This is a genomic window from Pseudomonas sp. KCJK9016 (assembly GCF_046231795.1).
Classification (GTDB): domain Bacteria; phylum Pseudomonadota; class Gammaproteobacteria; order Pseudomonadales; family Pseudomonadaceae; genus Aquipseudomonas; species Aquipseudomonas bananamidigenes.
The window spans coordinates 55,193-111,942 of sequence record NZ_JBJJMM010000017.1; the positions used below are offsets into that span (position 1 = coordinate 55,193).

Consider the following 56,750-nt stretch of genomic DNA (forward strand, 5'->3'; position numbering starts at 1 on the left):
CACTTGGACAGGCAGTTGCGGCAGAACCCGGCGAGGTTCATCAGGTCGATGTTCTGCACGTCCTTGCGGCTGTCCAGGTGGGCGACCAGACGGCGGAAGGCGGCGGCTTCGAGTTCGAGGCGTTGTTGTTCGGTCATGGAAGTCTCTGCGAGACAGCTGTGAGCGGCAAGCTTTGAGCTGCAAGATGGATGGCGACGGGCAAAGTTTACAGCTTGCCACGTGAAGCTTGAAGCTTAGCGGCTTGCCGCGAGCGTGATCGACACCGATTCGGCAAAGCGCAGCGCGTGAGGTTTGTCGACCTCGACTTCGGCGTACAGCACCGATTCATTGACCATTACCAGATCCAGCAGCTCCTGGGTCAGGCGTTCGAGCAGCGCGAACCGGTTGCCCTCCACATGGGCGATGATCGCCTTGGTGATGGTGCGGTAGTTCAGCGCGTGGTCGATATCGTTGTCACGCACCGCTTCCTGCGCGGCATACAGGATGGTCAGGTTGATCAGTACATCCTGCTTGTTGAGGATTTCGTCCTCGTTGATCCCGATAAAGGTGCGCAGACGCAGATCCTTGACCCGGATTCGCGCCGTTCCCGGTTGAAGTTGTGGCATTTACTTGCTCCGTCCAATCAATTGCAGGAACTCCTGGCGGGTGTTGCTCGACTCGCGGAAGGCGCCGAGCATGACCGAGGTGTTCATGGTCGAATTCTGTTTTTCGACACCGCGCATCATCATGCACATGTGCTGGGCTTCGATGACCACCGCGACACCGGCGGCATCGGTGACCTGCTGGACCGCCTCGGCGATCTGCCGGGTCAGGTTTTCCTGGATCTGCAGGCGCCTGGCGAACATGTCTACCAAGCGCGCGATCTTCGACAGGCCCAGTACCTTGCCCGTCGGAATATAAGCCACATGGGCCTTGCCGATGAAGGGCAGCAGGTGATGTTCGCACAACGAGTAGAGCTCGATGTCGGCGACGATGATCATCTCGTCGCTGTCGGAAGCGAACAGTGCACCATTGACGATCTCGTCGACGCTCTGTTCATAGCCGTGACACAGGTACTGCATGGCCTTGGCCGCGCGCACGGGTGTGTCGAGCAAGCCTTCGCGGTCGGGATCCTCGCCGAGGCCGATCAGGATCTCGCGGTAGTTTTCGGACAGGGAGCGGCTCATGGAGAATCCTCGCGGGGCAATTTACTTGATGTGCCGCCCGCCGTTGACGGTCAGGGTGGTGCCGGTGACATAGGGGTTATCGAGCAGGTAGCGCAGGCTCTGATAGATCACTTCACCGCCGGGCTCGATGCCCAGCGCAGACTTGGCCAGTGCTCTGGTGCGGTACGCTGCGTCATCGTCGGGATTGAACAATAGCAGGGCCGGTGCGATGCCGTTGACTTTGATTGACGGTGCAAAGCGCGCGGCGAAGGACAGTGTGAGGCTGTCGAGCCCGGCTTTGCTGGCGCAGTAACCGATGTGTTTGCTGCTGCCTTTGCGTGTGACGTCATCGCTGATGTGGATGATGTCGGCGGGGCTCGACCGTTGCAGCAGTTCGGCGCAATGCAGGTTGATCAGATAAGGCGCCAGCATGTGGATATTGAACATGCGGGTGAAGGCTTCGGCTTCGCCGTCGCCGTTTTCCGCCAGCCATTCGGAGGCGTTGTGCACGATCGCTCGCAGACTGTCGGTTTGATTTTTCAACTCGGCGATGAACGCCAGGATGGATGCTTCAGTGGAAAAGTCTGCGTACACGCCGGTGGCGCCCAGATCCCTCAGCACCTTCACGCCCGGGCGTTCACTGCGGTAAGTGAAGATGACCCTGTGGCCGTCCTCCAGCAAACGCTGCGCACAATGCAGTCCGACGCGCTGGCCGGCGCCGGTGATGAGAATGGGAGCGGCGGAAGAAGTCATGAACGGCTCGCGTCGAGGTCAGAGCAAAAACTATAACAGCGACGCGAGCGATGGTTTCAGCGATTTTGCGTGGACGCCGCGCCGGGCAACGGACGGGCAGAAGAACTGTTGAGCCAGCCGGCCAACAGGCGGGTCGACAGCGGGATGAAGAAGTAGACCATCAAGGGTGTCAGGCACAGCGTGCTGATGAACACGCGAGCAAGCAGGCTCATTTCCCCGAGCAGCGGGCCCAGCACGAAGTTGAACAGCAACGATACCGGGAAGAACGCCAGCCAGATTGCCACGGCCTGCTTCCAGCGGGGGGGACGGACGCCTGCTGCGCCGAACCAGCCTTCGATGCCGCTGACTCGATGTTCTTTCGGATGGGCGAACAAATCACTGCCGCGGGAAAGCCACGCGGTACGCGAAGCGGAATGCTCCCAGGTGTGCAGAGTCTGTTCATCGACGAAGCGGAAAATGATCTGGAATTCATTATCGCCGGGAGGCGGAGCCAGGACGCCGGAACCCAGATAACCGGGAAAGTCGGTGGCCAGTTGTTCGCCTTCGCGCAGCCAGGCGATCAGTTCCTGATAGCGGCCATCAGCGACGCGACGCGCAACCATCAGCGTGACGGGGGAAGTAGACATTGTGTATCTCCGAATTGCATGTGCGTCGCTCCGGGTAGGAGCTTCGCCTGACGCAGCGCCGGGGTAGTGGGCTGCGTATTTCGAAAAGCAAGGATTGTTCCTGATTATCGTAAAAAAACAGAGACATTGGTCCCATTTCCTCCCTTGAATCAGGATGGGGCATCAGGGGTAGAATGGGATCCAACTACGCTAACAAGGATGTGCACGCCCACATGCCTGTCATCACTGACGTTCGCTCGGCTTCGCAAGCTTCTGTTGCGCTTGAGCGCGAAGAGCTTTTCCCCATACGAGAGGTGGCACGGCTGACCGGTGTCAATCCGGTTACGCTGCGAGCATGGGAGCGTCGTTATGGCTTGATCCAGCCAACACGCACCGAAAGTGGGCACAGACTGTATTCGATGACCGATATCGAGCGCGTTCGCAGTGTTGTCGACTGGATCGATCGCGGCGTGGCAGTGAGCAAGGTGGGCAAGATCCTGGCCAGGACCGAACCGATGAAGGCGCTGGCACACATCATTCCCGATGATCTGGTGCAGGCCGACTACCTGCAGTGGCAGGCGCAGATTCAGCGTGCGGTCAGTTCATTCGATGATCAGGACCTCGACCGGGTCTACGGTCAGATTTTTTCCTCTTATGCGTTGCCTGTGGTGTTTCAGGACATCCTGATGCCGCTCTGGCTGCAGATGCTGCAGCGCCAGGACGCCTTTGGACAAACCAGCGAGTGGCTGTTCTTCGACGGGTTCCTGCGGGCGCGGGTGTTGCAACGCATCGTCATGCTTCGTGGCTCGCAGCCGCGCAAGGTGATCGTCAGTGCCCTGGCCGGGCAGTGCCGTGAGCTGGAGTTGCTGGTAGCGGCGCTGTTTCTCAGTGATCACGATGCGGGGGTACGCGTGTTGACCACCGGGCAGCCGTTCGACGAATTGACGCTGGTCTGCGAAAAGATCAAGCCCCAGGCGCTGGTGTTGTTTTCCAATCATGCGCCGACGGCGGAATTGCCCCGGCGCCTGAATCGCCTGGCGCTGAGTCTTGACTGTCAGTTATTGCTGGCCGGTGATGCGTCGGATCTGGCGCAGGACAGTCTGGCCGGCTCGTCGGTGGGTTGTCTGGGTAACGAAGGGGCGACCATGCGCCAGCGCATGAACCGGATTCTGGCAGGGACGCTGGATACCTGAAGATCAGGTATGCAGGGCCGGGTGAGTCAGTCGGTGTTGCTGGAGAATGAACTGGCGCAGCCGCTCGGTTTCGTCGGCATCGCTCTGGGTGAGGTCATAGGCGAAGAAGCCGCTTTCGGTTTCCCGCTCGAAAGTACCGCGCAGGGAAATCCGTTCATAGCCAGAAGGACTGAACCACAGGGCGAAATGCCGCGGCGGTTTGGTCTTGTTGCGCACCTCCAGCAGAACGCCTTTGTGCGAAACCTCGTGAACCCACAGCATGCCCGGTTGCCCTTTGGCATTCTCCAGGGCGACCGGCTCTTCCAGGGTCAGACGCCACGGGCGCACCATCGGCCCATCTTCATAGATGCTCGGTACGCCCAGACGAAGGTGCAGCGCGTGGAATTCGTCCTCCACCAGATGCAAAGGAAAGGTCATCTGCTGGTTTTCGAAACTGGCCTGGATGGTGACCTGCTCATGGGCCGCCAGGCGCGTGAGCAGGTCACGGATCTGCGAACCACCATTGACCAGCAGGCTGGACGTCGCATCCCGCACATTGAGCTGCGGGTTGTGTTGCATGGTCTGGATGAAGTCCAGCTCATCCTGGGTCAGGAGGGCGTCGCGTTGCATGGCTAACTCGAAATAAATAATTACAAAGTCATTGGTGATTGTAGTTAATGACACTTAGTTCGCTGTTTTGTTTGCGCCGTTCGTCGCTTTCAGGGCCGCAAGTTCGGCTTCGAGGGCCGCGACCTGCGCTTCCAGCTGCGCAACACGCTGCTGCGCCTTTACCTGAACAGTGACGTCCTTTTGCACACCGACGAAGTATGTCTGTCCGTCATCAGCGCTTTTTACCGTCGACAGCGACAGTTCGTTCCAGAACGGCGTGCCGTCCTTGCGGTAATTGCGGATGATTTCCCGGCACGACCCGTTATTGCGCAACGCTTCCCGGATCAGCGGCAGGTTCTCCTGATCCCGGTCTCCGGCCTGCAGGAAACGGCAATCCTGATAGAGGATTTCCTCGCTGGTGTAGCCCGTCAGACGTTCGAAAGCCGGGTTCACGTAAATCAGGATGTTGTCTTCCTTGCCTTCCCGTTCGGCCACCACGATTCCGTCGTTCGACGCATTGATCACCATTTGCAGCAGACTGGCATTGATCATCAGTGAATCCCTTCAAGGTTGTCGGTGGCAGGCATTCTAGAAGATCAATCGGCGCTGTCTACTGGCCATCAGCGCTTGTCGAGAGCCAATCGCAACAGGGCGACGGCGGCTGTTACTATCGCCGCTCTTTTTTTCAGTTGCAGGATCAAATTGATGAAAGTCGCCATCCTCTCCGGCTCGGTGTACGGCACGGCCGAAGAAGTCGCTCGCCACGCCCAGAATCTGTTGAAGAACGCCGGTTTTGAAACCTTCTATAACGCGCGCGCCAGCCTCGCCGACCTTCAGGCCTTTGGTCCGCAAGCCTTGCTTGCCGTGACTTCGACTACCGGCATGGGTGAGTTGCCGGACAACCTGCAACCGTTGTACTCGAGCATTCGCGATCAGTTGCCGGCGGCCTGGCGCGGCATGCCTGGCGCGGTGATCGCCTTGGGCGACGCCAGTTACGGCGACACCTTCTGCGGCGGTGGTGAGCAGATGCGTGAGTTGTTCGGTGAGTTGGGCGTGCGTGAGGTGCAAGACATGTTGCGCATCGATGCCAGCGAAAGCGTCACTCCGGAAACCGACGCAGAGCCATGGCTCGAGCAGTTGATCGCCGCGCTCAAGGGCTGAACCGGCGTTCGCGCAGCAACGCGAGCCAGGCTTGTGCAGCCTTTGACAGATAGGCGCCGCGGCGCCAGATGAAGGCGATATCCCAACGCAGGTAGTCCGGCGCCTTCAAGGTCAGGCGAACCACGCCTGGCCGTACCAGACCGCGCGCGACCACACTGGGCAGCAGCACCACGCCTTGCCCGGCGGCCACCAGCGCCGCGAGAAAGTCCGCCTGGCCGCTGCGTCCGCCTTCCTTCGGAGTGAAGCCCATCTGCTGGCAGGCCTGAAGCAAGCGGTCATTGAGTACGAAGCTGCGCTGATACAGCAGGAACGGCGTGTCGGCCAACTCCTCCAGAGCGATCTCGTCTTTCGTCGCCAACGGATGCTCCAACGGCAGCAGCGCATCGAGCGGTTCATCGCAGAACGGCTGACAGTCGAACTGCGGATCTTTCGGTAGCAGACTGCCGCCCAGCTCCAGTTCACCGCTCAAAACGGCTTGTTCGATATGACGACTGCCACCTTCGAGCAATTGCACGCTGATGTTCGGGTAACGTCGCCGGTACTCGGCGAACAGACCGGCAAACAAAGCGTCGCTGCCCAGCAACGGCAGTCCCAGACGTAACTCGCCTCGTGCCAGATGACTGAGATCGTCCAGTTCCGTGAGCAATTCATCGCGCAGGCGCAGCATGCTTTCAGCCCGTTGCAGCACCACGCTGCCGGCGGCGGTCAGACGTAGCTGCGAGCCCAGGCGTTCGAGCAGCGGTGTGCCGAGGCTCTGTTCGAGCTGGGCGATCTGCTTGCTCACGGCGGACTGACTGATGTGCAGGGTTTTCGCCGCCTGGGTGAAGCCGCCCTGATGCATGACTTCGACGAAGCTTTTGAGCTGTTTGAATTCCATGAGCTGATTCCAGATTGGAATGGCTTTGAGTCTAACAATTCGCTTCGGAGATGGCAGTCAGGTTCGTAAAATGGGCGCCTGAAAGGAGCCCCGCCCATGAAAGCCTCGACCCTCAAGTATCTCTCTCGCCTGCTGGCCGAACTGGCCGTGCTGCTCGGTGTTTATCTGCTCGGGTGCCAGATGGCCGCATGGCTGGCCTGGCCGATCCCCGGCGGCGTAATCGGCATGGCATTGCTGCTGTTGGCTTTTGCATTCGGCTGGGTCAAGCCGGCGGCGCTGCAAATGGGCGCGGGATTGCTGATGGCGGAGATGCTGCTGTTCTTTATCCCGGCGTTGATGAGCCTGCTGGATTACGGCGCCTTGCTGCGTGACGACGGCTGGCGGATTCTGCTGGTGATCGCCGCCAGTACGCTGATGGTGATGCTGGTGACGGCGTTCACCGTTGAGCTGGCCGTGCGCCTGAGGCGATCACATGAAGTTTGAACTGATGCCGATGTTCTGGCTGGCGTTCACCTTGCTGGCCTATCTGTTCAGTCGCTGGCTGTATCGCCGTACCGGGCGTTACCTGCTGTCGCCGCTGATTCTGGTCCCTGCCTTGTTGCTGGCGCTCGCGGTGCCGATGCACACCGCCTATGCCGAGTACTCCAGCAACACCCACTGGCTGATGCTGATACTCGGGCCGGTCACCGTCGCGTTTGCGGTACCGATCTGGCAACAGCGACGCCTGCTGGTGCGGCATTGGTCGGCGTTGCTGCTGGGCATGCTGGCCGGCAGCGCTGCATCGATCGCCACTTCGTTTGGTCTGGCCAGGGCGTTGGCGCTGGACAGCTCGGTCACGCTGTCACTGGTACCGCGCTCGATCACCACACCGTTTGCCATGCCGCTGGCACAGGATCTGGGTGGCGTGCCGGAGCTGACGGCGGTGTTCGTGATGTTCACCGGGGTGTTCGGTGCCATGTTGGGCGGGGTGTTGCTCAAGTGGTTGCCGTTGCGCAGTGCTCTGGCTCGCGGCGCCTTGTTTGGCGTTGGCGCTCACGGCGCCGGCGTCAGTCGTGCCCATGAAGTGGGTGGCGAAGAAGGTTCAGTGGCGGGGCTGGTGATGGTGCTGACCGGGCTGCTCAATCTGTTCGCCGCGCCTTTGCTGGCGTCGGTGCTTTGACACGGATCCAAACGGTTTGCACAGCTGACTCGCTCAGTCATCAAGCTGGCTGCCAATGCAACTACGCGAACCTGCGGGGCTGACTAGACTGCTGACACCTGCCGAAAAAAACAAAAACAGAGGTGCATACAGTGAGCGTAGCCCCCGTCCCGTCATCCCTCGATGTAAAAAACCAGGTCAGTGCCGCGGAGTGGCAGACCCGGGTCGATCTCGCCGCCTGCTATCGACTGGTCGCCCTGCATGGCTGGGACGATCTGATCTTCACCCACATCTCGGCCAAGGTGCCGGGCACCGAAGATTTCCTGATCAACCCGTTCGGAATGATGTTCCATGAGATCACTGCCTCCAGCCTGGTGAAAGTCGATCAGGCCGGCAACAAACTGATGGACAGCCCCTACGAGATCAACCCTGCCGGCTACACCATCCACAGCGCGGTCCACGAAGTTCGCCATGATGTGACCTGTGTGCTGCATACCCACACGGCCTCCGGTGTTGCGGTGTCGGCGCAGAAGCAGGGCGTGTTGCCGATCAGTCAGCAATCGCTGTTCGTGCTGTCGAGTCTGGCCTTCCATGCCTATGAGGGCGTAGCGCTCAATCATGAAGAGAAAGCCCGGTTGCAGGCCGATCTTGGCGACAACAACTTCCTGATGCTGCACAACCATGGGCTGCTGACCTGTGGCGGTACCATCGCCGACACGTTCCTGATGATGTTCACCTTCCAGCGTGCCTGCGACATTCAGGTCATGGCGCAGAGCGGCGGTGCCGAACTGATCGCTATCGAACCGCAGATCCTGGCCGGTGCCAAGGCGATGATCGCCGGCGTCACCAAAAGCGCTCAAGGCATGGGTGGCGCGCTGGCCTGGCCGGCGCTCTTGCGCAAACTCGATAAACAAGACCCGGGGTATAAACTCTAATGCCGCTCGCCGAGATTCCTCTGAGCGTCTGGCGCAAACGCAGCCAGTCGTTTGTCTTCCATGGTCAGTCGATCCGTTACTGGACAGCCGGGCAGGGTGAACCGCTGCTGTTGATTCATGGCTTCCCGACGGCCAGTTGGGACTGGCATTACCTGTGGCAACCGCTGGGGCAGCGCTTTCGGGTGATCGCCTGCGACATGCTCGGTTTCGGTGACTCGGCCAAACCGCTGAATCATACCTACAGCCTGCTGGAGCAGGCCGACCTGCAACAAGCCTTGCTCGCGCATCTCCAGATCGAACAGCCGGTGCACCTGCTGGCTCACGATTACGGTGACAGCGTTGCCCAGGAGCTGCTGGCCCGGCATTATGAAGAACAGATCGAAGTCGCCAGTTGCGTGTTTCTCAACGGTGGATTGTTCCCGGAAACCCATCGGCCACTGCTGGCGCAAAAACTGTTGCTCAGTCCGCTGGGCTGGATGATCGGCCGGGCATTTACCCGTGATGCACTGGTGAAAAACTTCCGGCAGATCTTCGGTCCGGACACCTGCCCCAGCGAAAGCGAGATGGATGATTTCTGGAGCCTGATCGAATGCAATCGCGGGCCGCGCATCATGCACAAACTGATCACCTACATCCCTGAGCGTCGTGTGCAGCGTGATCGCTGGGTCGCGGCGATGCAGCGCGGTGAAGTGCCTTTGCGGGTGATTGATGGTGCAGCGGATCCGATCTCCGGCGCGCACATGGTCGAACGCTATCGCGAACTGATCCCCGACGCAGACACGGTGCAGTTGCCAGGCATCGGTCATTACCCGCAAAACGAAGCGCCGGTGCAGGTGCTCAAGCACTATCTGGAATTTCGCGATCATTTCGTCTTGCCGCCGCGCAAGATGGCCTGCTCCTGAACACCGGGCGGAGGTGCTTCGCGCCTCTGCACGCTCCGATCATCCCCCAGCCTTATCGGGCACCATTCAGCCTATGCCCTGTTCATTGTGACCGGACGCAGCGTGCCCGACACTCGGGACACTGTCCCTCAGGCCTGCTGGAGTTGCCTCGATGAATGAATCTGTGCGTTTCGAAGATAAGGTGGTGATCGTCACCGGAGCCGGTGGTGGCCTGGGCCGGGCACATGCTTTGCTGTTCGCCAGGCAGGGCGCCAGGGTGCTGGTCAACGACCTCGGCGGCTCAACCCAGGGCGAAGGCGCCAGCGCCTCGGCCGCCGACCGGGTGGTGGCGCAAATCCGCGAGGCCGGCGGTATCGCCGAGGCCAATCATGACTCGGTGACCGACGGCGAAAAACTGGTGCAGAACGCCCTCGATGTGTTCGGTCGCGTCGACGTAGTGGTCAACAACGCCGGTATCCTGCGCGACAAGAGCTTCAACAAGATGGAAGACGCCGACTGGGATCTGGTCTATCGCGTTCACGTCGAAGGCGCCTACAAGGTTACCCGCGCCGCATGGCCGCACTTGCGCGAGCAAAATTACGGCCGGGTGATCTTCACCGCATCGACTTCGGGCATCTATGGCAACTTCGGCCAGTCCAACTACGGCATGGCCAAGCTGGGTCTTTATGGCTTGACCCGTACGCTGGCCATTGAAGGTCGCAAGAACAATATCCTGGTCAACGCCATCGCCCCAACCGGCGGTACGCGCATAACCGAAGGCCTGATTCCGCCACAAGTGTTCGAACAACTGAAACCGGAACTGGTCAGTCCGCTGGTGGTGTATCTGGCCAGCGAACAATGCCAGGAAACCGCAGGCCTTTTCGAAGTCGGCGGCGGCTGGATGGGCAAGGTGCGCTGGGAGCGCAGCCTGGGCGCCGGATTCGATCCGCGCAAGGGTTTCAGCCCGGAAGATGTCGCTGCGCACTGGCAACAGATCTGCGACTTCGAAGGCGCCGCGCATCCGAATGACAACATTGAGGCGCTGAAAGAAATGATGGGGAATCTGCAAAGGTTTTCGCTCTGATTCCCGTCCCTCGTCCGGCAGGACTCGCCTGAGTCCTGCCGCTCCCACCGAATATTCCTGCCTTCCGGTTCCTGCAAAAAACACCGCCCATAAAAAAGGCCGCTGCAAACGCAGCGGCCAAGGCAAGACGTTGGATCAAGGAGCTACAAATCAACGTCAGTGAACACCTGGGTGATGGAGCGAAAACACTTCAGTCCATCGGAAATCGGTTGCCGACGACTCAGTCGCGGACTTTGGGCTTCGTGGCGGTGTGCCGTGAAAGCCCGCCCAGAATAAGCGTCCGGCGCCAAAGGAAAAATAGCGATTCCGGACATGCACTGTTACGGGGCATGTAACAGTGGAGGGTGCGAAGTGGTGCCTGTCCACTCCATTTGGTTGTGGACATCCCGTTCCTCCATGAACAGGCGTTGTTGCTGACGATGTGCGAAATAATCATCGTTATTCGTTGAACGACTGCCCGGCAGTACTTTGAAGTGGGCCGGTCATTCCAATGTGCCGACAATATTGCTGAAAGCTTGAAAGGTAAGTGTCGAGCGCTTGTGTTGAGTGGACACAATAAAAGAGATTTTCGGATCGAAGTGGTGATGAAAGTTGATTGAGTTCGCGAGTGTCTCAAATTCTGAAGTTGACCGCTTCTGGAAGTATCAGTCGAAAATGGGTGGGCAAGTTTTTTCATCCCGTTGCATAGGGTTAAAGTTCATGTCTGAGAAGTTTTCGTCAAAATGAGCATGAAGCGTTGCGCGCATGCCGTGGCGCGGGCGGGAATATTGGAGTTGCGCCGTTAACTGTCAGTTAATGAAGTTATAGGTCATGCGGGGGAGGCTGAAGTTTTCAATACTTCGTAAACTCAATGGGGTGTTTTTTTTTGGTGCTTTTCAAACTAGGTTAATTACACGGACCGGGTGATGTTGGATTGCCTGGTCGTAATGTGTATTTGCGGAGTTTGTTTATGAGTGCCATGGAAAAAAATTCGATTGAAGCAGGTCTTGGTAAAGTTGATCAGGGTTTTGTAGAGTTTGAACGCATGCTGGGAACGCTGCCTTCGTTCAAGTCGCTTTTACAGGATTTGGTGTTAAAAGAACTTCAGACTCTGCTGCCGGACATTTACATCAGCAAGACTTACATCACCGCGCGAGGTCCGGAAATCGTCAATCCACAACCGACCGGGCTGCTCATGGACGTATTCATGCAGTGCCTGGCGCTGGGCCGGGCCCCCGTCTATGACGCCAGCCAATACGGCGTTTACGACTGGCCCGACTCCACGGATGACGAGGATCGAATCCAGGGGCTTGATGTGGCTGCCGTCGGCTCGGTGATCGGGAGCGTATTGGGCTCGCTGGTTCATCTGTACCCGCCCTTGTTGACGCAATACTGGGCCGCGTCTTCCGGCAAGGATGACAAGGGGCGTGCGCTGCCGTCGCGCAGTCGTCAGCTTCAGGATGCCTATGCAGCCCTGTTCTGGCATGAATTGAGTGCGACAGTGCAGTTGCAGGGTGTGCGGCCGGAAGTAGAGGAAAGTTTTGCCGTCTACATCAGGGGCGCATCCATGACGCCTGCCTACAGTGTTTCTCTGCAACTGGAGAACGGTCGTTTCGCGACGCTGGCCGGTTGCTTTGTCACTTACCTCGCTGGCCGCTCAGTCTCTGAAATGATCGCCGGTGATGATGAATGGGTCGTTCTGTTCACTCATGTGAACGGCCTGGAAACATTCCGCACATCGGCCATGATGCAGCGGGTTCTGGAGCAGCGGCTGGAGAACGCAGAAAGCCGGGCGCAACTGCTCAAGGGGATCTCGCTCGAGGACGCCGCTCAAGTCAGAAGTGTTCCGGATATCCGTTACTTGAACATCCAGGGTGAACTCTTCCGGACAGTCACGGCCCAGTTGCTTGACAGGCAGCAAAGCGACGTCGCCTGGCATCTTCGCCAACTGGAAAAAAGTGGTTCAGATCTGCATGCCATCATTCGTTCCATCGAATCGACCCATCGTCAGGAGGACGTCATCGGCGCCGCCAGGGGACGCATCGCCCGTCTGCTGGTCTTGATGAACAAAAAAAAACGGCCGCAATGGCTCAAGGACGCTCCCGCCACCCATCAGGAAGTTTTCGCCTCGATGGAAAAGGAATTACTCAGAAGCCAGGTGGCATTGCATGAGTCGATGGGCGGGGTTTCTTCATTCCAGGAGTATGTGCGCGGTGTCGTCGAAACTCATATTTCCGCAGGCGATACACAACGTGTGGACCCAGATGCGATCTGGGTGACGGTGCAATATTCTCTGCCGATGGGCAGTCGGTATATCGAGCATATCGAGCGTAAAACCCTGACCCAGCTTTTCATGTATGGCGTACATGACAAGAGGGCACCTTACTCGATCAGGTTCGAGGCGTTTCACAATAATCCGCGACTGACAGCGTCCAGTATCGAGCACGCCATCCGCCAATTTGATCTGCGAGTGCAATACGCCAGCGAACGCAATGATCGCTTTGGGCGGGAGCCGGTCAGAGAGGCCATGCGCGAAGTGCTGGCGCAGCAGATTGCCGTCAGCCACTTCGCTGCGATCCTGCAACAGCACATCACTGCGCAGGCGCAGAACATTGTGCAGCGCTATCTGCTTGGCGACCCGGCAATGGAAGCATCGGGTGTTGCTTTCCGCCGATACTACCGGCCGTTCAAAGACATGATTGCCTTTCGTGCGAAAGGACCGACGCCTGATCGCTCGATGCATGTTCTGTATGCGCCCGGCGCACCGGCAGGGCAACAATGGTTCGAATTCACCGATCTGACGGCATTGAAGCGGCAATTCATTGCATGGGGGTTCGAGACCCGTGAACGTGACTTCCTCATCCGTCAGGCGTTCAGCGAAGACCGCGCGGACTTCGAGAAAAACTACCTTTCCTACAGTGACCCGGGCCCGGTATTCCAGCCATGGTGGTGGGAGGGTGTGACATTGGTGCAATGGACGCAGGGACTTGATGGCGGTCCGTTGATGGGGGCCATTCACCGGTTGATCGAATGGGAAGTTGCAGAGGAAAGAGTGGCCACGCCCGTCTGGTTCCGCAACGCGGCCGCACAGGATCGTGAGCGGCTCACCCGGCTGAATACGGAGTTCAGGGCGATCTATGAAGTCTCAAAAGATGAACTGAATATCCCCACCATGATGTCGTTTTCCCGAGATCTGGTGATGGAAAGGCTCAACAGTCACCTGCGCCGGTCTGACCCGAAACATCCACTGATCGATCCTGATCAAGTGAACGTCAAGGTGAGGGGGCAGGAGTGGATGACGCTCACTCAACTATTCATTCAATGGCAGCTCTGGCCGAGCGATGACAAGGTGGCGTTCATCGCCAGAAATGGCTCCTCGCTCGGGAGTCTGAACGCGAGCGATGTTAAATCATTGATCAATCTGCGACCGGCCATGGCGTATGAGTGGTATCTGGTTGACCGTTTCGCCAACTCCCCGTCGCAAGACCTCAAGGCGAAGCTCTTCTGCAAGGTCAAGCAGAACGAAATGCTCAGGGGCGCATTGATCCAAAAGATGCAGGGTTCTCTGTCCTCCGAACAATTCGATTGGCTGACGGGACTGATCGAGGGACTGGATCATGACCGTCCTCATGAGCTGGAACCGTTCAAGCCTGGAACCACGCCGCAGGAGGGCGTCTACACCCTGGCTCTTGAAGGCCGGCGTATCGAAGGTGCCTACACCTTCGGCCGCAGGGTGGCGGGAAAACTGCAACTGCTGGTCTACATTCCCAAGGCACCGGACGGTTTGAGCTTTCGCCCGCTCGAGTCGCTGACGCTGGGACTCAAGGACGGCAGTCTGGGCGATCATGTCGTTGCACTGACAAGGCTGGAGCACCGGGCCGTCGTGCAGAACTTCGTCACTCGTTGCCAGAACGCTGTGAATGCTCTCCCGGCGCCTGCATTGAATAACAGTTATGCCGTGACTCATTTCAAGTTCGAGTTCGACAGCATGATTTCGCGGGTGCTCAGCGACGTTGACCATCAGACGACTACGCCTGCCGAACGATTCTGGAACACGGTGCTGGTGGTCACGGAACTGGCGCTGGATATCGTCTCGCTGTTTGTCCCGCCGGTAGGGCTGGTCACCAGCATCGTACGGATCACCCGATCGATCGTTCAAGGCATCGTTGCCTACAGCCTGGGCGATGACGAAGCTGGCAAACATCATCTAGCCTCTGCCTGGAGAAGCTCCATTCTCTTGTACGTCGGCGTGATCGCGGGAGTGGGTGGATCGGTTTCTGCGGTGGGAGCGTTGTCACGCGTCAAGGACATCGCCGACATCGTATCGACCGCGACCGGCGTGCCGGTCGGGATCGGTTATATCACCGCAGCGGTTTCTCCCCATGTGATTGCGGACAGCAAGACCCGTATCGCCGGCTGATCATTCAATCCTTCAGGCCGTCTGATACCCCATCCGCCAGCTCACGGCCTGCGTCGCAGCCAACAGCCGCTGCGCCGCCGGGCCGTTTTCGTCGGCGTGGAACAACGAGGTCGGGCCGACGATGGTCAACACCGCTGCGATCTGCCCGAGGGCGTTGAACACCGGTGCCGAGAGGGCATCGACACCCGGCATCAGCAAACCATGGACATGATGCAGACCGCGTTCGCGGATCTGTTCGCACAACACTGCAAAAGCTTTTTCGTCTGCCAGCGGATGGGCGCCGACGGCGATTTCCTGTTCGCGCAATTCGTCGGTTTCCCGATGCGGCAGATAGGCGCCGAACACCAGACCTGTCGAAGAACTGAGCAGCGGCAACACCGAGCCCAGTTGGGTGACCACCGTCACCGCCCGCACCGCCGGTTCGATGTGCACCACGGTCGCGCCCTGATTGCCCCACACCGCCAGGAAACAGGTTTCGTTGAGTTCGTCGCGCAGTTCGGCCAGGGGCAGGGCGGCGACTTTCAGCACGTCCATACTGTTGAGTGCCGCCAGGCCCACGCGCAGGGCCTCACGACCCAGGCCGTAATGGTTGGTGGCAGTGTTCTGCTCGGCGAAACCGCTGGCGATCAATGCCTGCAGATAGCGGTGAACCTTGCTCGCCGGCATCTGCACATGTTCGGCCAGACGCGACAGCGAAGTGGACGGCGACAACTCGGCCAACGCCTTGAGGATGTCGGTGCCGACTTCGGCGGAGCGGACTTTCTGTTTGCCGTTGCTGTCGCTGGTTTTTTCCATGGTGCTGCGTTGTCCCGGAACGAATGGGCGTCTTTATAGCTTGACGCTGGATAGCGAGCAAATTACGTTATGCGTAATCGAATTACGATAAAAATAACCCCGGCGTGCCAAGACCTCTGACCCAGAGCGTCCGGCCATGCCGACTCCCTGCTCAGGAGGCTCCATGAACCTCGATTCAGCCCTGGCTTACCAGTCCGGTTTCGGTAACGAATTCAGCTCCGAAGCGTTGCCGGGCGCACTGCCCGTCGGCCAGAACTCCCCGCAGAAAGCCCCTTACGGTCTCTACACCGAACTGTTCTCCGGCACCGCATTCACCATGATCCGCAGCGAAGCGCGGCGCACGTGGATGTACCGGATCCAGCCGTCGGCCAATCACCCGGCATTCGTCAAACTGGAGCGGCAACTGGCGGGCGGCCCGTTGGGCGAAGTCACCCCCAATCGCCTGCGCTGGAACCCGCTTGATATCCCGGCCGAACCGACCGATTTCATCGACGGTCTGGTGAGCATGGCGGCTAACTCCGCTGCCGAAAAACCGGCTGGCATCAGCATCTACCACTACTGCGCCAACCGTTCGATGGAGCGGGTGTTCTTCAATGCCGACGGCGAGCTGCTGCTGGTGCCGCAATTGGGGCGTCTGCGCATCGCCACCGAACTCGGCGTGCTGGAGTTGGCGCCGCTGGAAATCGCCGTGTTGCCACGGGGCCTGAAATTCCGCGTCGAATTGCTGGATGCGCAGGCGCGCGGTTACATCGCCGAAAACCACGGCGCGCCGCTGCGTCTGCCGGATCTGGGACCGATCGGCAGCAACGGTCTGGCCAATCCACGGGATTTCCTGACCCCGGTCGCCGCCTACGAACACCTGCAGCAACCCACGACGCTGGTGCAGAAGTTCCTCGGCCAGCTGTGGGGCACCGAACTCAATCATTCGCCGCTGGACGTGGTCGCCTGGCACGGCAACAACGTGCCGTACAAATATGACCTGCGCCGTTTCAACACCATCGGCACCGTCAGCTTCGATCACCCGGACCCGTCTATCTTCACCGTGCTGACCTCGCCAACCAGCGTCCACGGTATGGCCAACCTCGACTTCGTGATCTTCCCGCCGCGCTGGATGGTGGCCGAGAACACCTTCCGTCCGCCGTGGTTCCACCGCAACCTGATGAACGAGTTCATGGGCCTGATTCAGGGCGAATACGACGCCAAGGCCGAAGGTTTCGTGCCCGGCGGTGCATCGCTGCACAGCTGCATGAGCGCCCATGGCCCGGACGGCGAGACCTGCACCAAAGCCATCAACGCGGACCTGAAACCGGCCAAGATCGACAACACCATGGCCTTCATGTTCGAGACCAGCCAGGTGCTGCGCCCAAGCCGCTTCGCCCTCGACTGCCCGCAACTGCAACCCAGTTATGACGCCTGCTGGGCCACGCTGCCCGCCACGTTCGACCCGACCCGGAGATAACCCATGACTCAGAATTCCATTACCCGCAGTTGGGTCGCCTCGGCCAACGGCCACGCCGATTTCCCGTTGCAGAACCTGCCGCTGGGTGTGTTCAGCATCGACGGTTCGGCACCGCGTGCAGGCGTGGCGATTGGTGAACACATCTTCGATCTGCAAGTGGCTCTGGAGGCCGGGCTGTTCGACGGCGTTGCGCGCAGTGCAGTCGAAGCCATGCACGGCGGCCAGTTGAACGCCTTCTTCGAGCTCGGCCGCGATGCGCGTGTGGCCTTGCGCGAGCGCCTGCTGGAGCTGTTCAGCGAGGGCAGTACCCATCGTGGCAGCATCGAAGCCCAAGGCGCAAAACTGCTGCCACTGGCCGCCGATTGCCAGATGCATCTGCCGGCGCGCATCAGTGACTACACCGACTTCTACGTCGGCATCGAGCATGCGCAGAACGTCGGCAAACTGTTCCGCCCGGACAACCCGTTGCTGCCGAACTACAAACATGTGCCGATCGGCTATCACGGTCGCGCATCCACCGTTCGCGCCTCCGGTGCCGACGTGCGCCGTCCGAAAGGTCAGACCCTGCCGGCCGGTGCGAGCGAGCCGACCTTCGGCCCATGCGCGCGGCTGGACTATGAGCTGGAACTGGGAATCTGGATCGGTCAAGGCAACGAAATGGGCGAGCCGATTGCCATTGGCGATGCCGCCGAACACATTGCCGGTTTCTGCCTGCTCAACGACTGGTCGGCCCGTGACATCCAGGCCTGGGAATATCAGCCGCTCGGTCCGTTCCTGTCCAAGAGCTTCATCACCAGTGTCTCGCCATGGGTGGTAACCGCCGAGGCGCTGGCGCCATTCCGCACCGCGCAACCGGCCCGCCCGCAAGGCGATCCGCAGCCGCTGCCGTATCTGCTCGACAAGCGCGATCAGGATGGCGGTGCTTTCGACATCGAGCTGGAGGTGCTGCTGCTCACCGAGAAGATGCGCGAGCAGAACCTGCCGGCCCATCGCCTGACCCTGAGCAATACCCGCTACATGTACTGGACCGTCGCGCAAATGGTGGCGCACCACAGCGTCAACGGTTGCCAGTTGCAGGCCGGTGACCTGTTCGGTTCGGGCACTTTGTCCGGCCCTGAAAACGGTCAGTTCGGCAGCCTGCTGGAAATCACCGAGGGCGGCAAAAAGCCGATCGAACTGGCGTCCGGTGAAGTACGCAAATTCCTTGAAGACGGTGATGAAATCATCCTGCGTGCTCGCTGTGCCCGCGAAGGTTTCGCCTCGATAGGCTTCGGCGAATGCCGTGGCACCGTACTGGCGGCACGCTGACAGGAGCGGCTCATGGATCTCTATACCTATTACCGTTCCACCTCGTCATACCGGGTGCGGATCGCGCTGGCGCTCAAGGGTCTCGACTACGAGGCGTTGCCGGTCAACCTGATCGCACAACCGGGTGGCGAGCATCGGCAACCGGCGTACCTGGCGGTCAATCCCCAGGGCCGGGTGCCTGCCTTGCGCACCGACGATGGCAAGCTGCTGATTCAGTCGCCGGCGATCATCGAATACCTGGAGGAACGTTTTCCACAGGTGCCATTGCTGCCCGAAGACCTCGTAGCCCGCGCACAGGTGCGCGGCGTGGCTGCAGTGATCGGCTGCGATGTGCATCCGCTGCACAACGTCAGCGTGCTTAATCGGCTTCGTGGTCTGGGTCATGACGAATCGCAGGTCAACGAGTGGATCGCTCACTGGATCGGTCAGGGTCTGGCGACGGTGGAGCAGTTGATCGGCGACAGCGGCTTCTGTTTCGGCGAGTGGCCGTGCGTGGCTGACGTGTATCTGATTCCGCAGTTGTACGCAGCCGAGCGTTTCAATGTTTCGCTTGAGGCGTATCCACGGATTCGTCGGGTGGCGGCGCTGGCCGCCGAACATCCGGCGTTCATCGCGGCACATCCCGCGAACCAGCCGGACACGCCGAAGTAGCATTTGATGGCTCCCGTGCAATGCACGGGAGCCATTGCGGTTACCCGAAAAAATCATAAAAACAAAACAGGTACCTTGCGATGCACAACCAGATTGCCAGCTTCCGGGCGGCACTCGACGCCCGTCCTGTGTCCCGCTTTCAGTGGTTGCTCCTGATCCTTCTCGCCTTGCTGCTGGTCACCGACGGCTATGACGCCCAGGTGCTCGGTTACGTGGTGCCGGCGCTGGCGCAGGACTGGGGGCTGGAGAAATCGGCGTTCGGTCCGGTGTTCAGCGCCAACCTGCTCGGTCTGACACTCGGTTCTCTGGCCGTGACGCCGCTGGCCGACCGTTTCGGCGTGCGGCGGATCTTGCTCGCGTGCGTGCTGATCTACGCCAGTCTCACCGTGCTGATGGTGTTTGCCGACTCCCTGAATACGTTGATGATCGCGCGCTTCATCTGCGGCATCGGCATGGGCGGCGCGATGCCCAGCGCCATGGCGTTGATGTCGGAGTATTCACCGCCACGCCTGCGTACGCTGATGGTGACGCTGGCGGCGTGCGGCTTTTCCTTCGGCGGGGCGGCGGGTGGTTTTGTCGCGGCCGGTTTCATCGATCGTTTCGGTTGGCAGGCAGTCTTTCTCGCTGGCGGTGTCACGCCGTTGCTGTTGTTTCCGTTTCTCTGGTGGATGCTGCCGGAGTCCTTGCCGCGCCTGCTGCGTGACGCACCGCCCTATACGCGCCTGCGCAAGGTCACCGCGAAAATGCTGCCGGACTGGCAACCGTCCGTTGCATCGGTCGAGCAGAACGAGCGCGAGCAGGGCAGCAAACTGACCGTGGTTGAATTGTTCCGCAACGGTTATGCGCGCCCGACGTTACTGATCTGGTCGACTTTTTTCGTCAGCCTGATCCTGCTGTATTTCATGATCAGCTGGCTGCCGTCCCTGCTGCTGGAAAGTGGCCTGAAACTCAATGAAGCGAACCTGGTGACGTCGATGTTCCTGTTCGCCGGTACGTTGGGGGCGATCTGCATGGCGTGGTTTGCCGACCGATTGAAAAGCAAGGTGCGTCTGTTGTCCGCTGTGCTGGCGGGCGCGGCGCTCTGCGCGATTCTGCTGGGCCTCAATCACGACAATCCGCGTTATCTGGTGGCCTGTGTATTTGCAGCAGGGTTCTGCATCATCGGCGGGCAGCTGACGCTGAACGCGTTCGCCAGCAATTTCTATCCGGCCCACGTGCGCGCTACCGGCACCGGTTGGGCGCTGGGAGTGGGGCGTTTCGGGTCGATTCTCGGGCCGCTGTTGGGCAGCCTGCTGCTGGCAATGCACATTCCGGTGCAGCAGATTTTCTTCTTCTGCGCGATCCCGGCAGTGATGGCGGCGTTGTTGATCATTCAGGTGCGTTCGCCTTCGCAGCTTGCGCAAAACCCTGTGGGAGCGAGCCTGCTCGCGAAGAACGATAACGCGGTTTGATAGAGAAACCGTGTCGGCTGATTCGCGAGCAGGCTCGCTCCCACAAAGGCGTCAGTGGACGACTGAGTTCGGCGGCAGATGCCCCAGCCGTTCCGTCAGGCGAAGCCGCTGAATCGGGTCCTCGCTGAGCAGCAATGCGTGCTCGAGATCGAAACGTTCGGCGTTCGGACAATCGAGACGCTGATACAGACTGGCCCGGGCCAGATAGTCGGCGGCGCTGGCATCGCCCAGTTCGAGCACGCGTTCGGCATCGATCAGTGCCGCGATGCAGTCATCGTGGGTCAGGTGCAACTGGCGCAGATTGCGCGACAGGCGCTGCAGCATTTGCAGCGGTGTGGCAGCCAGCAGGTGATCGGCATTGAGCTGTATCTGCTGGCCGTACTGACGATGCAGCAGTTCGCGGCAATCGTTGGGATACAGGCGTCTTCCGCCGCAAGGATCAAGCAGGTGATCGGCGCCGGGAACCTTCAGCAGGAAATGCCCGGGGAAATTCACGCCAACCAGCGGAATCTCCAAGCCTCGCGCCAGTTCCAGCGCAATCAGCGCCAGCGCCAGGGGTTGCCCGCGACGGGTCTGCAGCACCTTGTTCAGCAGCGCCGCCTGCGGGCGCAACGGCACAAAATCGTCTTGCGCGAACCCCAGCTCGACCATACGCCGCAGCAACGGTTGCGCCAGTTCGCTGACCGGTAACAACGGCAAGCCAAAGCTCACCCGCTGTTGCAGGTCGATGAAGTCCTGCAACAGCGCATTGGGGGCGACATGTTTATCGTGTTCGGCAGCCATCCACAGCGCTGCCTCCAGCAGTGCGGGCGGTGAACGGTGCAGGCAGTCGAAAAAACGTTGGCGCGCACTCATCGGAATCTCCGGGCAATGCCTCGTTTTTAGCCCCGTCTTCATCATTCGTCCAGTGCTGGAGGGCTCTGCGATCGGGTTATGCCACCACGCACTGAGCGTTAAGGCGCTTATTCCCGTGCGCTTCAGCAATTTTTGCGCGCAAGCCTATACTGGCGACTACCAGAAGTGATTCGGGAGCCTGCCGATGTTCGCTCTCATGCAAAGCACTCGCCTGGAATCGCTGCACCTTAGCGTTGATCCGGTTAGCGGATTGAAGGCGGTCATTGCCATCCATAACAGTCGCCTCGGGCCCGCCCTGGGCGGATGCCGTTATCTTGCTTACCCGAACGACGAAGCCGCGGTTGCGGACGCCATACGCCTGGCTCAGGGCATGAGCTACAAGGCTGCGCTGGCCGGCCTGGCCCAGGGTGGTGGCGTCGCCGTGATTGTGCGGCCGGCCCATGTTGAAAACCGTGGCGCGCTGTTCGAAGCCTTCGGTCGTTGCATCGAACAACTCGATGGCCGCTATATCACCGCCATCGACAGCGGCACTTCGGTGGCGGACATGGACTGCATCGCTCAACAGACCCGACATGTCACCAGCACCACCTCGGCCGGCGACCCGGCGCCTCATGCCGCGATGGGCGTGTTCACCGGAATCCGCGCCACCGCCATGGCGCGGCTGGGCAGCGACAATCTCGAAGGCTTGCGCGTGGCGATTCAGGGGCTGGGCAATGTCGGATACGCACTGGCCGAACAACTGCACGCCGCCGGCGCCGAACTGCTGGTCAGCGACATCGACCACGGCAAGGTGCAACTGGCGATGGAACAGCTCAATGCGCATCCGATTGCCAACGACGCTTTGCTCAGCACACCGTGCGACATCCTCGCGCCATGCGGCCTGGGAGGCGTGCTCAACAGCCACACCGTCACTCAGTTGCGCTGCTCGGCGGTGGCGGGGTCGGCCAACAATCAGCTGACGCATCTGGATGTGGCCGATCAACTGGAGCGGCGCGGTATTCTGTATGCGCCGGATTACGTGATCAATGCCGGTGGGCTGATCTACGTGTCCCTCAAACATCGGGGCGAGGAACTGACCACCATCACCGCGCACCTATCGAAGATCAGTTCACGGCTGACCGAAGTGTTTGCCCACGCCCAGGCGGAAAAACGTTCACCGGCGCGGGTGGCGGACGAACTGGCGGAGAAGGTGTTGTACCGCTGAAGTTTTTCCGGACATGAAAAAGCCCCTGAGTCTTTCCAACCCAGGGGCCATTCAATTCAGCTGTCGGTTACTTCGCCGCCTTCGCTGCCTTGGCAGGTTTGACTGGCGCTTCTGCCGGTTCAGACGCCTCTGCGGCCTCTGTTGCCACAACCGGTGCCGCCGGTGCGTTGATCAGTTCCGACAGGGCATCAGGCTGGCTCTTGAACGCCCGGGCGAACACATCGCGGTTCTTCGCCATGAAGATCCCGACTTCTTCCACCTGCTGCTCGCTCAACGACGGAACGGCTTTTTCCAGTACTTCGGCCAGCAACTCGGCCAGTTCGAGCATTTTGTCATGACGGTCAGCTTCGGCTTTATCCATGAACAAGCGCTCCAGGTCTCGGCTGCTGCGGTATACCACTTCGACGGCCATTCACCACCTCACATGCCTTCACATTGGTTTGTCTTTGCGACTACTGTGTTTATATACAGCTAAAAGGATAAGCGAATCCCTGCGCCTTGGGTAGTGGCTTTTTAATTTAGACCGGATTCGGATTTTGTCAGCCCGCCGGCTGCGTGCGGGTGCGACCAAACGCCACGGCGCGGGTTTCGCGGCGTCTCGCCATGATGGCGTGGCCTCTTTTCTGCATGCCACTGCATGCGTGCGCAATAACCGTCACGTCCAGCGTGCAACATCCGCTCGAACCGGGCTAAGGAACCTTCATCGTGAAAATCAACTGGGCCGAGAAACTGCGGCAAAACGTGCATCAACTGGCCGAGTCCCTGGGCAACCTGTTCGTCGAGACCTTCCACTACCTGGCACTGTTCGCCATCGGTGCGGTGACCGCATGGGCGGCCGTGGTGGAGTTTCTCGGGATGCTCGAGCAAGGGCATATCAAGATCGATGACATCCTGTTGCTGTTCATCTATCTGGAACTGGGGGCGATGGTCGGGATTTATTTCAAGACCAACCACATGCCGGTGCGCTTCCTGATCTACGTGGCGATCACGGCACTGACGCGCCTGCTGATCTCCAACGTCTCGCACCACAATCCACCCGACATGGGCATCATCTACCTGTGCGGCGGGATTCTGCTGCTGGCGTTCTCGATTCTGGTGGTGCGTTACGCCTCGTCGCAATTCCCTTCGGTGAAGATCGAGAAACCGCAACGCAAGCTCGGGGCGGGTTCCGGTGAACACCCCGAGATCGAGAAGGGCGAACTTTAAAGACCGATCGATGGCCGATGCTGGCCGTTGATCTGGCGCGGTGGCGGATTGAGGCCGTCGCCGCGGGTCATGGCCTCCAGGATCGCCATGGCGCTGTGGCCCTGTTCGATGGCGATGCCGAACTGGATGCTTTGCACCAGTCGCTTCAGGCGTTTGGGGTCGTTGCGCTGATCGGCGCTGATCATCCGTTTGGCGACGATCCGGCCGCCGTTTGACAGGGTCAGCATGATGCTGCCATCGAGGCCCTGAATGCTCAGGTTGATCTGGTAGTCCGGCGCGAAGGCATCGGTAATGATCTGAAAAGGATTGTCCATGATGCGTCACCGCCTGATTGAACGTGCAGTTGTTGACCGGCCGTGATCGGGTTGGTTCGCCAAACCTGACCGTCGGCCCTTCCGTGGTCCTGTCTCCTTCAGCGATATAGCAAGGGACATGCCGGGAAGATTGTCGAACAATGAAACCGGTAAAAAAGAGGGCGAGCCCATGGCTCGCCTTCTTCGTTTACGGCCCGTTTCAGGGCAGAACCGAGTAGATGATCGCCGACAGTGCAATCAGGCCGATCAGCACCACGAACACGTTGGACGCCTGGCCCGAGTACTGGCGCAGAGCTGGCACGCGACGGATGGCGTACATCGGCATCAGGAACAGCAGGCAGGCAATCACCGGCCCGCCGAGGGTTTCGATCATGCCGAGGATGCTCGGGTTGAAGGTCGCCACGGCCCAGCAACTGAGGATCATGAACAGCGCTGTGGCGCGATTCAGCCAGCTCGCCGATACCACTCGGCCACGGCCGCGCAGGCTTTTGACGATCATGCCCTGGAAGCCTTCGCTGGCGCCGATGTAGTGGCCGAGGAACGATTTGGTGATCGCCACCAGCGCGATCAGCGGCGCGGCATAGGCGATGACCGGGGTCTGGAAGTGGTTGGCCAGGTACGACAGGATCGAAATGTTCTGCGCCTTGGCCGCCGCCAGATCCGCCGGTGACAGTGCCAGAATGCAACTGAAGCAAAAGAACATCACAGTCACCACCATCATGCCGTGGGCCATGGCGAGGATGCCGCTGCTCTTGCGCTCGGCCTGCTCGCCGTAACGCTGTTTCTGCTCGACGGCGAACGCGGAAATGATCGGCGAATGGTTGAACGAGAACACCATCACCGGAATCGCCAGCCACAGGGTTTTAATGAATACCGACATTTGCATCGGTTCCTGGGCGCTGGCGAAGAAAGTGCCGTTCCAGTTCGGAATCAGGCTGATGCCGAGTAACAGCAGTGCGGCGACGAACGGATAAACCAGCACGCTCATGGCTTTGACGATCACGTCTTGACCGCAACGGACAATGGCCATCAGACCGAGAATCAGCCCCAGCGACAGCACCGCGCGCGGCGGCGGGGCGGTGTGCAACTGGTGTTCGAGGAAACTGCTCAGGGTGTTGGTCAGCGCCACGCTGTACACCAGCAGGATCGGGAAGATCGCAAAGAAATACAGCAGCGTGATCAGCTTGCCTGCGCCGATGCCGAAGTGTTCTTCCACCACTTCGGTGATGTCACCGGAACGACCCGACAACACGAAACGGGTCAGGCCCCGGTGCGCGAAGAAGGTCATCGGGAACGCCAGCAACGCCAGGATCAGCAACGGCCAGAAGCCGCCGACACCGGCGTTGATCGGCAGGAACAAAGTGCCGGCACCGATGGCGGTGCCATACAGGCCGAGCATCCAGGTGGTGTCGAATTTGCTCCAGCCCCTATGGGCGGTTTCGTTATTGCGTGTGCGGGCTACAGCGGGATTATCGGCAGCAGGTGTGCGTACATCGGTCATCGTTTTTGCCTCGTTATTATTCTTGCTCGGGCTCACGTGTTACAGGCGGTCAGGGAGTGCTCCTCAGCACTCCACCCAGCTCACGGCCAGGCCGCCCCGTGAAGTCTCTTTGTATTTGTCATGCATGTCGGCGCCGGTATCGCGCATGGTGCGGATCACCCGGTCGAGGGAAATGAAGTGTTTGCCGTCGCCGCGCAGGGCCATTTGCGTCGCGTTGATCGCCTTCACCGCGGCGATGGCGTTGCGCTCGATACACGGCACCTGCACCAGCCCGCCGACCGGGTCACAGGTCAGGCCGAGGTTGTGTTCCAGACCAATTTCGGCGGCGTTTTCCAATTGTTCCGGGGTGGCACCGAGCACTTCGGCCAGGCCGGCGGCGGCCATGGCGCAGGCCGAGCCGACTTCGCCCTGGCAGCCGACTTCGGCGCCGGAGATCGAGGCGTTTTTCTTGCACAGGATGCCGACGGCGGCCGCGCCCAGAAAGAACGCGACCACGTCGTCGTCCGACGCCTCCGGATTGAATTTCATGTAGTAGTGCAGAACGGCCGGAATGATCCCGGCGGCACCATTGGTCGGAGCGGTCACCATGCGCCCGCCGGCGGCGTTTTCTTCGTTGACGGCGAGGGCATACAGGTTGACCCATTCCATGGCGGACAGGGTCGAACTGATGACATTCGGCTTGCCGATTTCCAGCAGGCTGCGGTGCAATTTCGCTGCGCGACGCGGAACATTCAGCCCCCCGGGCAGGACACCTTCGTGACGCAGCCCGTGTTCGACGCACTCGCGCATCACCGACCAGATGTGCAGCAGGCCCTGACGGATCTCGGCGTCGCTGCGCCAGGCCCGTTCGTTGGCCATCATCAGTTCGGAAACCCGCAAGTTGTGCTGCTTGCACAGTGCCAGCAGTTCGACGGCGCTGGAATAATCGTAGGGCAACTCGACATCGCTGGCCGCCGCCACTCCGGACTCGGCTTCTGCCGCCTCGATGATGAAACCGCCGCCGACCGAGTAGTACGTTTGTGTGAACAGCTCGGCAGATTCGCCAAAGGCTGTCAGCGACATGGCGTTGGGGTGGTAGGGCAGGCTCTCGTCCAGCAGCAGGAGATCGTGTTGCCAGTTGAAGGCAATGTTTCGCTGCCCGGCCAGGCAGAGTTGGCCGGTTTCCCGCAGTTGCTGGATGCGCGGGTCGATGGTCGATGGATCGATGCTGTCCGGCCACTCGCCCATCAGGCCCATGATCGTTGCGCGGTCAGTGGCGTGACCGACGCCGGTGGCCGAGAGCGAGCCATACAAACGGATTTCCACCCGCTTCACATCCAGCAGCAAATGCTGGTCGATCAGGGCCTGGGCGAAGGTCGCGGCGGCGCGCATCGGGCCGACGGTGTGGGAACTGGACGGACCGATGCCGACTTTGAATAGATCGAAAACACTGATAGCCATGCTAAAGCCTTACAAGCAATGGTGTAGGAATCGCCGCCATTTTTTGTAGGACAAGCGCAATGTCGGCGATACTGCCTACCTCGCTTCAGCGTGACTAACGAAACTTCCTAAGTAAGCCTTTAGCAGGACTAAACCATGAGCCGTCAATTGCATGCCCAGACTTATGTCTGGCTGCAGGTGTTTTCCTGTGCCGCGCGGCACCTTTCGTTCACCCGTTGTGCCGAAGAACTGCACATCACCCCGGGGGCGGTCAGCCAACAAATCCGGCAACTGGAAGAGCGCCTGGGGTTTCGCCTGTTTCACCGTCGCGCCCGAGGCGTGGAGTTGAGTGCGGAAGGGCAGCGGTTGGCGATCACGGTCAACGAGGCTTACGGCAGCATCGATGCGGAATTGCGTCGCCTCGATGCGGGAATGATCAGCGGGATCCTGCGAGTGCGTTCGATACCGTCGTTCCTCAGCAAATGGCTGACCCCACGCCTGCCGCGCCTGCAACAGCGCTACCCGGATATCCAGCTGCGCCTGGTGGCCGAGGACAGCAGCGTGCCGTTGCATGAAGGGGATTTCGACCTGGCCATCGATTTGAACGACGGCAGCTATCCGGGTCTGTTATCCACAGCCTTGCTCGACGAGCAGATTTTTCCGGTGTGTGCGCCGACCCTGTTGCGTGGCCGACCGCCGCTGCACGGACCGGCGGATCTGGTGCATTTCCCCTTGTTGCACGACATCACTGCGTGGCGCGGCAGTTATGAATATGCGGAGTGGGAGTTTTATCTGAATGCTGTCGGTTTCGAGGGCGCCGATGTGCGGCGGGGGCACACGTTCAATCGCAACCACCTGACCATCGAAGCGGCGATTGCCGGTATGGGCGTGGCGATTGCCCGGCGCACGCTGCTCAACGACGAGCTGGAGCGGGGTACCCTGATCGTGCCGTTCGGGATTTCCGTGCCCAACCACAAACGCTATGTGTTGCTCTACGCACCAGGGGCCCTGAGCCATCCGGGCGTGCGTGCGGTGCATGACTGGCTGGTGGAAGAGGCGGAGATTTTCCGTGGCCAGCACCCGTTGAGTGATGGCCAATTGTGAGCAGATTTTTCAAGGCTGCGGGGCGACCCGACTCCCGACCTTACCAGCGCTTTGCCCGGTTGTCCGGCTTTTTTTGCGTATGAATATTTATCTTTTTTCAGGGGTTGAAATGTTCGTCACACGGGCCGATTGTTGTCATCAAGAGGTCACGAAATCCTGTTCAGGGCCTCTTGTGAGCTAGCTGAAATAAGGGATGAACTATGCAAATCCAAGTCAACAGCGACAACCATATTCAAAGCAGCAAACGACTGGAGGAGTGGGTACGTACAACCATTGAGAGCATGCTCGACCGTTATGAGGAAGACCTGACCCGTGTCGAAGTCCATCTGAGCGACGAGAACGGTGACAAGCCGGGCCCCCATGACCTGCGCTGCCAGCTGGAAGCGCGGCCGAAAGGCCAACAACCGATTTCCGTGACCCACAAGGCCGATTCGCTGGAGCAGGCGCTCGAAGGTGCCGCGGAAAAACTCGAACATGCGCTGGAGCACAAGTTCGGCAAGCTGCGCGGCAAGCCACGTGCGAATGTAGTGCCGCTTCAGGGCAAGGCCAATGACCGGCTGCTGGAGGAAGAATTTCTGGAGAACGAACAGGCAGCGATCAACAGGTGATCCGCTGATTTTCCAAGCCACCCAATGAGAACGGGCCTGCCATTGCAGGCCCGTTTTGTTTTCAGCGCAGATCAGAACGCCAGGGAAGTCGCTTATCGAGCGAAAGAGCGCCGGCAATCAGACTCTTTTGCGTATGAGAATATTTATCATTAAAATCGCTGTCCTGCTGCCTCGGTCTGTTGACCGGGCGTTAACCGTTTCCGGGCCGAAACATGAAAGCCAAATTCGCCGCACTTCCCATGTCCTATCGTCTGGCCGTCACTTCGCGGGTGCTCGCAGCGGTGTTCGGCGGGTATCTGCTCGCGGCGCTGGCCAGTCTCACGTTAGCCCTGTGGCTGCCGCTGAACCGTGCTGAAGCAGTCGTCACCGGCATGACGGTCTCGTTTCTCGTCTATCTGGTGGCGGCGCTCTGGTGCTTCGCCTGCCGTAGCGCATGGGCGGCATGGGTCGGGCTGCTGGTGCCGAGCATGATTCTGGCGACGATCTCCGGCGCCGCTCGTGGCCTGGGGTACGCATGAAAGAGGTTTCAAGGCAGGCAATGACCGGCCCGTGCTCCCTGTCGCAGGATGCTTGAACTGACATGCTGATCAGCCATCCCCCCGAGTCCCGCGACGATGAACCCCACGGCGCCCGTGCACATTTTCTGCAGGTGTTTTTGTCCCGGCGTTCGCAAATGGAAGCGTTGGTGAGTCGCCGCGTCGGTTGCCGGGCGACGGCGGCGGATCTGGTTCAGGATCTGTTCCTGCGTTTCTGGCGCCGGCCGCTGGTGCAGGTCGAAGAGCTCGGCACTTATCTGTTGCGCTGCGCCGGTAACATCGCCATCGACCATTTGCGCAGCGAGGGCGCGCGGGTGCGGGTCAACGAAGGCTGGCAGCCGGACGAACCTGACAGCAGCGCCAGCGAACCGCAAGCGGCACTTGAAGCTAGCAACGATTTGCGTCACGTCGAAGCAGCCTTGCGCGCCTTGCCCGAGCGCACGCGGCAGATCTTTTTGCTCAATCGCATCCACGGGCGCAAGTACGCCGAGATCGCCAAAGCCATGGGCCTGTCCCAAAGCGCCGTGGAAAAACATATGATGCGCGCCCTCGAGGCCTGCAAGGCCAGCCTGCGCGAACCCGCGCCACGCCTGCCAGGGAAAGCACCGTGAATCACTCCGACCGCATTACCCCGACGCCGGCTCAGGAGCAGGCGGCCCTGGCCTGGCTGAGCCTGTTGCATGACCACCCAAGCACCGGCGATCAACTGACCTTCAGCCAATGGCTGCATGCCGACCCGGCCCATGCCGAGGCCTACGCCCGGGCGCAAGTCATCTGGGAGTTGAGCGAAGGTCCGGCGCGCACGCTGGCTGACGAAGACGCGCCCGCCCTGCAGGGCTATCTCGACGCGATGGATCGACCACGTCGTCCACAGATCCGGCGTCGGGCCGCCGCGCTGGCGATGGCGGCCTGCCTGTTGTTGATGATCAGCCTCGGCAGCGGTTGGCAGCCGCAGCGCTGGATCGATGATCTGGGCGCCGATTATGTTTCGGCTCCCGGCGAAATCCGCACCGTGACCTTGGCCGATCAGTCCCGGGTCACGCTGGACGCCGACAGCGCCATCGCCGTGGATTTCAGCCATGGCGAGCGTCACGTTCAATTGCGTCGGGGCGCGGGATTTTTCAGTGTGATCCATACCGGGGAGCCGTTCGTGGTCGAGGCCGAAAAAGGCCAGGCGAGGGTGCTCGGCACGCAGTTCGAAGTGCGTTTGCAACCTCATGGCGCACAGGTCACCGTTCTGTCCGGTCGCGTTGGCGTGACAGCATTGCGGGATGCCCAACAGCAGATTCTCACCGCCGGGCAACAAGTGGCGTACGGCAAAGGATCCGCGCAACAACTGCACGCCGTGGACAGCGAAGCGCAACTGGCCTGGCGTCAGGGCTGGCTCACCTATTACCAGTCGACCCTGGCCGAAGTGGTGCAGGATCTGCGGCGCTATTACCCGGGACGGATTGTGCTGCTCAACGATGAACTGGGTGCGCGCAAGGTCAGCGGAAGCTTTCCGTCCAGGGATCCGCAAGCGGTGCTGAATTCTCTGCAAGGGGTACTGGGGTTCGAGCAGCATCAGGTGCTGGGCAGGCTGATTATCCTGCGCTGAAAATATTTTCAGATTTGTGGTGAGGTAAATCCCGACGCCATCCGTGTATTGACTGAAACTGCGAGTCATTCGCATCCGTTGCGGTTCTACACAGGTCATGAGCAATGAAGTCCAGGGCAAAATCGGGTTCGGTCAAACAGTGGTTCGGTGCCTCGGCACTGGGTTTTGCGGCGCTGGCATTGCTGCCGATGAGTGTGGCGCTGGCCGTTGAAAGCAACAGCACTCAGCCACAGAAACAGTTCAGTTTTTCCCTGGCCGCCAAACCACTTCCGCAAGCGTTGAGTGACTTCAGTCGTGTGACAGGCCAGAGCGTGGTCTACACCGTCGAAGCGCCCTACGGTCTCAACGCGCCGGCGGTCGATGGCCAGATGAGTGCCGAACAGGCGCTGCAACGCCTGCTCGGCGGTTCCGGCCTGACCTTCCGCCGCACCGACAGCCATACCCTGACAATCGAACCCCAGCCCACCGACGGCGTACTGAACCTCGGTGCAACCACCATCACCTCGATGGAGAATCAGCCACTGAGTTACCAGCCACCGGAAACCAGTTCGGTGATGCGTTCCTCGGCCTCGCTCCAGGAAATTCCCCAGACCGTCAACGTGATCCCTGCGCAAGTCATTCGCGACCAGGCGCCGCGCAATCTCGATGACGCGCTGGCCAACGTCAGCGGCATCACCCAGGGCAACACGCTGGGCAGCACTCAGGACTCGGTGATGACCCGTGGCTTCGGTGACAACCGCAACGGCTCGATCATGCGCGACGGCATGCCGGTGGTGCAGGGCCGTGGCATGAACGCCACCGTGGATCGCGTCGAAGTGCTCAAGGGCCCGGCCTCGCTGCTGTACGGGATTCAGGATCCGGGCGGTGTGGTCAACATGGTCAGCAAGAAACCGGAGTTGACTCAGTACAACGCCGTTACCCTGCGCGGCTCGACCTACGGCGACGGCAAGAACGGCAGCGGTGGCTCGTTCGACAGCACCGGTGCGCTGGGCGATTCCGGCCTGGCCTATCGCATGGTGCTGGACCATGAGGACGAAGATTACTGGCGCAACTTCGGTACCCACCGTGAAAGCCTGATCGCCCCGTCGCTGGCCTGGTACGGCGAACGCACCAAACTGCTGTTCGCTTACGAGCATCGGGAATTCCTGACGCCGTTCGACCGTGGCACCCTGATCGACCCGCGCACCAACCATCCGCTGGACATTTCGCGCAACGAACGCCTGGACGAGAAATTCAACGACATGGAGGGGCGCTCGGACCTCTACCATTTCGAGGCCGACCACGAACTCAACGACGACTGGAAAGCCCATTTCGGCTACAGCTGGAACCGCGAAACCTACGACGCCAGTCAGGTCCGCGTCACCGCCATTGACACCAAAAAGGGCACCCTGACCCGCAGCATGGACGGCACTCAGGGTGCGATCAGCACCGACCGTTTCACCACTGCCAGCCTCGAAGGCAAGGTCAAGGTGCTGGGCATGCAGCATGACCTGGTGTTCGGCGTCGACGACGAGTACCGCAAGATCTACCGCGCCGACCTGATCCGGCAGAAAAGCCTGAGCACCTTCAGTTACGTCAATCCGGTCTACGGTCGTGAAGTGGCTGGCACCACTGTCAGCCCGGCGGACAGTGCGCAGACCGATCTGCTGCGCAGCGACTCGGTGTTCCTGCAGGACTCGATTCACCTCAATGATCAGTGGATTCTGGTGGCCGGCGGGCGCTTTCAGGAATACGACCAGTACGCCGGCAAAGGCGTGCCGTTCAAGGCCAACACCGACAGCAACGGGCAGAAGTGGGTGCCGCGCGCAGGTCTGGTGTATCGCTACACCGACGCGCTGTCGTTCTACGGCAGCTACACCGAATCATTCAAACCGAACTCGACCATCGCTCCCCTGAGCGGCAGCAGCACCGTGCTCGACGGCAGCATCGCGCCGGAAGAAGCCAAGTCCTGGGAACTGGGCGCACGCCTCGACATTCCGGGACGCATCACCGGCAACATCGCCCTGTTCGACATCAAGAAACGCAATGTGCTGGTGGCCAACGCCGAAGGCCCCACCACGATCTACAGCGCCGCCGGTGAAGTGCGTTCCCGTGGTCTGGAAGTGGATCTGACCGGCCAGCTCAGCGACCGCTGGAGCATGATCGGCAGCTATGCCTACACGGATGCCGAGGTCACCGAAGATCCGGACTACAAGGGCAACAAGCTGCAAAACGTGGCGAAGAATACCGGCTCGCTGTCGGCGGTCTACGACTTCGGCAGCGTGATCGGCGGCGACCAACTGCGGGTCGGCGCCGGTGCGCGGTATGTCGGTGAGCGCGCGGGCAACGCCGTGAATGATTTCGAGCTGCCGAGCTACACCGTGGCCGATGCGTTCGCCACCTACGACACCAAGGTTGAAGGGCAGAAGGTCAAGTTCCAGCTCAACGTGAAGAACCTGTTCGACCGCACTTACTACACCTCGGCGGCGAGCCGGTTCTTTGTGTCGATGGGCGATTCGCGGCAGATTTCGTTGTCGAGCACGCTGGAGTTCTGATCAGCGCAAAAACGCCTGGCGATATTCGCCGGGCGTTCCACCCAGCACCTGGCGAAAGCGGTTGGTGAAGTGGCTGGCACTGGCGAACCCGCATGCCAGGGCAATCTCCCCCAACGGCAACGCCGTCCCGCGCAACAGCTCCCGCGCCCGGCTCAAGCGCCGCGCCAGCACATACTGATGCGGCGGCAGGCCGAAGCTCACCCGGAACATCCGCGCAAAGTGATATTCCGACAGCGTACACAATCCCGCCAGTTGCCCGAGGCTGATCGGCTCGGCCAGCTGGTTGTCGATGTACTCCACCAGTTGCCGGCGCTGGTGCGGCGCCAGTCCCCCCTTGAGACGCAAGCCCTCACGCACGCCGACCTGGCTGAGCAAGGTATGGCTGATCAATTCGTGGGCCAGACTGCTGGTCAGCAGACGTTCGCCGGGCTCGTCCCAGTTGAGGGTGAGCAATTGGCGAAACCGTCGTGCCTGTTGCGGGTCTTCGAGAAAGGTCTTTTCGCGCAACTGCATTTCCCGGGGCTCCCGATCCAGCAGCGTGACGCAACCCAGGGCAAATTGTTCGGCGCTGAAATACAGGTGGGCCAGACGGATATCACCGTTGATCACCCAGCCTGATTCGTGGTCGGCCGGCAGGATGCACAACTTGTCCGGCCCACCTTTCTGCCCGGGTTGATCGCGACGGAATGTGCCGGTGCCGCCGGCGATGTAGCAGGAGAGGGTGTGATGACTCGGCGCTTCATATTCCTGGGCATCGTGGTGATTGGTCCACAAAGCGGCAGACAAGCCGTCGCCCAGCTCGGCGCTGTGCACAAGACGTGCGTTCGGCGAGCTGTTTAACGCTTGAAAGACTTGCAGGGTATCGATGGCGGCCATGGTCAGTCGGTTCTCTTCAACGCCTTGCATCCTACTCTCTGGATTTCGCGCTGCCAGCCTGCGCGCCGACAAAAGCGCAAGTTTATGCAAGCGCGAGTGGATGGCGTGGGCGGACACTGAAACCCAATCGAGGAGTGTCTGCCATGAACCTGTCGTTGTATTTGCTGACCGTACTGATCTGGGGCACCACCTGGATCGCCCTGAAATGGCAACTGGGCGTGGTGGCGATTCCGGTGTCGATCGTCTATCGCTTCGGCCTCGCCGCGCTGGTGTTGTTCGCGCTGTTGCTGCTCAGTCGCCGTCTGCAACCGATGAACCGGCGCGGGCATCTGATCTGTGTGGCGCAGGGTTTGTGCCTGTTCTGCGTCAACTTCATGTGTTTCCTGACCGCCAGCCAATGGATCCCCAGCGGCCTGGTGGCCGTGGTGTTTTCCACCGCGACCTTGTGGAACGCGCTGAATGCACGGGTGTTCTTCGGCCAGCGCATTGCGCGCAATGTGCTGATGGGCGGGGCGCTGGGCCTGCTCGGTCTGGGGTTGTTGTTCTGGCCGGAGCTGGCAGGTCACCACGCCAGTCCGCAAACCCTGCTCGGACTGGGTCTGGCGCTGTGCGGCACGCTGTGTTTTTCGGCCGGCAATATGTTGTCGAGCCTGCAACAGAGGGCCGGTCTCAAGCCGCTGACCACCAACGCCTGGGGCATGGCCTACGGTGCGGCGATGCTGTCGGTGTGGTGTCTGGTCAAAGGTATTCCGTTCGAAATGGAATGGACGTCGCGCTACATCGGCGCGCTGCTGTATCTGGTTATTCCAGGTTCAGTGATCGGTTTCACCGCTTACCTGACTTTGGTCGGGCGCATGGGGCCGGAGCGCGCGGCCTATTGCACGGTGCTGTTCCCGGTGGTGGCGCTGAACGTTTCGGCCTTTGCCGAGGGCTACCAATGGACGGCGCCGGCGCTGGCGGGGTTGGTGCTGGTGATGCTGGGCAATGTGTTGGTGTTCCGCAAACCCAGAGTCCCGGTATTGCCGGGTCACGGCAAGCTGGCCTGAGGGTTTTGCTGGCAAAAGGGGCAGACGTCCGGCGACGTCTGCCCCTTTTTAATCAGCCTTTCCAGACCTGCGGATTGACCAGATCCTGCGGCCGCTCGCCCAGCAGGGCGCTGCGCAGGTTGGCCAGTGCACGGTCGGCCATGGCTTCGCGGGTTTCATTTGTGGCCGAACCGATGTGCGGCAAGGTCACGGCGTTTTTCAGCTGGAACAGCGGCGATTCGCTCAGCGGCTCTTTTTCGTAGACGTCAAGGCCGGCGCCGCGAATGCGGTTGTTCTGCAGCGCTTCGATCAGGGCTGGTTCGTCGACCACCGGGCCGCGGGAGATGTTGACCAGAATCGCTTCCGGCTTCATCAGCGCCAGTTCGCGATGGCTGATCAGGTGACGGGTCTTGTCGCTGAGCGGCACCACCAGACAAACGAAATCGGCTTCGGCCAACAGCTGGTCAAGGCTGCGGAACTGCGCGCCGAGTTCCTGTTCCAGTTCGGTCTTGCGGCTGTTGCCGCTGTAGAGGATCGGCATGTTGAAACCGAAGCGCCCGCGACGGGCGACGGCGGCGCCGATGTTGCCCATGCCGACGATGCCCAGGGTCTTGCCGTGTACGTCGCAACCGAACAGCGATGCACCGACGCTGGCCTGCCATTGGCCGGCCTTGGTCCAGGCGTCCAGTTCGGCGACGCGGCGGGCACTGCTCATGATCAGGGCGAAGGCCAGGTCAGCGGTGCTTTCGGTGAGCACGTCCGGGGTGTTGGTGAGCATGATCCCGCGTTCGTTGAAGTAGGCCAGGTCGTAGTTGTCGTAGCCGACGGAGACGCTGGAGACCACTTCGAGTTTCGCGGCGTTTTCCAGTTGGGCCTTGCCGAGTTTGCGACCGACGCCGATCAGGCCGTGGGCGTGGGGCAGGGCTTCGTTGAACTGAGCGTTGATGTCGCCGTTTTTTGGATTCGGGACGATGACGTCGAAGTCCTGTTGCAGGCGTTCGATCATGGGCGGGGTGATGCGGCTGAAGGCCAGGACTGTTTTTTTCATTGGCATTGGGCTCGGGCTCGGCGGCTGACGTGATTGCCAAGCAAGCTAACATTTCTGTTTTGGGTTGTCTTGGCGGCCTCTGGGCCGACCAGACTTTTGGGGGGTTGGGTGTATATCCGTTGCTGCGGGTGTTGCCGCTGGCGGTTTCGCCCTTACGGCGAGTCACTTTTGCAGACGCCCAAAAGTAACCAAAACGCTGGGCCCCGGCGTTCGGCACCTCGCTGTGGCTCGGTGTTCCTTCGTTCCGGGATTGATCCGGGGGCATCGCCTACGGTTTGCTTCGCTGCACCTCCTCTCGATGTGTTTGGCTTCGCCAAACGGTCGCTTCGCTCCCACCCCCGGATCAATCCCTCCACTCAGCCTTCCGATGGGGCCGGTACGTCAAGAGCGGTACTCGAGCTAACGCTCATCGTTTTGAGTGGTGAGAAGCGAAGAGCGAAAAGCGAAGAGCGAAAAGCGAGTGCGGGCTGGCTTTGCTTTTGATTGTTCCCACGCTCTGCGTGGGAATGCAGCCCGGGACGCTCTGCGTCCCAATCGATCTGCCAGCGAATGCAGTCGGCGCTGGCAGGTCGGTTTTGTCGGAACGGCTTAGCTGGGTGTCGGGTAACGCTGTACTTCGACGTTATCCAGCACGCGGTTCACTGCCAGTTCGGCAAGCATGATGACTTGTTGTATGCCCAGAATCCGGTGCCGCTGTGGTGAGTCGACATAGGCTGCCACGTCACTGGCCATGACGCTGGCCGAGGCCAGGGATTCACAGGCGTGGGCCAGCAGGCTTTCGTCGTCCATGTCCGGTGAAATCTGGAACATTTCGCTCGGTTTGCGGCCGGGGCATTTTTTCGGGAGGGGGTTCAGGTAGTGATCGAGGGCGCGCTCGGCGGCGTCGTGAAGTTTCTTTGAATCGGCGGATTCGTAGGGCGAGGTGTCGTCGGTTTCTGGTGGATTCGGCGTTGGTTTCTTCATGGAAACATTACTCGATGGCTTGTTGAGTTGAAGCTGCCAGCTTTCGTTTTCCAGGCGAGAGGGTGGCAGCTGTGCACGGACTGGAAAAACCGGTCAAACCATCCAAACCCGGCAGGCCCAAGGGCCTCCCGCGCACAGCCGCCATGACATTGCGATCAAAAAGTGCCGCAGTATGCCATGAGCAGTGATGGTAGAAATCGGGTTTTCCAGACCCGGCCGCCGATGCGTCAGCGACCCCAAAAGCCTATCCACCTCGTTTCCGAGGGACAACCGACACGACTTGTCGGAAACATCCCCCCAAAATCAGCCCGTCTGTAGGACGGCCAAGTCAATTCGCCACTCGCACCCCGGCCAGACTCCCACTCATTTCATAAGCTGCCAGTTCCGCCTGATGCCCCGCCAGAATCTCCGGCAGCGATCCGCGCAAATACTCGACCCACGTCTTGATCTTCGCATCCAGATACTGCCGCGACGGGTAGATCGCATACAGGTTCAGTTCCTGCGAGCGGTAGTTCGGCATGACCCGTACCAGCGAGCCGTTGCGCAAGCCTTCGATGGCGGCATACACCGGCAGCACGCCGACGCCCATGCCGCTGGTGATCGCGGTTTTCATCGCGTCGGCGGAGTTGACCAGGAACGGCGAGCTGTTGATGGTGACCATTTCCTGGCCTTCGGGGCCGTCAAAGGCCCATTTTTCCAGGGGGATCACCGGGCTCACCAGGCGCAGGCAGGCGTGGTTCAGCAGGTCGCTGGGTTTTTGTGCGCAGCCGTTGGCTTTCACATAGGCCGGGGAGGCGCAGACGATGCTGTAGGTGATGCCCAGGCGTTGCGAGACGAAGCCCGAGTCCGGCAGTTCGCGGGCCAGGACGATGGACACGTCGTAGCCTTCGTCGAGCAGGTCCGGCACGCGGTTGGCCATGGTCAGGTCGAAGGTCACGTCCGGGTGGGTCTTGCGGTAGCGGGCGATGGCGTCGATCACGAAGTGCTGGCCGATGCCGGTCATGGTGTGCACTTTCAATTGTCCCGCCGGGCGCGCGTGGGCTTCGCTGGCTTCGGCTTCGGCCTCTTCGACGTAGGCGAGGATCTGCTCGCAGCGCAGCAGGTAGCGCTTGCCGGCCTCTGTGAGCGCGATGCGCCGGGTCGTGCGGTTCAGCAGGCGGGTTTGCAGATGGGCCTCAAGGTTGGAGACCGCGCGCGAGACGTTGGCCGTGGTGGTGTCGAGTTGCACGGCGGCGGCGGTGAAGCTGCCCGCTTCGGCCACGCAACTGAAGGCGCGCATGTTTTGCAATGTGTCCATGGGGTGCTCTCAAGGGAGATGGCAAATTGTGACACGAAGTTTCAGGGGCTGAGACCCCCGACCAAGGGATTATCTCGTTAACCGTAACAAAGATTCGCAGAAAACCCAGCTTATCGCCGTTCAGGGCGCCCCCTAGAATTGCGCCCACCTCGAAACATCCCCCACCTCAGGAATTCGCAGCAGTGCCGCGTCGCATCAACAGAGCGCTTTTGCCGCTCAGTGTTCTGGCTATTTCGTTAGGTCTTGGCGGCTGCATCGGAACCGGAGGGATTGCCCCGCAGGGCAAGGCTCTGGAGGCCAATGAACTGGCCACCGACGAGGCCATCGCCCACGCCGCCCGTGACGCAAACTGGCCCACCGCCCAATGGTGGCAAGCCTATGGCGACCCGCAACTCAATCGCTGGGTCGACCTGGCCGTGCAAGGCAGCCCGACCCTGGCCATGGCGGCTGCGCGAGTGCGTCAGGCCAAATCCATGGCCGGTGTCGCCGAAGCCGCCGAGTCGTTGCAGATCAATGGCGAGTCGACTCTCAAGCGCCACAACTGGCCGACCGACCAGTTCTACGGCCCCGGTGAGCTGGCCAATACCACCACCTGGGACAACAACGCCGCGCTGGGTTTCAGTTACGCCCTCGACCTCTGGGGCCGTGAAAGCAACAGCACCGAACGTGCGGTGGATCTCGCGCACATGAGCGCTGCCGAGGCGCGGCAGGCGCAACTCGAATTGCAGAACAACATCGTGCGCGCCTACATCGAGCTGTCGCTGCATTACGCCCAGCGCGACATCGTCGCGGCAACGCTCAAGCAGCAACAGCAGATTCTCGAACTGGCGCAGAAACGCCTTAACGGTGGAATCGGTACGCACTTCGAAGTCAGTCAGGCTGAAACCCCGCTGCCGGAAACCCATCGGCAACTGGACGCACTGGACGAAGAGATCGCCCTGAGCCGCAACCAGATCGCCGCACTGGCCGGCAAAGGGCCGGGCGCCGGTGCGCAGTTGCAGCGTCCGACCCTGTCCCTCGGTGCGGCGCTGAAACTGCCGTCGGCATTGCCCGCCGACCTGCTCGGCCAGCGTCCGGACGTGGTCGCCAGTCGCTGGCAAGTGGCGGCGCAGGCGCGCGGGATCGATGTCGCGCATGCCGGGTTCTACCCCAACGTCGATCTGGTCGGCAGCCTCGGCTACATGGCCACCGGCGGCGGGGCGCTGGAGTTTTTGACCGGCAAAAAGCTCAACTACAACGTCGGGCCCGCAATCTCGCTGCCGATCTTCGACGGCGGGCGCCTGCGGGCCGAGCTCGGTGAAGCGTCGGCGGGTTATGACATCGCCGTCGCGCATTACAACCAGACCCTGGTCAATGCACTGAAGAACATCTCTGACCAGTTGATTCGCCGCGAGTCGATGGACAAGCAGCAGACGTTCGCCACCGAGTCCGTGGCCACGGCGCAGAAGACTTACGACATCGCGATGATCGCCTACCAGCGCGGCCTGACCGATTACCTCAATGTGCTCAACGCCCAGACCCTGCTGTTCAAACAGCAGCAGGTTCAGCAGCAGGTGCAGGCGGCGCGTTTGAGTGCCCATGCCGAACTGGTGACGGCATTGGGCGGTGGTCTTGGCGCGGGTAAGGACGTGCCGACCGCCGAACAGACCGCCGCACCGAAAACCCCGGCTCTCCTGCGTTGAACACACAACCCGATGTGGGAGCGAGCCTGCTCGCGAAAGCGGTGTTCCAGTCGCCATCCATGTCGAATGTAACGCCGTCTTCGCGAGCAGGCTCGCTCCCACAGGTTTCGAGTCCAGACTGAATTTTTGAGCACAATTGAATGACTCCCTTGCCCGCACCCTTGCGCTGGCTCTACTCCCTGGAATGGCGCCGGGGCTTTTTCGAATGGGCACGCAGTGATGGCGTGACCTGGGTCTACATCTTCAAGGTGTTGATCGCCGCATTCCTGACCCTGTGGCTGGCGATGCGCCTGGAACTGCCGCAGCCGCGCACGGCGATGATCACCGTGTTCATCGTCATGCAGCCGCAGAGCGGCCAGGTGTTCGCCAAGAGCTTCTATCGCTTCCTCGGCACTCTGGCCGGCTCGGCGATGATGGTCACGCTGATTTCGCTGTTTGCCCAGAACACCGAACTGTTCCTCGGTTCGCTGGCGATCTGGGTCGGCATCTGCTCGGCCGGCGCCGCCCGTTGCCGCAACTTCCGCGCCTACGGTTTTGTGCTGGCGGGCTACACCGCTGCAATGGTCGGGCTGCCGGCACTGGCGCATCCCGACGGAGCGTTCATGGCGGCGGTGTGGCGGGTGCTGGAGATCTCGCTGGGGATTCTCTGCTCGACCCTGGTCAGCGCCGCGATCCTGCCGCAGACCGCCAGCGCGGCGATGCGCAACGCCTTGTATCAGCGCTTTGGTGTGTTCGCCCTGTTCGTCACCGATGGCTTGCGCGGACGCAGCAAACCGGAATCGTTCGAGGCCAGCAACGTGCGTTTCATCGCCGAAGCGGTGGGGCTGGAAGGACTGCGCAGCGTGACCGTGTTCGAAGACCCGCACATGCGCCGGCGCAACGGTCGTCTCAGTCGCCTGAACAGCGAGTTCATGGGCATCACCACCCGCTTCAACGCCTTGCATCAGTTGCTCGAGCGTCTGCGTGTCAATGACGAAGCGCATGTCGTGGCGGCGATCAAACCGGGCCTGCAGGATCTGGCCGAAGTGCTCGACGGGTTCAGCGGCCGTGCCCTGACCAGCCCGGATGCGGCGCGTCTGGTGCTGGCGCTCGCCACGTACAAGGAAGGGTTGCCGGCGCGGGTGCGCAGTCTGCGGGCGGCATTCCAGGAGAGCGGGCCGGGCGAGGCCGGGTTGCTGGATTTTCATACGGCCTATGAACTGCTCTATCGCTTCGTCGACGACCTGCACAGTTATGCACAGACCCACGCCTCGCTGGCCGATCACAGCCACGAACGAGAGCGCTGGGACGAGCCGTTCACCCCGCAGACCAGTTGGTGGGCGGCAGCGGCTTCGGGGATTCGTGCCGCGTTCATTCTCGTCGTACTCGGCAGTTACTGGGTCGCCACCGCGTGGCCGAGCGGCGCGACCATGACCCTGATCGCAGCCGCTACCGTGGGCCTTTCCGCCGCCACGCCGAACCCGAAGCGCATGGCATTCCAGATGGCGTGCGGCACGTTCCTCGGGGCGCTGATCGGCTTCGTCGAGATGTTTTTCATCTTCCCGTGGATCGACGGTTTCCCGCTGCTGTGCGTGATGCTCGCGCCGGTGATCGTGCTCGGTTCGTTCCTCGCCTCACGACCGCAATACGCGGGTGTCGGCCTGGGGCTGCTGATCTTCTTCAGTACCGGCTCGGTGCCGGACAACCTGACGATCTACAACCCCTACACCTTCATCAACGACTACATCGCCATGGTCATGGGCATGTTGGTGTGTGCGGCGGCGGGGGCGATCATTCTGCCGCCGAACAGCCGCTGGCTGTGGCAGCGCCTGGAGCAGGATTTGCGCGGGCAAGTGGTGTACGCGATCAGCGGCAAGCTCAAGGGCCTGGCGTCGAGCTTCGAAAGCCGTACCCGCGATCTGATGCATCAGGCCTACGGTCTGGCAGCCGGTCAGCCGCTGGTGCAGAAAAACCTGCTGCGCTGGATGTTCGTGGTGCTGGAAATCGGCCACGCGATCATCGAGTTGCGCAAGGAACAGGCGATCCTGCCGGTGCATCCGGCCTATGCCGAATCGCAGCCATGGCGCCAGGCAATCCGGGTCATGGGGCGCTCGCTGGTGCGCCTGTTCCTGCAACCGAATGCGAGCAATCTGGAACGTGCGCTGGTGGCGGTGGATCACGCCATCAGCCGTGTCGCCGCCACCGACGAGCCGTTCGCACCGCACTTCGACACCTCGGCACTGCGGCGGGTGAAAAGTTACCTGCACTTCATCCGCACCTCGTTGCTCGATCCGCAGTCGCCCCTTGCTGCCTATGCCATCGCCAAGCCCGAAGGACTTGCCCATGCCTCGTGAAATCGCCTTCCACGGCGTGTACATGCCGACCATGACCCTGATGTTTTTCGTCGCCGCGGCGCTGGCCTGGGCGCTGGACCGATTCCTGTCCGGATTCGATCTGTACCGCTTTTTCTGGCACCCGGCGCTGCTGCGTCTGAGCCTGTTTACCTGTCTGTTCGGCGCGATGGCGCTGACTGTCTACCGTTGAGAATGTCCCGATGAAAAAGTTTTTCAGCCTGCTCGCGACCCTGCTGGTGCTGGCCCTGGCGCTGTGGATCGGCCGCACGCTGTGGGAGCACTACATGAACACGCCGTGGACCCGCGACGGTCGGGTCCGCGCCGACATCATCAACGTTGCGGCCGACGTGACCGGTGAAGTGGTGGACGTGCCGGTGCGCGACAACCAGTTGGTGAAGAAAGGTGATCTGCTGATGCAGATCGACCCCGAGCACTACCGCCTCGCGGTGAAACAGGCGCAATCGCTGGTGGCCTCGCGCAAGGCCACGTGGGAGATGCGCAAGGTCAACGCCCATCGCCGCGCTGACCTGGACAACCTGGTGATCTCCAAGGAAAACCGCGACGACGCCAGCAACATCGCCGACGCGGCACTGGCCGATTACCAACAGGCCCAGGCGCAACTGGAAGCCGCCGAACTCAACCTCAAGCGCACCGAAGTGCGGGCGGCGGTGGACGGTTACGTGACCAACCTCAACGTCCATCGCGGCGACTACGCGCGCATCGGCGAGGCGAAAATGGCCGTGGTCGACATGAACTCGTTCTGGGTCTACGGCTTCTTCGAAGAAACCAAGCTGCCTCATGTGCGCGTCGGCGACAAAGCCGACATGCAACTGATGAGCGGCGAAGTCCTGAAGGGCCACGTGGAGAGCATTTCCCGCGGCATCTACGACCGCGACAACCCGGAAAGCCGTGAGCTGATCGCCGATGTGAACCCGACCTTCAACTGGGTGCGTCTGGCGCAACGGGTGCCGGTGCGGATTCACATCGATGAAGTGCCGGAGGGTGTGCTGCTGGCGGCGGGGATTACCTGCACGGTAGTGGTGAAACAGGGCGCTGTGGATAACTGACAGGCCGAGCCCCCATCGCGAGCTCGCGATGGGGGAACTCTCTCAGAGTTTCCCGCGCAACCCGAAACGCTTCATCAGCGTCGACTCCAGCAACCCTTTCGGCAGCAGGGTCGCCAGCAACGGCAAAGCCCGGCTGCCGTTGCCGATGCGGATCAGCCGTGGCGGCTTGCTCTGTTGCACAGCCTTGAGCAGTTCGGCGGCGAACTCGCTGGCCGGTGTCGGTTTGTCTTGAGAAGCCTTGGCTCGCGCCCGGATGCCTTCGCGCAGGGGAAACCATGGCGATTGTTCGTTGATCAGTTGCTCGGCCTCGTGCCCGGCATTTTTGGCGAAGCTGGATTGAATCGCCCCCGGCTGCACCTCCATCACTCGAATCCCGAACGGCGCCAGTTCCATGCGCAAGGCATCGCTCAACGCATGCACCGCTGCTTTCGACGCACAGTAGGCGCCGGCGAATGGTGTGACGAGCACCCCGGAAACACTGCCGATATTCACCACCAGGCCTTTGGCCCGGCGCAGCACCGGGAACAGCGCACGGGTCACGCCGACAATCGAAAACACATTGGTTTCGAACTGGCGCTGCATGGCCGTCACACCGCCGTCGAGCAACGGGCCCATGGCGCCGTAGCCGGCGTTGTTGATCAGCAGATCAAGGCCGCCGTGTTGCTGGTTGATTCGCTCGGCGAGTTGCTCCAGCGCTGCGTTGTCGTTGACATCGAGTTGCACTGCGGTGAACCCGGCTACGCCGAGTGCGGCGACATCTTCAGCCTTGCGCGCACTGGCCCAGACCTCGTAGCCGGCGCTTTTGAAAGCATCGGCGAGGGCGCGGCCGATGCCGCTGGAACAACCGGTAATCAACGCAACGGGCATGGCGCATTCCTTGTGCAAAAGAGTGGGGAAGAGGATCAGTCGGAGAAACTACCCTGCAATCGCTCGGCGCGGAACTCCAGGGTTTGCGGGCGATAGCCGGGACGCAGCGGGGGCAGCGGCAAGCAGTCTTCCCAGTTGCCACCGGCCTGCAGTTCGCCGGGGCCGCGATAGCGCGGGGCGGCGTATTGGTTGTCGGCCAGGTTCACCGTGTCGCCCGGCGCGTACGCTGCAATGCGCCAGCGCAGCTCGGTCAGCGGTACATCGTTGCCGTTGTTCATCTTCAGTTGCAGCGGGCGATCTGCCGGGCACTGTTCAGGTGCATAGGTGATACGTAATTCCAGTCGCGCCAATTGCTTGATCTCACGGTTGTCCAGCCACACCACCCACATCGCCACCAGCCCGAGGCCGACAGCGGCGGCCATGGACACCGGCAAGGCCTTGGCCGGGTAGCGCAACAGCAGGACCAGCCAGGTGATGACCAGCAAGACGCCGATGAACATGTTCGAACACTCCTTGAACTCGTGATGACCATCCTACCGAAGGGGCGCGGGAATGGACATTCGCGGATTGATCGATGGCACCGTTGGTCGGGACTGTAATGTCTGACAGTAGCCGAACCAGCGCTGTGCTTGCTCAGATCTCCGAGGCAGAAAGAAATGCCGGTTGCGCGGGGAGCGCGCTCCATGACTTTGCACACCAATACGCCGAGGATATCTGTGTTCGACCCGCGCGGCTTGTCGGTCCGCACGGTCGACTATTGTCGAACCGTCGAGGACACCCCCGTCGAGCCCCGGATCAACCGCACGCTTCACGATCCGGCAGGGAATGCGGTGAAACACTGGGACCCACGGCTTTGGCTGCTGCAAGCCGACGACCCGCTGACGCCGGCCAATCTGACGCAGGTGTTTGCTCTGGACGCCTCGCTGATTCGTTCGGACAGTGTCGATGCCGGTACGCAAACCACAATGATGGGGCTTGCCAGGCAAATGGTGTTCAGTCGGGACAGTCGTCAGACGCAGCGCGAGATCAAGCACGACAATTTGTTGCGCCCCGTTGCGATATTCGAAGACGGAACAGGCGAACCTCGACGTTGTGTCGAGCGCCTGACCTATGGTCATCCCGGCAGCGGGGATCAGTCGCTTAACCAGTACGGTCAGCTGATTCGTCATGATCACCCGGCGGGCAGCGTGCTGTTCAACGCGTTTGCAATCAGCGGCCCCTGTATCGAGGACACCCGCCACTTCACGCTGGAACCGCTGACACCCCACTGGCCGGAGCAGGAGGCGGATCTCGCACGGCTGTTGGAACCCGGCGCCGGTGCGACATCGCAGTGGCGCTATGGTGCGCTGGGTGATGTCCTGGAGCAGACGGACGCCCGAGAAAACCGGCATACATTTGCGCTGACCGTCGATGGCCGCTTGCACGAGCGCCGATTGCAGTTGCGGGGTGAGCCTGAACAGATCCTGATCAGCGATATTCACTACAACGCTTACGGCAGTATTGAACAGGAAACCGCCGGCAACGGTGTGCAAACTACCCGCGCATACCGGCCCGAAGACGGTCGCCTGATGGTCCGTCGGGACGAAGACTCTCACGGTAGAGCGCTGCAACACCTAGGTTATGGATACGACAGGATGGGTAATGTCCTGAGCATCGAAGACAAAGCATTGCCGATTCGTTACTTCGCCAACCAGCGAATCGATCCGGTCAGCCGCTTTGTCTACGACAGTCTTTATCAGTTGATCATGGCATTCGGCTGGGAAGCTGGCTCTGTCAGTCAGGGCCCACAATCGATCGGGCGCATCGACCCTGCGGCGGTCAGCAATTATCAGCAGACATACGAATATGATCCCGGCGGCAACCTGCGCAGACTGACTCATGTCGGCGCACAAAGTCATGGGCGCAAACTGCAACCGGCGAGTTACAGCAATCGCGCTTTGCCTTATGACGACACACCTCCCGACGACGCTCAAATCGAAGCCGCATACGACCGCAGAGGCAACCTGTTGCAGCTGGAACCGGGGCGGCTGCTGAGCTGGAACCTGCGCAATCAACTGCAATCGGTCAGCCCGGTGGAGCGTGCCTCCGGGCTCAGTGATCAAGAGGTCTATCTCTACGATGGCAGCAGTCAGCGAGTGCGCAAGATCCATTCTTCTTTAACCAACGTCCGCACCCTGATTGCCGATGTGCGCTATTTGCCTGGACTGCAATTGCGCACCGACAACGGTAGCGGCGAACGGTTGCAGGTCATCATTGCCGACAACGTTCAAGTACAGCATTGGGAGAGTCCGCCGCCTTCGGGAATTAACAATCGGTATCGATACCAACATGTTGATCACCTGGGTTCGGTCAGCCTGGAAACCACCAGTGACGGTGCGATGATCAGCCGGGAAACGTTTCACCCTTTCGGCACCAGCGCCTGGCAGGACGGCGAACTCAGCTGCAAATTCGTCCGTTATTCGGGTAAGGAGCGCGATGCGACCGGACTTTACTATTACGGCTTCCGTTACTACATCCCATGGTTGCAACGCTGGGCCAGTACCGATCCTGCCGGTTATTCGGATGGGCTGAATATTTACCGTATGGTTCGCAACAATCCGCTCACGATGAGAGACGCTCTGGGGCTGCAAGCCGAAACCGGAACCTACGAAGCGCAGGTGGGCATTCGAGTGAGACTGGCCCTCAAGCTGCTTTCCTCCCAAACACAGGTGGCCAGGCTCGACCCGGGAGGGCAGGGATACAGCAAGTCTGCTGATTTCAAACTGGTTGAAGTCGGAGAGAGTCCCGAGTTTTCAGTGAGCAAGCGCGAATTGATGAGTCATCTGAGGATGTACCGTCGCCAGTACCGTGAGATGTACCACGACTCTATGCGGGGAGACGCGCAGAACAAAAATATCAACGCGGAACAAAATTTTGAATTGGGAAAAGAGATCGCCGAGATCACATCCTCGTCCCTCAAGTATTCAAGCGAACCACGTGTATCGGAGGAAAAAACGGTCACCAAGCACTTCTTCGCATTGATCAATCGCGACGATGTCGAAAAGAAGGGTCAGGACAAAGTGATTTATGGCATTGCTGAGTTGAGTATTTCGTCAACAAAGGGCGGAGAAAGCACGGTTCATGTGAGCAACGTACTTGCTCACCCGTTATCGCAGCCTGGCGTGGAAAACTTCCTGGGTGAATCGGTCGAGGCCACCGAGGCCATCCGGCCTTTCAAATTGCGTGGTATTGGCACTTACCTGACCGTCAAGTCGTTAGCCAGGATCGTGAGCACGCACAAGGTTCAGAAAGTCAGGACAGCTGCCGTCAATCCGCGATCAGCGGCTATCGCCAAAAGACTTGGAGCCAGAAAAGTGGCGTAAAAAAGCCCCCGCCCGATCCTCTGCGGATAGGGGACGCAGCGGGCCGGGCGGGAGCTTCTTATTGCAGGGTGATCACTGCGCGATGGTTTTCACCGACACGCCGCGTTCGATCGGGGTGGAGCGGCCGTAGATGTCCTCGAAGCGCTCGATATCGTCTTCACCGAGGTACGAACCCGACTGCACTTCGATGATTTCCAGCGGGATCTTGCCCGGGTTGCGCAGGCGATGCACCGAGGCGATCGGGATGTAGGTCGACTGGTTTTCGGTCAGCAGGAACACGTTTTCGTCGCAGGTCACCTCGGCGGTGCCGCTCACCACGATCCAGTGTTCGGCGCGGTGGTGGTGCATCTGCAGCGACAGGCACGCGCCCGGTTTGACCGAGATGTGCTTGACCTGGAAACGTCCGCCCATGTCCACCGAGTCGTAGGAACCCCACGGACGGTAGACCTCGCAGTGGTTCTGGGTTTCGCTGCGGCCCTGCTCGTTGAGGGTGTTGACCATCTGCTTGACGCCCTGGACCTTGTCCTTGTGGGCGATCATCATGGCGTCCTTGGTTTCCACCACCACGATGTTCTCCAGACCGATCACCGACACCAGTTTGCCGTTGCCGTGGATCATGCAGTTCTTGCTGTCCTGGATCACCACGTCGCCCTTGCTGACGTTGCCGTTGGCGTCCTTCTCGTTGACTTCCCACAGCGACGACCAGCAGCCGACATCACTCCAGCCCGCAGTCAGCGGCACCACGCAGGCGCGCTGGGTCTTTTCCATCACGGAATAGTCGATGGAGTTGTCCGGGCAGCAGGCGAAGGTGGCTTCATCGAAAGTGATGGTGTCCGGGTCCTGAGTGCTGCGTTCCAGCGTCAGCAGGCAGGTGTCATAGATGTCCGGATCGTGCTTTTTCAGCTCTTCGAGGAAGCGGCTGGCGCGGAACAGGAACATGCCGCTGTTCCAGTAGTAACCGCCGGACTCGACGTACTCGGTGGCACGTTTGACGTCGGGTTTTTCCACGAAGTGCGAGACCCGGCTGACGCCTTCCGGCAGCAGCGAATCGCCGGTGGACTTGATGTAGCCGTAGCCGGTTTCCGGTTTGGTCGCCGGCACACCGAACAGCACCATCTCGCCGTTTTCTGCCGCCACGGTGGCCAGGGCCAGCGCACGTTGCAGGGCTTTCTGGTCTTCGAGCACGTGATCGGCCGGCAGCACCAGCATCAGTTCGTCACGACCTTCGTTGACCAGCATCATCGCCGTCAGCGCCACTGCCGGCGCGGTGTTGCGGCCGAACGGTTCCATCAGGATGCGCTGGCATTCCAGATTGCGGTTGGCCAACTGCTCGTTGACGATGAAGCGGTGATCCTTGTTGCAGACCACGATCGGGGTGTCCATGCCTTCGAACACCAGGCGTTCCAGGGTTTGCTGGAACAGCGTGTGTTCGCCGGTCAGGGCGAGGAACTGCTTGGGAAACTGCTTGCGCGAAAGCGGCCAGAGACGTGAACCGCTACCACCTGACAAGATCACCGGAATCATAATGTTTACTCCATAAAATCGATTGGGTTAGAGGCCCTGTGGCAGCGAGCCTGCTCGCGAAAGCGGTGTATCGGTCGACATGGGTGTTGAATGTCGGACCGTATTCGCGAGCAGGCTCGCTCCCACATGGGGGACTGCGTCAGTTCATGAATGGATCAGCGGGTCGATACTGGGCGCTTCACCCAGACCGGCGACAGGTTGCTGCCGTTGCCGGTGACGTACAGCACCGCGGCTTCACCGCGCTCCAGGGCGACCGGTTTCACGTCGCCGACTTTCTTGTCGCCTTCATACAGCGCCAGGCTGACTTTCACCGGGTTGATTTCACGCTCGCCACGGCCCTTGGCGGCCACGTTCGGCACCACGTCTGTCTTGCCGTCGGCGGTCTTCAGGGTCAGCGGTTTGTCGCTGAGGTTCTGCACGCGCACCAGGGATTTCTGCTTGTTCTTGAACGGCGGTTCTTCGATCAATTGCGGCGCGCCGGACGCGTTGTTGACCAGGGTGTAGTAGTGGTCACCGGCGAGTTTTACCGGCAGGGTCTGGCTGCCGACCTTGGCGCTGTAGTCGCCGCCCGGCATGAAGCTGAAGTCGCTGCTGGCCAGCGGTGCCACGTCGCTCAGATTGGTGCTGCCGACGGTGGCGCTGACTTCAGCGTTGCTGGCGTTGTAGACCCGTACGAAGGTCGAGCCTTTCGGTGCGGTCGGGCCGTACAGCGCAGCGTCGCCACCGGCAAATGCCTGGACCGACAGCACGCTCATACCCGCAACCAGAGCAATGCGTTTAGCGAGACGACGAGGAGTTGTAGTGAAAGTCATGGTGTACCTCTCTTTCAGTTTTGCGCCCGATCGGGCGTCTCGGATTTAGTGTTTACAGCTACGTTTTGTTGGCGCGCGCCGGCTTGTTTAAGCTCTGCGACCCACTGCGGGTCGGCGTCGCCGATTTCGTTGTTCACAGGCAGATATCGTTCAGGAAACTCCCAGATCAGCACCTGCGGCGGGCTGTTCTTGAAGTCATCGCTTTTCAGGTAGCTGAGCATCGGCAGGATCGGACCGTGGCCGTCCTCGGCGTAATTGACGACGTCGCTGTGCAGCGCTTGCTTGAGCGCACCGACGAAATTCCAGTTGGGGTTGGCGCTGTAGCTGGTACCGATCAGGGCCACCGGCACTTCGCTGTTGGCGAACAAGGCGTCGTCACCGACAGGTTGTTCGACGGCCACAGTGTTGCGCTTTTGCAGCGGTTCTTTGGCCGGCATCATGTTTTCGAACAGTGGATCCAGCGGCAGGAACAGACGCAGATCGCCCTTGTGCGTGACCTTTTCCGCCGGGGTGGTGACGAAGCGCTGCGGCTCGCCGCTGAGCGGGAACTTGTCGGCGATGGTCTTGGCCAGGGTGTTGGCGGCGATTTCCGCGCCTTCCGGGGTCCAGTGGGTGTCGGTGCGCAGGAACACTTGCTGGCCGTTCTGCTTGGCCTTTTGCAGCGGGCCGAGCAGGTCGGGGGCGAGGATCTTGTCTGCCGCGACACGGGCGTGGAAGTCCTGATAGAGGTTGGCGTGGATGCTCGCCGGTTTCACTTCACCCAGGTGTTCCGGGTACAGGCGAACCTTGGCCGGCACGATCGCCATGACCAGTTTCACGCCTTTCTCTTTCAGGGTCTGGCGCACGCCTTCGACCAGCGCGTAGTTGCCTTGCAGGTTCAGCTCTTCGTTGACGATCGGGTTGAATTCCTCATCGCTGTACAGCCACTGATCGCGACCGAGTACCACGCCCGGACGACCTTCGTTGAACAGCTTGAAATCCAGCGCGGCCCAGAGGTTGGTGCCCAGGCGCTTGATCGGGAATTCATCGTCGTAGTGGGTTTCCACGGCCTTGGTCCAGCGACCGTTGAGTACCGTCGCGTCGGCATTGGTGCTGAAACCGAAGAAGCTGCGCACCGACCACAGACCGAGCACCAGCAGGGTCAGCAGAAACAGCGCGATGTAGAAGATGCGTAATGAGCGGGTCATGGCAGATCCCTCAGAACTGGAAGTAAAGGAACGGCGAGAAGCTTTGCGCCGAGAGTTTGAGAATCGAGGCGATGAACAGCAGCAGTACCAGCCCGCGCATCACGTAGCGCGACCAGTCCGCCGTCCAGTACGCCGGTTGCACCTGGGCGTCGACGCCGGCGGTGTAGCCCGGTTCGTGGATGCTCGCCGGGTTCTCCCCCGGCGCCGCCTTGATCAGGCCCGGTTGAGCACCGGCAGGGCCGTCGCTTTCGACGTTGACCGCAGGTCTGGTCTTGACCGGCGGCTTGCTGGTGTACAAGTCACGCAGGCCAAAGAACGCCAGGGTCACGTAAGCCACCACCAGGGTCGCCACTTGCAGGCCGGTGAGGCTGGCGCGGTTGAGCTCCGACAGCGACCAGTCGCCGAAGCTGAACATCGCGCCGTACATGCGCCCGGCAACGTGCAGATTCTCGGCGCGGAAGATGACCCAGCCCATGACCACCAACAGGAACGTCAGCGCCCAGCGGATCGGGTTGAGGCTGCGCGGCGAGGTGTTGATGCCGAGCATTTTCTCGATCGCCAGCCACATGCCATGCCACGCCCCCCAGACGATGTAGGTGATGTTCGCGCCGTGCCACAGACCACCGAGCAGCATGGTCAGGAACAGGTTGCGATAGGTCATCAGCGTGCCTTTCCGGTTGCCGCCGAGGGTGATGTAGAGGTAGTCGCGCAGCCAGGTCGACAGGCTGATGTGCCAGCGACGCCAGAACTCGGTGATCGACTGGCTGATATAGGGCTGCTTGAAGTTTTCCATGAAACGGAAACCCATCATCAGGCCCAGACCAATCGCCATGTCGCTGTAGCCGGAGAAGTCGAAATACAGCTGCGCGGTGTAAGCCAGCGCGCCGAGCCAGGCGTCGCCCGTGGTCGGGTTTTGCAGGGCGAAGCAGTGGTCGGCGACGACGGCGAGGGTGTCGGCGATGAACACCTTTTTGATGAAACCCTGCATGAACCGCGTGCAGCCCTCGGAGAACTTGTCGAGGGTGTGGGTGCGGTTGTTGAACTGGTCGGCCAGGTCACGGAAACGCAATACGGGACCGGCGATCAGGTGCGGGAAGATCGCCACGAACGCCGCGAAGTCGATCAGGTTGCGGGTGGCCGGGGTGTCGCCACGATAGACGTCGATGATGTAGCTGATGGACTCGAAGATGTAAAACGAGATGCCGATCGGCAACAGCACGTGGGTCAGGATGAACGGTTCGAGACCGAACGAAGTCATGATCGCGTTGAGGCTGTCGACGCCGAAGTTGGCGTACTTGAAGTAGCCGAGGATGCACAGATCCACCGCCACGCCGAGCAGCAGCCAGCGCTGGGCCGGTTTGCTGCGCACGCCGGCGGCGCCGACTTTCAGGCCGATCCAGTAGTTCCACAGGGTGACGCCGGCGAACAGCGCCAGGAAGTCCACCCGCCACCAGGCATAGAACACGTAGCTGGCGATCAGCAGCAGCAGGTTGCGATAGCGTTGCCCGCTCAGGTAGTACAAGCCGAGAAAGATCGGCAAGAACAGAAACAGGAACACGTTGGATGAAAATACCATCCCGATCTCTCCATGTTTGAACCAACAGTCAAGGGCCAAAGCCCCCCCAAACCCCCCACTGAAAACGGGATGGTTGTATTGCATGCTGCGCATTTACCTGTGGCGAGGGAGCTTGCTCCCGCAGGGGCGCGAAGCGCTCCTTGAAACCTGATCACGCGGTGCGTCAGTCAATGCGCGTTCACTGGGTTACGACTGCTTCGCAGCCGGGCGGGAGCAAGCTCCCTCGCCACAGGGCAATACCGTCAGCCTCAAGAACCCTTGTTGCCTTTCTCGTGGGACGGGTCGTAGACCTTGGTCAAATCCCCGCCGAGGCGAAACGTCTTGAACGGCTGCATGCCGTGCTTCTTCTCCAGCACCTCCGGCGAGCAGGTGTAGAGGCTGCAAAACGGCTCAAGCCAGGCGAATTTCATGTCCTCCTTCAGGTCGGTCATGTCCTGCTCCTTGCCGTTTTTCCTTTCGAACTGATCCGGGTCTTTCACCCCGGCCAGCACGCGGTCGCCCAGACGTTTGAGCGCGCTGTTGTTTTCCTGACGCAGATCCACACCGTTGACCTGGGCGAAACTGGCGATCATCGCCAGTGGCGGCAGGGCATAGTTGTGATAGGCGAGGGCGCGTTGCTGGCGCTTGAGTTCGTTGGGCAGGTAACCGTCGGCATCGATCTGATTGACGCCGACCTTGTATTCCTTGACCGCCCAATCGAACAGGTCGCGGCGGTTGGTGGCGATGGACGTCGCCATCACTGACCAGGCGGCCCAGTACGAGTGGTTGTTGGTTTTTTCCAGCGGCAGGTTGTCCCAGTCGCTGACCACCTGATCGGCCATTTTGCTGAACCAGGCCTCGATCACCTGAGCTTCCTGCTGATGCTGGGCCAGGGGATGGGAGTCCGAGAATTTCAGGCGAATGTACGAAGAGGCCATGCTGCCCAACGCCCATTTGCGCATCGACTTGCCGGTGTGGTTGAAGTCCTTGGACATCAATGCATCCGCCCGGGCCCAGGTAACCAGCCAGTTCAGCGTGCAGTCGAGCTGCTCCGGGCGACCGTCGCGCATGAACTGCATCACCCGTTTGGCGGTACCGCGCTCCAGCGTGGTGATGTCTTTGGTGGTGTCGCGAAAGGCTTTTTCCGACTGCACGTTCAGCGTGGCGCGGGCCTTGTCCGAGCCTTCGTATTTGCTGCGAAACTGCAGCGGACCGGTGTACGGCGCCGGTGTCGCATCGCAGCCTTCGCTCTTGTCGGTGGTCTTGAATTTATCCACGGCTGCGAAGTAGCCCTGAGGCGGACGCAGTGGTGCGGCGGCCTGAGCGGCCCCGGCGAACATCGCCAGACTCAGCAGGGCCGGTGCCCATAAAGATTTCAATGTCGGATTTCGCATGGCAGACCTCATTGCCCGATCTGGGCGGTTTGTTGCCCGGCGCCGGGGAATACGTTGCGTTTGCAGATTTTCGCTTCGACCTTCTGTGGCGCGGTGCCCGCATCCGGGCCCTGGACTTCGACCGCCAGCAGATTCTGCGAGGCCCAGTCTTCGTCGGTGCGCAACTCAAAGGCGAAACGACCGTCGGTGTCGGAGGTTTCCGGTTTCTCGATCTTGATGTCCTCGTGGCGACCGTTCATGTACCAGAGGGTGGCTTGCAGCTTTTTCACCGAGGTGTCGGCGAAGCGGATGTCGACCTGATGGCCGCTGTTCTGCAGGTTCAGGTTCTTGCTGTTGACCAGCAGTTCCTGTTTGCCGCCGGGTTTGAGCGTGGTGCTGGCGGACATTTGGGTTTCCTTGCCTTCGCAACCGTTGTCCAGCAGCGCCATCATCTGGCGATAGATGGTTTCCTGGTCGAGGCGGTACAGCGGCGAGAATTCCCAGATGAGAATTTTCGGTGGGGTTTTCTGGAACTCGTCGCTGCCCAGGTACTGCAGCATCGAACCTTCCAGACCGCCCCCGGGGAAGGCGACGTTGAGAATGTCGGCGCCGATGGCTTCTTCGAGGAAACCGGCGAAGTTGTAGTTCTTGCCACTGTGGGAGGTGCCCACGAGGGTGATCTGCGGGTTGCCGGAATCGCCGAACAGGTCGCCGTCGCCCGCTTCACCTTTCGGCTCGGTGGTGAACTGGTCCATGTACTGGATGGCGTAACTGGTGCCGCACAGCTGCCCGGCCATGTTGTGCAGGGTGCCGGTCTTGCCCATGCGCCCCGAGCGTCTGGTCTCGAATTCACGCTTGGGAATGTCGGCGAAGGCCGGGATCTGCTTGACCTTCTCGGCCACGATTTTTGCCGTGCGCTGCGCACCGTACGGCGTCCAGTGCTGGTCGCCACGGAAGTAGAAATCGTGGGCGGGCAGGGTGTCGGGCAGCGATTCGTTGGTCAGCGGCGACAGGTCCGGCACCACGTAACCCATCTTCGCGAAACGGCCGAGCATGGTCTTGTAATTGCCCAGTGCCTTCTCGTAATCGAACGCGGCCTTTTCCGCCGGGTTGAGTTTGTTGCGATTCACCAGGCCACGGGTCGGCTGGTAGACGATTACCAGTTCGACACCTTTGGCCTTGAACGCATCGTGCAACTGTTGCAGACGCTTGTAGCCGGCCGGAGTGGTGTTGAACTCGGTGCGCAGATCTTCCTGGGTCCGGAACAGCCAGTCGCCTTGCGCCTGCACCAACGTGGTGAAGTTCTGCTGATAACGCGTGGTGTAGTTCTTCGCGTCATGAGCGGCGGGGCACAGGCTGCAGCAAGGTTCGGCGGTGAACTTCGGCGGCTGGACTTCATCCGCGCGGGCGCCATTGCCGGCCGCCAGAATGCCCGCGGTCAGGGCCGACAGGCTGAGTAATTTGATCAGGTGTGGGTGCATAAAATTATCCTCAGTCCTGCAGTTCGGTCTGGCGTTCGACGGGGTCGATCAGCACGGCTTTCTGCTGGCGCACCAGCAAGTCGAGAATTTCATCCTGACGGTCACCCAGGACGCCGTTGAAGCTGATGCCGCTGGATTTGGTCGGCGCCAGCATCGACACGCGGTACAGCTCGACGCTCAGCGGCGAGTCGATGGCCATCGGGCCGCTGCCGTTGGCCGCCAGTTCACCGCCGACCACGATCAGCGACACCTGGGCGTCAAACGGGTCGAGCTTGATGTCGCGGTCGGTGTCGGTCAGGTCCTTGATATGGCCGTAGACGCCGGTCAGACCGTTGGCCATGGCAACGTTTTCGTAGAGGCGGATGTTCACGCTGTTACGAATGCGGATGCCGTGGCGCTTGTTGCTGATGACCTTGTTGCCCCACAGCAGGTTGTCGGCGGACTCGTAGAGCGTGATGCCGTCGGTGTGGTTCTTGTAGATCTCGTTCCAGGCGACGATGTTGTTGATGCTGTTACGGTCGATCACCAGCCCGGAGAGGTGGTTGTCGAAGCTCTTGTTGTTGAAGATGAAGCTGTCGTTCACCTCACGGGAGATGATGATCCCGTGCTTCTTCTTCGTGCCGTACACCGTGTTCTCGGCAATGATCAGACCGTGGGAACGGTCGTGCGGGTCGATGCCGTAGACGATGTTGTCCTTGTAGGTGTTGCCCTTGACCACGAAATCGCGGGTCTCGTAGCAGTAGAAGCCGTACCACATGTCCGAGAACTCCGAGCCGACGATCCAGCCGGTCGGCTCCGGACGCTTGAGTACCTTGGCCATGTTCGGCGTGTACTGGGAAATGCTCACGCCGTAGGACTTACTGTTGGCGTAGCCGAAACTGGCCATCTTGCTGTTGACGATGTAGGTCTCGGTGCCACCCCAGGCCAGCAGGAACGGGCGGAATTCCTTCGGCGAACGGAAGGTCGCCGGGCTGTTGTCCTTCTCGCGCCAGCCGGT

52 protein-coding genes and 1 pseudogene (2 of these 53 running past the window's edge) are annotated in these 56,750 nt (G+C 60.7%); 26 read left to right on the forward strand and 27 right to left on the reverse strand.

Annotation, left to right across the window (positions count from 1 at the left end):
• The 5 genes from ACK6BI_RS17810 to ACK6BI_RS17830 all read right to left on the reverse strand — a co-directional run.
• Window positions 1-137 carry the beginning of a DUF1244 domain-containing protein gene (locus ACK6BI_RS17810; RefSeq protein WP_065261487.1) on the reverse strand. 160 nt of this gene lie to the left of the window's left edge, so only the first 137 of its 297 coding nucleotides appear in the window; the start codon lies at window positions 135-137; its stop codon lies beyond the left edge, outside the window.
• Between the two features lie 96 nt (window positions 138-233).
• Window positions 234-605, reverse strand: a complete 372-nt coding sequence (folX, locus tag ACK6BI_RS17815) for a dihydroneopterin triphosphate 2'-epimerase (protein ID WP_409318074.1) — start codon at window positions 603-605, stop codon at window positions 234-236.
• Window positions 606-1,166, reverse strand: a complete 561-nt coding sequence (folE, locus tag ACK6BI_RS17820; protein WP_409318075.1) for a GTP cyclohydrolase I FolE — start codon at window positions 1,164-1,166, stop codon at window positions 606-608.
• Window positions 1,167-1,187: 21 nt separating this feature from the next.
• Window positions 1,188-1,898 carry a dihydromonapterin reductase gene (gene folM, locus ACK6BI_RS17825; protein WP_409318076.1) on the reverse strand — a complete coding sequence of 237 codons (711 nt, stop codon included), beginning with the start codon at window positions 1,896-1,898 and terminating at the stop codon, window positions 1,188-1,190.
• Window positions 1,899-1,954: 56 nt separating this feature from the next.
• Window positions 1,955-2,524 carry an antibiotic biosynthesis monooxygenase gene (locus tag ACK6BI_RS17830; RefSeq protein WP_409318077.1) on the reverse strand — a complete coding sequence of 190 codons (570 nt, stop codon included), beginning with the start codon at window positions 2,522-2,524 and terminating at the stop codon, window positions 1,955-1,957.
• 212 nt (window positions 2,525-2,736) lie between these two features.
• On the opposite strand from ACK6BI_RS17830, the gene ACK6BI_RS17835 reads away from it, so the two are divergent.
• Window positions 2,737-3,696: a MerR family transcriptional regulator gene (locus ACK6BI_RS17835; RefSeq protein WP_409318078.1), complete on the forward strand. Its 960-nt coding sequence runs from the start codon at window positions 2,737-2,739 to the stop codon at window positions 3,694-3,696.
• 3 nt (window positions 3,697-3,699) lie between these two features.
• On the opposite strand, the gene ACK6BI_RS17840 is transcribed toward ACK6BI_RS17835, so the two are convergent.
• Both ACK6BI_RS17840 and ACK6BI_RS17845 read right to left on the reverse strand, forming a co-directional pair.
• Entirely contained in the window at window positions 3,700-4,305 is a 606-nt protein-coding gene (locus ACK6BI_RS17840; RefSeq protein WP_065261482.1) for a hypothetical protein, read from the reverse strand.
• Between the two features lie 54 nt (window positions 4,306-4,359).
• A complete protein-coding gene (locus tag ACK6BI_RS17845; protein ID WP_409318079.1) occupies window positions 4,360-4,836 on the reverse strand; it encodes a PAS domain-containing protein in 477 nt (158 codons plus the stop codon).
• Between the two features lie 153 nt (window positions 4,837-4,989).
• On the opposite strand from ACK6BI_RS17845, the gene ACK6BI_RS17850 reads away from it, so the two are divergent.
• Window positions 4,990-5,445: a flavodoxin gene (locus ACK6BI_RS17850; protein ID WP_409318080.1), complete on the forward strand. Its 456-nt coding sequence runs from the start codon at window positions 4,990-4,992 to the stop codon at window positions 5,443-5,445.
• Here ACK6BI_RS17850 and ACK6BI_RS17855 read toward each other — a convergent pair.
• Complete coding sequence (locus tag ACK6BI_RS17855) at window positions 5,435-6,322, reverse strand: LysR family transcriptional regulator (RefSeq protein ID WP_409318081.1); 888 nt, start codon at window positions 6,320-6,322, stop codon at window positions 5,435-5,437. The genes ACK6BI_RS17850 and ACK6BI_RS17855 overlap by 11 nt on opposite strands.
• A 96-nt stretch (window positions 6,323-6,418) precedes the next feature.
• Between ACK6BI_RS17855 and ACK6BI_RS17860 the strand changes: the two genes are divergently transcribed.
• From ACK6BI_RS17860 to ACK6BI_RS17885, 6 genes are all read left to right on the forward strand, one after another.
• On the forward strand, window positions 6,419-6,805 hold the full coding sequence (locus tag ACK6BI_RS17860) for a CidA/LrgA family protein (protein ID WP_409318082.1): 387 nt from the start codon (window positions 6,419-6,421) through the stop codon (window positions 6,803-6,805).
• Entirely contained in the window at window positions 6,795-7,481 is a 687-nt protein-coding gene (locus ACK6BI_RS17865; RefSeq protein WP_409318083.1) for an LrgB family protein, read from the forward strand. Before ACK6BI_RS17860 ends, ACK6BI_RS17865 begins: the two co-directional genes overlap by 11 nt.
• 131 nt (window positions 7,482-7,612) lie before the next feature.
• Window positions 7,613-8,395, forward strand: coding sequence for a class II aldolase/adducin family protein (locus tag ACK6BI_RS17870; RefSeq protein ID WP_409318084.1), 783 nt, complete (start codon window positions 7,613-7,615; stop codon window positions 8,393-8,395).
• Window positions 8,395-9,297 carry an alpha/beta fold hydrolase gene (locus ACK6BI_RS17875; RefSeq protein ID WP_409318085.1) on the forward strand — a complete coding sequence of 301 codons (903 nt, stop codon included), beginning with the start codon at window positions 8,395-8,397 and terminating at the stop codon, window positions 9,295-9,297. The genes ACK6BI_RS17870 and ACK6BI_RS17875 overlap by 1 nt, the downstream gene beginning before the upstream one ends.
• Before the next feature lie 151 nt (window positions 9,298-9,448).
• Complete coding sequence (locus ACK6BI_RS17880; protein WP_409318086.1) at window positions 9,449-10,360, forward strand: SDR family oxidoreductase; 912 nt, start codon at window positions 9,449-9,451, stop codon at window positions 10,358-10,360.
• Between the two features lie 949 nt (window positions 10,361-11,309).
• Entirely contained in the window at window positions 11,310-14,759 is a 3,450-nt protein-coding gene (locus ACK6BI_RS17885) for a dermonecrotic toxin domain-containing protein (RefSeq protein ID WP_409318087.1), read from the forward strand.
• 12 nt (window positions 14,760-14,771) lie between these two features.
• Here ACK6BI_RS17885 and ACK6BI_RS17890 read toward each other — a convergent pair whose 3' ends face one another.
• Complete coding sequence (locus ACK6BI_RS17890) at window positions 14,772-15,554, reverse strand: IclR family transcriptional regulator (protein ID WP_409318088.1); 783 nt, start codon at window positions 15,552-15,554, stop codon at window positions 14,772-14,774.
• Window positions 15,555-15,717: 163 nt separating this feature from the next.
• On the opposite strand from ACK6BI_RS17890, the gene hmgA reads away from it, so the two are divergent.
• From hmgA to ACK6BI_RS17910, 4 genes are all read left to right on the forward strand, one after another.
• Window positions 15,718-17,013, forward strand: coding sequence for a homogentisate 1,2-dioxygenase (gene hmgA / locus ACK6BI_RS17895; protein WP_409318089.1), 1,296 nt, complete (start codon window positions 15,718-15,720; stop codon window positions 17,011-17,013).
• Window positions 17,014-17,016: 3 nt separating this feature from the next.
• Complete coding sequence (gene fahA, locus ACK6BI_RS17900; RefSeq protein ID WP_409318090.1) at window positions 17,017-18,321, forward strand: fumarylacetoacetase; 1,305 nt, start codon at window positions 17,017-17,019, stop codon at window positions 18,319-18,321.
• A gap of 12 nt (window positions 18,322-18,333) precedes the next feature.
• Window positions 18,334-18,972, forward strand: coding sequence for a maleylacetoacetate isomerase (gene maiA, locus ACK6BI_RS17905; protein WP_409318091.1), 639 nt, complete (start codon window positions 18,334-18,336; stop codon window positions 18,970-18,972).
• Between the two features lie 80 nt (window positions 18,973-19,052).
• Complete coding sequence (locus tag ACK6BI_RS17910) at window positions 19,053-20,423, forward strand: MFS transporter (protein WP_409318092.1); 1,371 nt, start codon at window positions 19,053-19,055, stop codon at window positions 20,421-20,423.
• Window positions 20,424-20,474: 51 nt separating this feature from the next.
• On the opposite strand, the gene ACK6BI_RS17915 is transcribed toward ACK6BI_RS17910, so the two are convergent.
• On the reverse strand, window positions 20,475-21,278 hold the full coding sequence (locus ACK6BI_RS17915; RefSeq protein WP_409318093.1) for a transglutaminase family protein: 804 nt from the start codon (window positions 21,276-21,278) through the stop codon (window positions 20,475-20,477).
• 184 nt (window positions 21,279-21,462) lie between these two features.
• Here ACK6BI_RS17915 and ACK6BI_RS17920 point away from each other — a divergent pair, with 184 nt between their 5' ends.
• A complete protein-coding gene (locus ACK6BI_RS17920) occupies window positions 21,463-22,482 on the forward strand; it encodes a Glu/Leu/Phe/Val dehydrogenase dimerization domain-containing protein (RefSeq protein WP_409318094.1) in 1,020 nt (339 codons plus the stop codon).
• A 154-nt stretch (window positions 22,483-22,636) separates the two neighbouring features.
• Here the strand turns inward: ACK6BI_RS17920 and ACK6BI_RS17925 are convergent.
• Window positions 22,637-22,894 (reverse strand): annotated as a pseudogene (locus tag ACK6BI_RS17925) (YebG family protein); the annotation flags it as partial.
• Window positions 22,895-23,187: 293 nt separating this feature from the next.
• Here ACK6BI_RS17925 and ACK6BI_RS17930 point away from each other — a divergent pair.
• Window positions 23,188-23,688 (forward strand): phosphate-starvation-inducible protein PsiE, encoded by a 501-nt coding sequence (locus ACK6BI_RS17930; RefSeq protein ID WP_065261465.1) that lies wholly within the window; start codon window positions 23,188-23,190, stop codon window positions 23,686-23,688.
• Here ACK6BI_RS17930 and ACK6BI_RS17935 read toward each other — a convergent pair.
• The 3 genes from ACK6BI_RS17935 to ACK6BI_RS17945 all read right to left on the reverse strand — a co-directional run bounded on the left by ACK6BI_RS17935 (window position 23,685) and on the right by ACK6BI_RS17945 (window position 26,943).
• A complete protein-coding gene (locus tag ACK6BI_RS17935; protein WP_409318095.1) occupies window positions 23,685-24,002 on the reverse strand; it encodes a DUF3509 domain-containing protein in 318 nt (105 codons plus the stop codon). The genes ACK6BI_RS17930 and ACK6BI_RS17935 overlap by 4 nt on opposite strands.
• A gap of 199 nt (window positions 24,003-24,201) precedes the next feature.
• Window positions 24,202-25,503, reverse strand: a complete 1,302-nt coding sequence (locus ACK6BI_RS17940; RefSeq protein WP_409318096.1) for an HAAAP family serine/threonine permease — start codon at window positions 25,501-25,503, stop codon at window positions 24,202-24,204.
• Between the two features lie 63 nt (window positions 25,504-25,566).
• A complete protein-coding gene (locus ACK6BI_RS17945) occupies window positions 25,567-26,943 on the reverse strand; it encodes an L-serine ammonia-lyase (RefSeq protein WP_409318097.1) in 1,377 nt (458 codons plus the stop codon).
• Between the two features lie 135 nt (window positions 26,944-27,078).
• Between ACK6BI_RS17945 and ACK6BI_RS17950 the strand changes: the two genes are divergently transcribed.
• The 6 genes from ACK6BI_RS17950 to ACK6BI_RS17975 all read left to right on the forward strand — a co-directional run bounded on the left by ACK6BI_RS17950 (window position 27,079) and on the right by ACK6BI_RS17975 (window position 33,301).
• Window positions 27,079-28,026, forward strand: coding sequence for a LysR substrate-binding domain-containing protein (locus tag ACK6BI_RS17950; RefSeq protein ID WP_409318098.1), 948 nt, complete (start codon window positions 27,079-27,081; stop codon window positions 28,024-28,026).
• Between the two features lie 200 nt (window positions 28,027-28,226).
• Window positions 28,227-28,634 carry an HPF/RaiA family ribosome-associated protein gene (locus ACK6BI_RS17955; RefSeq protein ID WP_409318099.1) on the forward strand — a complete coding sequence of 136 codons (408 nt, stop codon included), beginning with the start codon at window positions 28,227-28,229 and terminating at the stop codon, window positions 28,632-28,634.
• Window positions 28,635-28,846: 212 nt separating this feature from the next.
• The gene (locus ACK6BI_RS17960) at window positions 28,847-29,152 is read left to right on the forward strand and encodes a DUF3649 domain-containing protein (RefSeq protein ID WP_409318100.1); all 306 of its coding nucleotides are present in this window, start codon (window positions 28,847-28,849) and stop codon (window positions 29,150-29,152) included.
• A gap of 62 nt (window positions 29,153-29,214) precedes the next feature.
• The gene (locus ACK6BI_RS17965; protein ID WP_409318101.1) at window positions 29,215-29,781 is read left to right on the forward strand and encodes an RNA polymerase sigma factor; all 567 of its coding nucleotides are present in this window, start codon (window positions 29,215-29,217) and stop codon (window positions 29,779-29,781) included.
• Complete coding sequence (locus ACK6BI_RS17970; protein WP_409318102.1) at window positions 29,778-30,767, forward strand: FecR family protein; 990 nt, start codon at window positions 29,778-29,780, stop codon at window positions 30,765-30,767. The genes ACK6BI_RS17965 and ACK6BI_RS17970 overlap by 4 nt, the downstream gene beginning before the upstream one ends.
• 104 nt (window positions 30,768-30,871) lie before the next feature.
• The gene (locus ACK6BI_RS17975; protein ID WP_409318103.1) at window positions 30,872-33,301 is read left to right on the forward strand and encodes a TonB-dependent siderophore receptor; all 2,430 of its coding nucleotides are present in this window, start codon (window positions 30,872-30,874) and stop codon (window positions 33,299-33,301) included.
• Here the strand turns inward: ACK6BI_RS17975 and ACK6BI_RS17980 are convergent, their stop codons facing one another.
• A complete protein-coding gene (locus tag ACK6BI_RS17980; RefSeq protein WP_409318145.1) occupies window positions 33,302-34,177 on the reverse strand; it encodes a helix-turn-helix domain-containing protein in 876 nt (291 codons plus the stop codon).
• Between the two features lie 143 nt (window positions 34,178-34,320).
• Between ACK6BI_RS17980 and ACK6BI_RS17985 the strand changes: the two genes are divergently transcribed.
• A complete protein-coding gene (locus ACK6BI_RS17985; RefSeq protein ID WP_409318104.1) occupies window positions 34,321-35,223 on the forward strand; it encodes a DMT family transporter in 903 nt (300 codons plus the stop codon).
• A gap of 52 nt (window positions 35,224-35,275) precedes the next feature.
• On the opposite strand, the gene ACK6BI_RS17990 is transcribed toward ACK6BI_RS17985, so the two are convergent.
• The 3 genes from ACK6BI_RS17990 to ACK6BI_RS18000 form a co-directional block, all read right to left on the reverse strand.
• Complete coding sequence (locus tag ACK6BI_RS17990; protein WP_409318105.1) at window positions 35,276-36,250, reverse strand: 2-hydroxyacid dehydrogenase; 975 nt, start codon at window positions 36,248-36,250, stop codon at window positions 35,276-35,278.
• Window positions 36,251-36,838: 588 nt separating this feature from the next.
• The gene (locus tag ACK6BI_RS17995; protein WP_409318106.1) at window positions 36,839-37,213 is read right to left on the reverse strand and encodes a DUF6124 family protein; all 375 of its coding nucleotides are present in this window, start codon (window positions 37,211-37,213) and stop codon (window positions 36,839-36,841) included.
• Window positions 37,214-37,541: 328 nt separating this feature from the next.
• Window positions 37,542-38,510 (reverse strand): LysR family transcriptional regulator, encoded by a 969-nt coding sequence (locus tag ACK6BI_RS18000; protein WP_085711718.1) that lies wholly within the window; start codon window positions 38,508-38,510, stop codon window positions 37,542-37,544.
• A gap of 182 nt (window positions 38,511-38,692) precedes the next feature.
• Between ACK6BI_RS18000 and ACK6BI_RS18005 the strand changes: the two genes are divergently transcribed.
• The 4 genes from ACK6BI_RS18005 to ACK6BI_RS18020 all read left to right on the forward strand — a co-directional run bounded on the left by ACK6BI_RS18005 (window position 38,693) and on the right by ACK6BI_RS18020 (window position 43,592).
• A complete protein-coding gene (locus ACK6BI_RS18005; protein ID WP_409318107.1) occupies window positions 38,693-40,192 on the forward strand; it encodes an efflux transporter outer membrane subunit in 1,500 nt (499 codons plus the stop codon).
• A 140-nt stretch (window positions 40,193-40,332) separates the two neighbouring features.
• On the forward strand, window positions 40,333-42,525 hold the full coding sequence (locus ACK6BI_RS18010) for an FUSC family protein (protein WP_409318108.1): 2,193 nt from the start codon (window positions 40,333-40,335) through the stop codon (window positions 42,523-42,525).
• Window positions 42,515-42,715, forward strand: coding sequence for a DUF1656 domain-containing protein (locus ACK6BI_RS18015; RefSeq protein WP_003221811.1), 201 nt, complete (start codon window positions 42,515-42,517; stop codon window positions 42,713-42,715). The genes ACK6BI_RS18010 and ACK6BI_RS18015 overlap by 11 nt, the downstream gene beginning before the upstream one ends.
• A 10-nt stretch (window positions 42,716-42,725) precedes the next feature.
• Window positions 42,726-43,592: an efflux RND transporter periplasmic adaptor subunit gene (locus tag ACK6BI_RS18020; RefSeq protein ID WP_409318109.1), complete on the forward strand. Its 867-nt coding sequence runs from the start codon at window positions 42,726-42,728 to the stop codon at window positions 43,590-43,592.
• A gap of 42 nt (window positions 43,593-43,634) precedes the next feature.
• Here ACK6BI_RS18020 and ACK6BI_RS18025 read toward each other — a convergent pair whose 3' ends face one another.
• Window positions 43,635-44,459, reverse strand: coding sequence for an SDR family oxidoreductase (locus tag ACK6BI_RS18025; protein WP_409318110.1), 825 nt, complete (start codon window positions 44,457-44,459; stop codon window positions 43,635-43,637).
• A gap of 35 nt (window positions 44,460-44,494) precedes the next feature.
• Window positions 44,495-44,959: a multidrug transporter gene (locus tag ACK6BI_RS18030; RefSeq protein ID WP_065258336.1), complete on the reverse strand. Its 465-nt coding sequence runs from the start codon at window positions 44,957-44,959 to the stop codon at window positions 44,495-44,497.
• Between the two features lie 183 nt (window positions 44,960-45,142).
• Here ACK6BI_RS18030 and ACK6BI_RS18035 point away from each other — a divergent pair, with 183 nt between their 5' ends.
• The gene (locus ACK6BI_RS18035; protein WP_409318111.1) at window positions 45,143-47,821 is read left to right on the forward strand and encodes an RHS repeat domain-containing protein; all 2,679 of its coding nucleotides are present in this window, start codon (window positions 45,143-45,145) and stop codon (window positions 47,819-47,821) included.
• A 72-nt stretch (window positions 47,822-47,893) separates the two neighbouring features.
• Here the strand turns inward: ACK6BI_RS18035 and ACK6BI_RS18040 are convergent, their stop codons facing one another.
• The 7 genes from ACK6BI_RS18040 to algG all read right to left on the reverse strand — a co-directional run.
• Entirely contained in the window at window positions 47,894-49,345 is a 1,452-nt protein-coding gene (locus ACK6BI_RS18040) for a mannose-1-phosphate guanylyltransferase/mannose-6-phosphate isomerase (protein ID WP_409318112.1), read from the reverse strand.
• Window positions 49,346-49,500: 155 nt separating this feature from the next.
• Complete coding sequence (locus ACK6BI_RS18045) at window positions 49,501-50,157, reverse strand: alginate O-acetyltransferase AlgF (protein WP_409318113.1); 657 nt, start codon at window positions 50,155-50,157, stop codon at window positions 49,501-49,503.
• A 14-nt stretch (window positions 50,158-50,171) separates the two neighbouring features.
• Complete coding sequence (locus ACK6BI_RS18050; RefSeq protein WP_409318114.1) at window positions 50,172-51,344, reverse strand: alginate O-acetyltransferase; 1,173 nt, start codon at window positions 51,342-51,344, stop codon at window positions 50,172-50,174.
• Between the two features lie 10 nt (window positions 51,345-51,354).
• Complete coding sequence (locus ACK6BI_RS18055) at window positions 51,355-52,920, reverse strand: MBOAT family O-acyltransferase (RefSeq protein ID WP_409318115.1); 1,566 nt, start codon at window positions 52,918-52,920, stop codon at window positions 51,355-51,357.
• Between the two features lie 248 nt (window positions 52,921-53,168).
• Window positions 53,169-54,293, reverse strand: a complete 1,125-nt coding sequence (locus tag ACK6BI_RS18060) for a mannuronate-specific alginate lyase (RefSeq protein ID WP_409318116.1) — start codon at window positions 54,291-54,293, stop codon at window positions 53,169-53,171.
• Window positions 54,294-54,301: 8 nt separating this feature from the next.
• Entirely contained in the window at window positions 54,302-55,753 is a 1,452-nt protein-coding gene (locus ACK6BI_RS18065) for an alginate O-acetyltransferase (protein WP_409318117.1), read from the reverse strand.
• A gap of 10 nt (window positions 55,754-55,763) precedes the next feature.
• Window positions 55,764-56,750 carry the 3' portion of a mannuronan 5-epimerase AlgG gene (gene algG / locus ACK6BI_RS18070; RefSeq protein WP_409318118.1) on the reverse strand. It continues 600 nt past the right edge of the window, so only the last 987 of its 1,587 coding nucleotides appear in the window; the start codon falls outside the window, past its right edge; its stop codon occupies window positions 55,764-55,766.

Coding starts and splice junctions, on each gene's coding strand:
- ACK6BI_RS17915 (WP_409318093.1), bottom strand. CDS start 21,278: ATGAGTGCGCGCCAACGTTTTTTCGACTGCCTGCACCGTTCACCGCCC.
- ACK6BI_RS17880 (WP_409318086.1), top strand. CDS start 9,449: ATGAATGAATCTGTGCGTTTCGAAGATAAGGTGGTGATCGTCACCGGA.
- ACK6BI_RS18040 (WP_409318112.1), bottom strand. CDS start 49,345: ATGATTCCGGTGATCTTGTCAGGTGGTAGCGGTTCACGTCTCTGGCCG.
- folX (WP_409318074.1), bottom strand. CDS start 605: ATGCCACAACTTCAACCGGGAACGGCGCGAATCCGGGTCAAGGATCTG.
- hmgA (WP_409318089.1), top strand. CDS start 15,718: ATGAACCTCGATTCAGCCCTGGCTTACCAGTCCGGTTTCGGTAACGAA.
- ACK6BI_RS17890 (WP_409318088.1), bottom strand. CDS start 15,554: ATGGAAAAAACCAGCGACAGCAACGGCAAACAGAAAGTCCGCTCCGCC.
- ACK6BI_RS17845 (WP_409318079.1), bottom strand. CDS start 4,836: ATGATCAATGCCAGTCTGCTGCAAATGGTGATCAATGCGTCGAACGAC.
- maiA (WP_409318091.1), top strand. CDS start 18,334: ATGGATCTCTATACCTATTACCGTTCCACCTCGTCATACCGGGTGCGG.
- ACK6BI_RS17950 (WP_409318098.1), top strand. CDS start 27,079: ATGAGCCGTCAATTGCATGCCCAGACTTATGTCTGGCTGCAGGTGTTT.
- ACK6BI_RS17865 (WP_409318083.1), top strand. CDS start 6,795: ATGAAGTTTGAACTGATGCCGATGTTCTGGCTGGCGTTCACCTTGCTG.
- ACK6BI_RS17940 (WP_409318096.1), bottom strand. CDS start 25,503: ATGACCGATGTACGCACACCTGCTGCCGATAATCCCGCTGTAGCCCGC.
- ACK6BI_RS18045 (WP_409318113.1), bottom strand. CDS start 50,157: ATGACTTTCACTACAACTCCTCGTCGTCTCGCTAAACGCATTGCTCTG.
- ACK6BI_RS17945 (WP_409318097.1), bottom strand. CDS start 26,943: ATGGCTATCAGTGTTTTCGATCTATTCAAAGTCGGCATCGGTCCGTCC.
- ACK6BI_RS17980 (WP_409318145.1), bottom strand. CDS start 34,177: ATGGCCGCCATCGATACCCTGCAAGTCTTTCAAGCGTTAAACAGCTCG.
- ACK6BI_RS18000 (WP_085711718.1), bottom strand. CDS start 38,510: ATGGACACATTGCAAAACATGCGCGCCTTCAGTTGCGTGGCCGAAGCG.
- fahA (WP_409318090.1), top strand. CDS start 17,017: ATGACTCAGAATTCCATTACCCGCAGTTGGGTCGCCTCGGCCAACGGC.
- ACK6BI_RS17850 (WP_409318080.1), top strand. CDS start 4,990: ATGAAAGTCGCCATCCTCTCCGGCTCGGTGTACGGCACGGCCGAAGAA.
- ACK6BI_RS17990 (WP_409318105.1), bottom strand. CDS start 36,250: ATGAAAAAAACAGTCCTGGCCTTCAGCCGCATCACCCCGCCCATGATC.
- ACK6BI_RS17885 (WP_409318087.1), top strand. CDS start 11,310: ATGAGTGCCATGGAAAAAAATTCGATTGAAGCAGGTCTTGGTAAAGTT.
- ACK6BI_RS17830 (WP_409318077.1), bottom strand. CDS start 2,524: ATGTCTACTTCCCCCGTCACGCTGATGGTTGCGCGTCGCGTCGCTGAT.
- ACK6BI_RS17855 (WP_409318081.1), bottom strand. CDS start 6,322: ATGGAATTCAAACAGCTCAAAAGCTTCGTCGAAGTCATGCATCAGGGC.
- ACK6BI_RS18065 (WP_409318117.1), bottom strand. CDS start 55,753: ATGCACCCACACCTGATCAAATTACTCAGCCTGTCGGCCCTGACCGCG.
- ACK6BI_RS17965 (WP_409318101.1), top strand. CDS start 29,215: ATGCTGATCAGCCATCCCCCCGAGTCCCGCGACGATGAACCCCACGGC.
- folE (WP_409318075.1), bottom strand. CDS start 1,166: ATGAGCCGCTCCCTGTCCGAAAACTACCGCGAGATCCTGATCGGCCTC.
- ACK6BI_RS18020 (WP_409318109.1), top strand. CDS start 42,726: ATGAAAAAGTTTTTCAGCCTGCTCGCGACCCTGCTGGTGCTGGCCCTG.
- ACK6BI_RS18050 (WP_409318114.1), bottom strand. CDS start 51,344: ATGACCCGCTCATTACGCATCTTCTACATCGCGCTGTTTCTGCTGACC.
- ACK6BI_RS18030 (WP_065258336.1), bottom strand. CDS start 44,959: ATGTTCATCGGCGTCTTGCTGGTCATCACCTGGCTGGTCCTGCTGTTG.
- folM (WP_409318076.1), bottom strand. CDS start 1,898: ATGACTTCTTCCGCCGCTCCCATTCTCATCACCGGCGCCGGCCAGCGC.
- ACK6BI_RS17995 (WP_409318106.1), bottom strand. CDS start 37,213: ATGAAGAAACCAACGCCGAATCCACCAGAAACCGACGACACCTCGCCC.
- ACK6BI_RS17985 (WP_409318104.1), top strand. CDS start 34,321: ATGAACCTGTCGTTGTATTTGCTGACCGTACTGATCTGGGGCACCACC.
- ACK6BI_RS18035 (WP_409318111.1), top strand. CDS start 45,143: ATGACTTTGCACACCAATACGCCGAGGATATCTGTGTTCGACCCGCGC.
- ACK6BI_RS17860 (WP_409318082.1), top strand. CDS start 6,419: ATGAAAGCCTCGACCCTCAAGTATCTCTCTCGCCTGCTGGCCGAACTG.
- ACK6BI_RS18055 (WP_409318115.1), bottom strand. CDS start 52,920: ATGGTATTTTCATCCAACGTGTTCCTGTTTCTGTTCTTGCCGATCTTT.
- ACK6BI_RS18060 (WP_409318116.1), bottom strand. CDS start 54,293: ATGCGAAATCCGACATTGAAATCTTTATGGGCACCGGCCCTGCTGAGT.
- ACK6BI_RS17955 (WP_409318099.1), top strand. CDS start 28,227: ATGCAAATCCAAGTCAACAGCGACAACCATATTCAAAGCAGCAAACGA.
- ACK6BI_RS17875 (WP_409318085.1), top strand. CDS start 8,395: ATGCCGCTCGCCGAGATTCCTCTGAGCGTCTGGCGCAAACGCAGCCAG.
- ACK6BI_RS17835 (WP_409318078.1), top strand. CDS start 2,737: ATGCCTGTCATCACTGACGTTCGCTCGGCTTCGCAAGCTTCTGTTGCG.
- ACK6BI_RS18010 (WP_409318108.1), top strand. CDS start 40,333: ATGACTCCCTTGCCCGCACCCTTGCGCTGGCTCTACTCCCTGGAATGG.
- ACK6BI_RS17975 (WP_409318103.1), top strand. CDS start 30,872: ATGAAGTCCAGGGCAAAATCGGGTTCGGTCAAACAGTGGTTCGGTGCC.
- ACK6BI_RS18015 (WP_003221811.1), top strand. CDS start 42,515: ATGCCTCGTGAAATCGCCTTCCACGGCGTGTACATGCCGACCATGACC.
- ACK6BI_RS17920 (WP_409318094.1), top strand. CDS start 21,463: ATGTTCGCTCTCATGCAAAGCACTCGCCTGGAATCGCTGCACCTTAGC.
- ACK6BI_RS18025 (WP_409318110.1), bottom strand. CDS start 44,459: ATGCCCGTTGCGTTGATTACCGGTTGTTCCAGCGGCATCGGCCGCGCC.
- ACK6BI_RS17935 (WP_409318095.1), bottom strand. CDS start 24,002: ATGGACAATCCTTTTCAGATCATTACCGATGCCTTCGCGCCGGACTAC.
- ACK6BI_RS17910 (WP_409318092.1), top strand. CDS start 19,053: ATGCACAACCAGATTGCCAGCTTCCGGGCGGCACTCGACGCCCGTCCT.
- ACK6BI_RS17840 (WP_065261482.1), bottom strand. CDS start 4,305: ATGCAACGCGACGCCCTCCTGACCCAGGATGAGCTGGACTTCATCCAG.
- ACK6BI_RS17960 (WP_409318100.1), top strand. CDS start 28,847: ATGAAAGCCAAATTCGCCGCACTTCCCATGTCCTATCGTCTGGCCGTC.